Source organism: Nonomuraea sp. NPDC004580 (assembly GCF_040609855.1).
In the GTDB taxonomy this organism is placed as follows: Bacteria; Actinomycetota; Actinomycetes; order Streptosporangiales; family Streptosporangiaceae; genus Nonomuraea; species Nonomuraea salmonea.
This window is the reverse complement of record NZ_JBEXLH010000006.1, coordinates 115,343-170,782: the sequence shown is the minus strand read 5'-3', so window position 1 is coordinate 170,782 and position 55,440 is coordinate 115,343. Positions and strand designations below refer to the sequence as shown.

Here is a 55,440-nt window from a genome sequence, read left to right as displayed (position 1 = left end):
GTCGAGGGCCTCGTGGCGCTCGGGCTCGGCGTCTTCGTCGCCGTGGAGACCCTGACAGGCAGGCCAGACGACGTGACCACCGCCGTGGCGGAGGCGGTCTTCGGGTTGCTGGTGGGCGCCGGCCTGCTCTGGGTGGCCTGGGGCGGGCTGTTCAAGATGGAGCGGTGGGGGAGGTCGCCCGCGGTGCTGACCCAGATCTTCATGCTGCCGGTCTCCGTCACGCTGATCCAGTCGGACCAGCCGCAGCTCGGCATCCCGCTGATCGTGGTGGCCCTGGCCGGGCTGGTGACGCTGCTCGCTCCTCCCACCACCCACGCGCTCTACGGCGACGGTTAGCCGCGTTTTCCGCACGTCGCGCGGGGCGGGTGCGGAAAACCCGGTCAGTCGTCGGCAGTCAGGCCCTCGCGCAGCTGGGCCAGGGTGCGGGCCAGCAGGCGCGAGACGTGCATCTGGGAGATGCCCAGCTCGGTGGCGATCTGCGACTGCGTCATGTTGCCGAAGAAGCGCAGCAGCAGGATGCGCTTCTCGCGCGGCGGGAGCCGCTCCAGCAACGGCTTGAGCGACTCGCGGTATTCGACGCCCTCGAGCGACTCGTCCACGATGCCGAGCGAGTCGGAGACCGCGGGCGCGTCGTCGTCGCCCGAGTCGGGCGCGTCGAGCGAGACCGTGGAGTAGGCGTTGGCCGACTCGAGCCCCTCCAGCACCTCCTCCTCGGTCATCTTGAGGTAGGAGGCCAGCTCGGCCACCGTCGGGGCACGCCCCTCGCGCTGCGACAGGTCGCTGATCGCCTTGGTCAGCGAGAGCTTGAGCTCCTGCAGCCTGCGCGGCACGCGAACCGCCCAGCCCTTGTCACGGAAGTGCCGCTTGATCTCGCCGACGATGGTGGGCGTGGCGTAGGTGGAGAACTCCACGCCGCGGTTGAGGTCGAACCGGTCGATGGACTTGATCAGACCGATGGTGGCGACCTGGGTGAGGTCGTCGAGCCACTCGCCCCTGTTGCGGAAGCGGCGCGCCAGGTATTCGACCAGCGGAAGGTGAAGCTCGACCAGCTCGTCCCTGATGCGCTGGCGGCGCGGCTCCTCGGGACCCAGCTCGGCCAGCTCGGCGAAGAGCATGCGGGCACGCACCCGGTCGGGCACGGCGTGTTCGCTGGTGGCCATGGCTCCAGTCCTTTCCGTCACGCCGGCCCCGCCGCATTCTGGGCAGCGCCTCGGCGCTTACGCAGGACGATCGCCATACGGTCGGGGGAGCCGGTCACCGCGTCGACGTCGTCGGCCAGGGCGGTCAGGACCATCCAGGCGAAGTCATCGCGTTTGGGCGCGGAGCTGCCGACGGTGGTCACCTCCACTCTGACCTGCATCTCCTGCCCCGTCAGCTCGAACTCGGCGGTCAGGTCGGTGCCCGGCACCGCCTCGCTGAGCAGCATGGCGCAGGCCTCGTCGACCGCGATGCGCAGGTCCTCGATCTCGTCCAGGGTGAAGTCAAGCCGCGCGGCCAGGCCGGCGGTAGCCGTACGCAGCACAGACAGGTAGGCACTCGCCGCGGGGAGCCTGATGCTCACCACGTCGCGGATGCCGGCCACGCCTTCCGCGCGCGTCTCGGTTTCCTCGGTCACGTTCCTCCTCGCGAATCCGCCGCTGACTGCAACTTACCGCCCCTGAGCGGTGCTTGGACGATTCAGACTCGCCATCAACGGAAAAGGCTCTGCGCGGCCGGGGACCGCACAGAGCCTTATGTGCCGTTTTAGGCGGCCTTGGTCTCCCAGAAGATCTTGGAGATTTCGTCGATCTTGCCCAGCAGGTCCTCGGCCTTGGCCACCTCGACGGTGCCCTTGGCGCCGGCCGCGCCGGCCAGCTTCGTGGCGTCCCAGAAGAGCTGGTGCAGCTGCGGGTACTGCTCCAGGTGCGGCGGCTTGAAGTAGTCGGTCCAGAGCACCCAGAGGTGGTGCTTGACCAGCTCGGCGCGCTCTTCCTTGATCTTGATGGCGCGGGCGCGGAAGACCGGGTCCTCGTTGGCCGCGTACTTCTCCATGATCGCCTTGACCGACTCGGCCTCGATGCGGGCCTGAGCGGGGTCGTAGACCCCACAGGGCAGGTCGCAGTGTGCGGAAGCGACATGCTTGGGTCGTAGCAGTCGTGCGAGCATCAGAAAGTCCTTCCTGGATGCTGAATCAGCTTGGTCCACAACCGACCTTACTCGGGTCCCGACGCCTGCGGACTAGGGGGTCATAGCCGATGAGAGTGCGTGTCGAAGGTGATTCGATGCGGCCCGCGCTGCTGCCGGGCGACTGGCTGCTGGTCCGGCGGGGCGCCGCCGTACGTCCTGGCGACCTCGTCGTCGCCCGCCTGCCCGGCGACCCCGACCGGCTGATCGTCAAACGCGCCCAATGGCACGGCGCCGACGGCTGGTGGCTGGAGAGCGACAACCAGCGGGCCGGCGGGCGCCGCGACAGCTGGGACTTCGGGCCGGTCCAGGACATCGTGGGCCGCGTCGTGCTGCGTTACTGGCCGCTGATCCGCCGCCCGCCGGCCGGCCGGGCGGCGTCGCGGCGGCGGGCGCGGTAGGCGGCCACGTTGGCGCGGCTGGCGCAGCGGGCCGAGCAGTAGCGGCGCGAGCGGTTGGAGGAGGTGTCGAGGAAGGCGCGGCGGCAGCGCGGCTCGTGGCAGCGCCCCAGCCGGTCGACGCCCAGCTCCGCCACGACGGCGGCCAGGCCCATCACGGCCGTCGCCGCGGGGTCGTCGGCCAGGTGCAGGTGCCAGCCGTGGCCGTCGTGGTCGGACAGCTGCGGGCGTACGGGATAGCGCTCCAGCAGGGCGTTGAGCCGCGACGCCACCGCGCGCTCGTCACCGGCGGCGTCGAACACGGCGGCCAGCTCGTCGCGCAGCCCGCGCAGCTCGGCCGGCGGCGCGAGGTCGTTGGCCAGCCGGACCGCCCACTCCGCGTAAGAGGTCAGGTCCATGCCGGTGTATTACACCAGAAGGGCGGGCGCGCCGCGCGCGTCCCGCCCTCCGGTCCGGGCAAGAGCGTCAGTCCTCCGGGTGCAGGACGCGGTGCAGGAACGTCCGCGTGCGCTCCTGCTGCGGATCGCCGATCACCTGGGACGACGGCCCGTCCTCGACGACCACGCCGCCGTCCATGAACACCACCCGGTCGGCCACCTGGCGGGCGAAGCCCATCTCGTGGGTGACGACCAGCATCGTCATGCCCTCCTCCGCCAGCTTGCGCATGACGGTGAGCACGTCGCCGACCAGCTCGGGGTCGAGCGCCGAGGTGGGCTCGTCGAAGAGCATCAGGTCGGGGCTCATGGCCAGTGCCCTGGCGATGGCGACCCGCTGCTGCTGGCCGCCGGAGAGCTGGCTCGGCAGGGCGTCGCACTTGGCGCCGACGCCCACCTTGTCCAGGTTCTCCCGCGCGATGACCTCGGCCTCCTTCTTGCCCCGCTTGAGCACCCGCCGCTGGGCGATCATCACGTTCTCCAGCGCGGTCATGTGCGGGAACAGGTTGAACTGCTGGAAGACCATGCCGATGCGGCGGCGTACGGCGTCGATGTCCACGTCGGGGTCGGTGACCTCGACGCCCTCCACGAACACCTTGCCCCTGGTCGGCGTCTCCAGCAGGTTCACGCAGCGCAGCAGCGTGGACTTGCCGGAGCCTGAAGGCCCGATCACGCAGACCACCTGGCCGGTGTCCACGGTCATGTCGATGCCCTTGAGCACCTCGTTCTGGCCGAAGTGCTTGTGCAGGTCGCGCAGTTCGATGGCGTGCGTCATCGCGTCCTCCCCTTGCGTCCCTCCAGCCGGGACGCGAGGTAGCCCAGCGGGATGGTGACGATCAGGTACGTCACGCCGGCGACCATGATGGGCGTGGCGTTGGCGAACTGGGAGGCCAGGTCGTTGCCGAACTTGGCCAGCTCGACGTACTCGCCGGAGACGCCGAGGAACAGCACCAGCGACGAGTCCTTGAGCAGGGCCACGAACTGGTTGGTCGTCGGCGGGATGACCATCCTGATCGCCTGCGGGATCACCACCGTGACCTGCGCCCTGGCGGCGGACATGCCGAGCGAGCGCGCGGCCTCCGTCTGCCCCTTGGGCACGGCCTGCAGGCCCGCGCGGAACACCTCCGCCTGGTAGGCCGCGCCCACCAGGCCGAGGCCCAGGATGCCCTGTCCGTACGTGCCGCCGGGGACGGCGAAGCCGGGCAGCGCCAGCGGCAGGAAAGTGATCATCAGGAAGATCAGCAGCGCGGGCAGGCCGCGGAAGATCTCGATGTAGACGATCGCGATCCACCGGTACGGCAGCACCTGCGACAGCCGCATCAGCGCCAGCACCAGACCCAGCAGGAACGAGAACAGGAACCCGCCGACCGCGTAGATGATCGTGTTGCGCAGCGCGACCGTGAACAGGTCGGGCAGGGCCTCACGCGCCACGTCGCCCTTCGCGAAGTTCTGGGCGAGGCTGCCCCAGTCGGCGTAGAGGACGACGCCGACCAGCGCGAGGACCAGGACGGCGTACTGGATGCCGCGGCTGATCCGCTGCTTCTTGCGGGGGCTGAGCCTGGCGCGAGCAGGCTCAGCCGTCTTGGGCTGCTCGGCCATGGATCAGCTGCCCAGCTCGCCGGGCTTCTTGCCGAACCACTTCACGTAGATCTTCTCGTAGGTGCCGTCCTGCTTGGCCTTGGCGATCTCCTCGTTGATCGTCTTGAGCAGGGTCGGGTCGGCGTTCTTCTTCAGGCCGATGCCGTACTGCTCACCGGTGTCGAGGCTGGCGATCAGCTCGAACTTCTCGGCGATGTCGGACTTCTTCAGCCAGGTGAGCACGACCGGCAGGTCCTGGACGACGACGTCGGCCTGGCCCGCCTGCAGGGCGAGCAGCTCCTTGGCGGAGTCGGCGTACTCGGTGGGGTCGAAGCCCTGCTTCTTGACGTAGTCGAGGCCGGTGGTGCTGGCCTGCGCGCCCAGCTTGAGACCCTTGGCCTTGACGTCCTCGAGCGACTTGGCGCCGGTGCCCTTCTTGGCCAGCAGCGCCTGCGTGGCGTCGAAGTAGGGCTCGGAGAAGTCGATGTTCTGCTGCCGCTCGGGGGTGATGGTCATGCCGGCGGCGGCGACGTCGCACTTGCCCGCGGCCATCGCGGCGCCGCTCTTGATGACGGCGAAGTCGATGTCGACGATGTTCTGCTCGACGCCGAGCTTCTTCGCGGCCAGGTCGACGATGTCCACGTCGAAGCCGACGACCTTGCCGCTGTCGTCCTTGAACTGGAACGGCTCGTACGGGATGTTCGTGCAGACGGTGAGCTTGCCGGGCTGCACCAGCTTGACGCCGGCGGCTGCGCCGGTGGCGCTCGCGCTGGTGGTGCCGGAGCTCGAGCCGCTCTCACCGCCGCACGCGGACAGCGCGAGAGCGGCGGTCAGGGCGAGCGCGCCGGCGGCGTAGCCGCGGCGGCCCCTGGGGCTGAGGGCCATGTACGGCCTCCTCGAGAAGTGAAATGCCATGACGTGCGTTTTGTGCAGTTTAAATGGGGTTTTGTGCGTATCTGTCATCGGACGTTTAACGATGCGTCAACGGAACGGCGTCAGAGCCGACACCAGGCCGGATGGGGACGGCCTGGAGAGTCCTGCGGGCGCGGTGACCACGCGGCGACGACATCGATCACCATCTCACCATGTGGCACTATGGGGAGACGGGTGACCCCCGAACCCCCTCAACGAGACGATCGGCGAGGGGACTCTGGCAGCTACCGAAGCCAGCCCGCTCGCGCTCGTCCGCCGAAGGTTTCTCCGCTACCAATCACTACAGGGGTCGCTGTGGCTGCCACGCCCGCTTCTGATTCCACCGCACTCGACGCCGATCCTGCCTTCGCGCTGCATCGCGGCGGCAAGATCGAGATCCGCTCCACCGTGCGCGTCCGCGACGCGGACGACCTGTCACTCGCCTACACGCCGGGCGTCGCCAGGGTCTGCTCGGGCATCGCCGACGATCCCGCGCTCGCCGCCGACTACACGTGGGTCTCCCGTGTGGTCGCGGTGATCTCCGACGGCACCGCCGTGCTCGGGCTCGGCGACATCGGCCCGTCGGCCGCCATGCCGGTCATGGAGGGCAAGGCGCTGCTGTTCAAGGAGTTCGCGAACGTCGACGCCGTCCCGCTCTGCCTCGACTGCACCGACGTCGACGCGCTGGTCGAGACCGTCACCAGGCTCGCGCCCTCGTTCGGCGGCATCAACCTCGAGGACATCAGCGCCCCCCGCTGCTTCGAGGTCGAGCAGCGGCTGCGCGACGCGCTCGACATCCCCGTCTTCCACGACGACCAGCACGGCACCGCCATCGTCGTGCTGGCCGCGCTGAAGAACGCCGCCCGCCTCACCGGCCGCACGCTGGGCGACCTGCGCGCCGTCGTGGCCGGAGCCGGCGCGTCCGGCGTCGCCGTCACCCGCATCCTGCTGGAGGCGGGCATCGGCGACATCGCGGTCTCCGACTCCAAGGGCCTCATCTACGACGGCCGCGACGGGCTCAACCCGGTCAAGCAGGCGCTCGCCCGCGACACGAACAAGGCGGGGCGCACCGGCTCGACGGAGGAGGCGCTGGCGGGCGCCGACGTGTTCGTGGGGCTGTCGGGCTCGACGGTCTCCGAGGAGGCCGTCGCGTCCATGGCGCCGGGCTCCATCGTCTTCGCGCTGTCCAACCCGACGCCCGAGGTGCACCCCGACGTGGCCGCCAGGCACGCCACGGTGGTCGCCACCGGCCGCTCCGACTTCCCCAACCAGATCAACAACGTGCTCGCCTTCCCCGGCGTCTTCCGCGGCGCGCTCGACGTGCGGGCCGGATCGATCACCGAGAACATGAAGGTGGCCGCCGCCGACGCGCTGGCCGGCGTCGTGGGCGACGACCTGTCGGCGACGTACGTCATCCCGAGTCCCTTCGACGAGCGGGTGGCGCCGGCCGTCATCGCCGCGGTGGCCGCGCAGGCCAGGGCCGACGGCGTCGCACGCCTCTGACCTCCGCCCAGGGGCGGGTGAGGGCCTTTCGGCCCGCGCCCGCCCCCTTTTTTTTGCGCTCCTCGACGCGCTGATCACCCGACCGTTTCGCGGGTGGCTGAAGTCGCCGTTCAGGAGCAGGGCCGCCGGTACGACCTGGCGCGACACCGGCGATGGGGTGGGATGGAGTTGGGGCGACCTTTGGGAACCGTCATGAATCCTTTACCCAAGGTGCTATAACAGTAGCTCTCTGTAAGGATGTGGGCGCCGACTCCTGTGACGAGGAGAGCGATGGAACGCGAGCCGAACCGACTGCTGCAGCAGCTCATCGCAGAGGCGGGCTTCTCCCACAAGGGACTGGCCAGGCGCCTCAACGATCTCGGAGCCGCCCGTGGCACCCCGGGCCTCAAGTACGACCACAGCTCCGTGCTGCGCTGGATCGGCGGTCAACGGCCGCGCGACCCGGTTCCCGGCCTGCTCAGCGAGATCTTCGCGCTGCGGCTGGGCAGGCCGGTCACCTCTGAGGACCTCGGCATGCCGGCCACCATCACACCCCTCGATCTCGGGCAGGAGTTCACGCACACGTGGCAGGAGGGGGTCGCGACCGTGACGGCACTGTGGCGGGCCGACGTAGAGAGACGGAGGTTCCTGATCGACTCGACGTTCGCGATAGGAGCCGGCTCCGTTGGAGCCGTACGCTGGCTGACGTCCCCGCAGGAGGGACGCATGAGCGGCATGGGGACGCGGCGGATAGGCCGCGCCGACATCGCCGCGATCCACGAGGTCACCCGTTCGTTCAGTGAGCTCGACAACCGGTTCGGCAGCGGCAGGGTCCGCTCGTCCGTGATCAAATACCTCGACACCGCCGTCTCCCCGTTGCTCAAGGACGGCGCCTACGACGAGGCCACCGGCCGCAAGCTGGCCTGCGCAGCCGCGGAGCTGACCAGGCTGGCCGGCTGGATGGCCTACGACATGGAGCAGCACGGTCTCGCCCAGCGCTACCTCATCCAGGCCCTGCGCCTGGCCAGGGGCGCCGACGACCAGACCCTGGGCGGCGAGATCCTGGCCGGGATGGCTCACCAGGCCATCTACATGGGCCAGCCGGCACACGCGCTCGACCTCGCCAGGGCCTCCCAGCTGGCGGCGCGCAAGGCCGGCGTGCAGACGCTCCTCGCCTCCGCCCACGTCCTCGAGGCGCACGCGCACGCCGGGCTGGGCGACTCCCGGTCCTGCGGCGCCTCGCTCAACGAGGCGGAGCGCGCCTTCGAGACCCGCAGGCCCGCCGACGAGCCCACCTGGCTCGGCTACTTCGACGAGGCCTATCTGTCCGCCAAGTTCGCCCACTGCTTCCGTGACCTCGGTGAGGGTGAGCGGGTCGTCCGCCAGGCGCGGCGGTCCCTCGACATGGACGGCCGTTACGTACGGGGGCGGATGTTCAACCTGTCGCTGCTGGCGGCGGGGCTGCTCCAGTGCGGCGAGCTGGAGGAGGCGTGCTCGGCCGCCGGCGGCGCGCTGGCGCTGGCGGGTGAGCTGCAGTCGGCGCGGTCCCGGTCGTACGCGGCCGACCTGCGGCGGCGGCTCGAACCATACAAGAACGAGCGGCCGGTGATGGTGCTGCGGGAGCGCACCCGCGAGCTCACCGCCGTATGAACGCGCCGTATGAACGCGCGAACGACCCGCGCCCCGGCGAAAGGCCGGGGTGCGGGCCGTCGGTGGCGGGTGCTTACGTCAGCAGCTCGCCCTTGGGGGTCACGATGGCCCCGGTGTCCTTGAAGCTGGCCTTGTTGTAGACGTCGGCGACCTCGCCGTCGAAGATGGCCGAGCTGATGTGGTCGATCCGGTTGTTGCCGTCGTTGTCGGCGAACACGCTGGTCACGCCGTTGACGTAGCCGGTGCGCTTGCTGTTGTTGTACTTGATGAGCCAGGGGCCGCCGTCGGCGCCGCCGGTCATCGAGCACTTCAGCATCTGGTGCGTCTCGACCTTGAACGTGTTGACCTGCACGGACTTGGTGTAGGTCTTGCCGGAGCACCACTTCGGCGTCACACCGGAGTACGCCTTGTTGCCGTCGGGGTGCGGGGCGCTCGGGTAGCCGAAGGCCGTCACGTTCTGGCCCAGCGGCTGGTTCCAGGCCACGCCCTGGCCGCCGACCACGTCGCCGAGCGCGCCGAGGTCCTTGGCGATGCCGACCATCCACTGCGCCTGGTAGTACTTACGGCCGCTGTCGGGCTTGACCCACTTCTGCGTGTAGTAGTGGGTGATGGTGTAGTTGCCCAGCCTGTCCTTGCCCTTGGTGCCCAGCCCCTTGTACGCCTGGTACTGGTTGGCCGTGACCTGCTCCACGATCGGCTCGCCGAACTTGTAGCCCTGCCCCCTGCCCTCGCGAGCACGGTCGTAGGTCGCCTTGCTGACCTCGACCCGCTCAAGCGCGGCGTCCGGGTGGTCAGGACCGACCAGCGACGGCGTGCCGTGGCCCTGCGACCAGCACTCGCCCAGGTCGAGCTTGCACTTGACGAACTCCTGCGCGGTGATCTCGCGCGGCTTCATCCACTTGTCGCCGAGCCACTCGTTGAACTCCTTGCGGGAGACCGCCCGCTCGGGGATCAGGGAGAACCCGTTGTGGACCGCGACGAAGGCGAAGTCGCCGTCGTAGTCGTCGTAGGTGTCGAGGTCGTAGGCGGTGAAGGCGTACGCGCCGACGTACACGCCCCAGGGGGCTTTGCCCTGGTAGTAGCCGGGGACGAAGACCCACTTGTCGAACACGTCGTCCTTGCCGTGCTCGAACACGCAGTGACCGGCGGTGGCGACGAGGTTGCGGTTCCTCGACTGGATGGAGGTGGCGGAGCACCAGCGGTACCGGCCCTGCTCGTCAAGGAAGAAGACCTTGCCGATCGTCTTGGGCAGGTTGACGTTCTTGCTGGTGGTGGCCTTGCTGGTGGTCGTGGGGCCGGTCATGCCCGGCTTGCCGTCCGGCACGGTCTTGCTCTGCGCGGAGACGAGCTTCGGGACGTCCTTGGCGTCCAGGGTGTACTGCGTCGCCTTGCGGAGCGCGGCTCCGTTGGCGTCCAGCCAGAAGAAGGCGTCTCCGTACGCGTCGGCTGGTTTCGGGGTGAGGTTCTCGGAAGCCCAGCTCGGCTGGGCGGAGGCGGGTGCGGCGAGTACTGCGGCGCTGAGGCCGGCGCTTACAAGGGGGATGAGCAGGCGCTTCAACGGAGGCTCCACTGTTGTCAAAAAGGGTGTAAAGACCCTATCGACCCACCAGTCACTCTGGTAAGGGATATTCCCAAATTAGGCCGAAAAAGGCCGAAGGGCCCGGCTGGCTGCCGAGCCCTTCGGTTCCTAGCTGCTGGACAGGAACAAGTCGCTGTCCACGAAGCCGCGTCTTACTACGGGACGAGCTTGCCGGACCACGAGGCCGCAGCGGCCTTGTAGACGACGTTGGTCTCACCGTCGAAGTAAGGCGTGGTGATCGTGTCGTAGCGGTTGTTCTTGTCGGTGTCGGCGATGAGGCTGGTGACACCGTTGACGTAGCCGAGACGCTTGGCGTTGCTGTACTTGTACAGCCACGGGCCACCGTCGTAGCCGGCGGTCACCGCGCACTTGAAGGACTGCTGCTCCTCGACCTTGCGGGACGGGATCTGCAGGGCCTTGTGCGAGGTCTTGCCGTAGCACCACTTCGGCGTGACACCGGTGTAGGGCTTGTTGCCGTCGGGGTGCGCGCCCTGCGGGTAACCGAACGTCCGGACGTACTTGCCGGACGGCTGGTTCCACGCGAAGCCCTGGCCACCGACGTTGTCGCCCAGACGGCCGCCGCTCTTCAGGCCGCTCACGACGATGTAGAAGTCCTTGCGGACCCAGCCCTTCTCAGTGCCCTTCTTCACCCACAGCTGGGTGAAGTAGTGCGTGATGGTGCTGTTGCCCTGACGGTCCAGCTTGACCGTGCCGGGGAACTCGGCGTTCGGCTTGGCCGGCTTGTTGTTCTTCGGGTCCCAGCCCTGGCCCTTGAGGTACTCGAGGGCCTCGTTGTAGGTGACCTGCTCGACCTCGGGCTCACCGTACTTGCGGCCCTGGCCCTGACCGGAGCGAGCCCGGAAGTACTCGGCGGCGGTGACCTCGTGCTTGGTCACCTCGGCGCCGGGGTAGTTGGGGCCGACGGCCTCGTCGGGGACGGTGCCCTTGAAGTCGTAGACGTCCTTGTTGTGCGGGTCGAGGCGCTTGCGAGCCTCTTCCCGGCTAACCGGGACCTCCTTGACGAACTTCTCGCCGCGGTACTTCTTGAACTCGTCCCAGTACACCTTCTTGGGCTCCTTGGCGGAACCGGCGAGGGCGTCGTAGACGGTGACGAAGGCGTAGTCGCGGTCGAAGTCCTCGTACACCTCGAAGTCGTAGTGGGTGAAGGCCTGCTTACCCACGTACAGACCCCACGGAGCCTTGCCCTGGTAGTAACCGGGGACGAACACCCAGCGGGAGACGACTTCCTTGTTCGAAACCACGTCGTAGACGCAGTGCCCGGCCGTGGCGACCAGGTTGCGGTACTGCGACTGGATCGAGGTGCCGGAGCACCAGTACAGCTTGCCGTCGTGGCCCTCGAAGAACACCTTGCCGATGGTCTTCGGGAGGTTGACGTTCTGCACCTTGGCGGCGGACTTCTTCTCCTCGCCGATCGGCGCCGTGGCGCCCGGCTTGGTGTCAGAGGTATACCCGCCACCGGTCACGGTCTTCTTGACCTCGAGCGCGTCGGGGCTGAAGGCCGTGGCGCCCTTGAGCGCCGCGTTGTTCGACTTGGTCCAGAACTCGACGACTTCCTGGGCCTGGGCCGCGGTCTTCGCCAGGTCGGCGTTGGCCACGGTGTTGTCGGCCTGAGCGGTGCCGGCCAGGCCGGCAGCCAGGAGACCAGTGGCCAGAACGGCGCCACCGGCCGGGAGGAGGATGCGCTTCACGGTAACTCCTTGCGCTGTCGTGGAACGCCTCTTGCGTCCCATGCGTCAGTAAAGGGATGGCAGGAACATACAGTGTCGATCTTGAGGTCCGGTAGCCGCTTTGGAAGGAAAAGAGGCGACTCGTCGGGCGTGATCGATCTGTGATGTTTAAGAGGCGTTGGCGCAGAAGCTCAGAAGAAGGCGATCTCTCTCCTATTTGCCCTGATCAACATAAAGACGTTGTCAGCGCGGGGTCCGGGGAGCGAGGCGCTCGGGCGTTCCGGTCGGCGTGGGCGATGTGACGCACATCACATTGGCTTGATGGCACCGTATCGGGCTCCCATGCGTCCAAAGGGCTTCACCTTCGGGGGTGGAACGCAGAAGGGCCCGGCAGATGCCGGGCCCTTCGCGTGTAACAGGTCTACGAACGGTTCAGGACCGGTCGCCGGCCGTTACGTCAGACAACCTTGCCGGACCACGAGGCCGCAGCGGCCTTGTAGACGGTGTTGGTCTCGCCGTCGAAGTACGGCGACGAGATGTAGTCAACGCGGCCGTTGCCGTCCTGGTCGTTGAAGGTGCTGGTGACACCGTTCACGTAGCCGAGACGCTTGGCGTTGCTGTAGTTGTACAGCCACGGACCACCGTCGGCGCCCTCGGTCATGGCGCACTTGAGGGCGACGTGCTCCTCGATCTTCTTGGCAGCAGAACCGACCAGCTTCTTGGTGGTCGTGCCGTAGCACCACTTCGGAGTAATGCCGGTGTAGTTCTTGTTGCCGTCGGGGTGCGCAGCGGCCGGGTAGCCGAACACGCGGATGGCCTTGCCCGTGGGCTGGTTCCACGCGAAGCCCTGACCGCCGACGTTGTCACCGAGCCGACCCGCGTCCAGGGACTTGTGGTCGATGATGTAGAAGACGGTCTTGTAGAACTTCGTGTCCGAGCCCGGCTTGTACCACTGCTGCACGAAGTAGTGCGTGATGGTCCAGTTGCCGCGGCGGTCGCGCTCGACCTTGGCCGGGTACTTGAACCTGTCCGCGCGCTGCTTCGCCTTGTAGGCGGCGGCCTCGTTGGCGGTCACGTTCTCGGTGACGGGCTCACCGAACTTGCGGCCGTTGCCCTTGCCGATGCCGGCGCGGTTGTAACGACCCTCGGAGACCTCGACCTTGCCGACGGTGGCACCCGGGTAGTCGGGGCCCGTCGCCTCGGGGGCGGAGCCACGCTTGACCCAGTAGGACTCGGTCGACGTGGGGTCAACCGAACCCTTCAGGTACTCTTCCTTGCTGATCTCGACGTCCTTGGCGTCCTTCAGGCCCGTGTACTTGTCCCACTCGGCCTTGGAGACGTTCTTGCTGGACTCGCTGCCGTCGACCTTGACACCGTTGTAAACGGTGACGAACGCGTAGTCGCGGTCGTAGTCCTCGTAGACGTCGAAGTCGTAGTGGGTGAAGGCCTGCTTACCCACGTAGATGCCCCAAGGAGCCTTGCCCTGGTAGTAACCGGGGACGAAGACCCACTTGTCCATCACGTCAGCGTTGGCGCCGGTGTCGTAGACGCAGTGCCCGGCCGTGGCGACCAGGTTGCGGTACTGCGACTGGATCGAGGTGGCGGAGCACCACTTCTTCTCGCCCTTGCCGTTGACGAAGAACACCTTGCCGATGGTCTTCGGCATGTTGACGTTCTGCACCTTGGCGGCGGTCTTCTTCTCCTCGCCGATCGGCGCGGTGGAGCCCGGCTTGGTGTCCGTGGTGGAGCCGCCCTTGCTCTGCAGCTTGGCGACGTCGCTCTTCTCCCAGACGTTGGACTCGGTGGCGGCCTTGAGGGCGGCACCGTTGTTCTCGGCCCAGAAAGAGGCGATCGCGTTCGCGTTGGCCGCAGAGGTCGCCAGGTTGTCCTTGGCGACGTCAGACGCGGCGGAGGCCGTACCGGCGAGGCCGGCGGCCAGCATGCCAGTGGCGAGAACGACGCCACCGGCGGGGATGAGGATGCGCTTCAAGGGAACTGCTCCTTGCTCTGTCGTGGGTCGCAACTTGCGTCCCATGCGTCAGTAAAGGGATAGCAAGGAACATAGCGTGGTGATCTCCGCAGGTGAAACCCGCTTCGGAAGATCCGGTAGTCACCCTTACCGCCGTGACCTTTCCGTTACCAGTCAGAGATCTTCGCGCGGCGTGACGGGGAGATCACGTTTTTGCAGGGTACGGGTGGGGTAATGCTCTTGGTACGGAAGTTCCGTTAGTGTCCCGATACTGTGTGTGATCGGATGAACGTGACTCAGATCACAGGAACCGAATTGGAGCCTCAGCCCGTCTAAGCTCACCCTCACTCCCAGGTGATCTTCAGCTTTGGCCTATTGACCTCTCAGGAAGCCCGTCCCCGCGGGGGTTCCGGACGCGTTCCCGACCCGTTCCCGACCCGCTCCCGCCAGGTTCCGGACATGCGAAGACCTCCGTGCCGTTGGCCGGCCGGAGGTCTTCTGAGGGCGCCAGGCGCCTTTCTGGGGCCCGTGAAAACAAGGCGAGGGCCTCGGAGACCGAGGCCCTCGCTTCCCCTGGTAGGGCTTACTTGTACAGCTCGCCGTTCGGGCCGACGATCTTGCCCGACCACACGTTCTTGGCCGCGTTGTAGACCGAGGCCGTCTCGCCGTCGAAGTACGGCGAGGTGATGTAGTCGATGCGGTCGTTGCCGTCCTGGTCGGCGAAGGTGCTGGTGACGCCGTTGACGTAACCGGTGCGCTTGCCGTTGCTGTAGTTCAGCAGCCACGGGCCGCCGTCGTAGCCAGGGGTCACCGCGCACTTGAGGCCGACGTGCTCCTGGATCTTCAGCCAGGAGGCGCCGAGCTTCTTGCCGGTGGTCTTGCCGTAGCAGTGCTTCGGCGTCACGCCGCTGTACGGCCGGTCGCCGTCGGGGTGCGGCGCGGCCGGGTAGCCGAACGTGCGGACCGGCTTGCCCGTGGGCTGGTTCCACGCGAAGCCCTGACCGCCGACGTTGTCACCGAGCCGGCCCGCGTCCTTGACCACCAGGAGGTGGTAGCGGCCGCCCCAGGAGCGCTTGGGGCCGGTGAAGCGCTGGTAGTCGCGCTTGGTCACCGGCTTGACGCGCTGGAGGGTGATGCCGTTGTAGACGGTGACGAACGCGTAGTCGCGGTCGTAGTCCTCGTAGACGTCGAAGTCGTAGTGGGTGAAGGCCTGCTTGCCCACGTAGATGCCCCAAGGAGCCTTGCCCTGGTAGTAACCGGGGACGAAGACCCACTTGTCGAGCGTGTCCTTGTTGCTGTCGGTGTCGTACACGCAGTGGCCGGCCGTGGCGACCAGGTTGCGGTAGTTCGACTGGATCGAGGAGGCCGAGCACCAGCGGAACTTGCCATGCGCGTCGACGAAGAAGACCTTGCCGACGGTCTTGGGCAGGTTCACGTTCTGGCCGCCGGCCGCCTTCGTGCCTCCGGTGGGCGCGGTCGTGCCGGGCCGGCCGTCAGGGGTGTAGCCGCCCTTGGAGACGACCTTCCTGACTTCCTTCGAGTCCCACGTGTACTGGGTCGCCGACCGGAGCGCGGCACCGTTGGAGGCGAGCCAGAAAGAGGCGATGGAGACCGCGGCCGAGGAGTTGCGGGCCATCGGGTCGTGGGCGACACGCGCGGCGGCCTGCGACGTCCCGGTCAGGCCGGTGGCGAGCAGACCGGTGGCCAGGACGGCGCCGCCGGCGGGCAGGAGGATTCGCTTCAACGTAACTCCAGGTTGCGCTGGCGAGGAGGCGCCTCGTGGCCCTCCTGAACTCAGCAAATGGACAGCCCGGAACCTACAGCTTTGATCCTCTTCCTGGGAATTTGCTGTAGATCATCCCCATGGTCTCCAAGCGTGCCGTGATCGTCTCGTGACAGAGAAGCCGCTGGACGTCTGAGGGTGCCGATCGGTTTCTATGATCTACGTCACATTTGCCGGAGTGGTCAGCCCGGCGGCGTGCCGGTAGACCTCTCCGGTGGTGGTGTCGAAGTACGGGGAGGACACCGCGTCATAGCCGCCCTTGGCGTCCCTGTTCCAGGTCAGGCTGTTGACGCCGTTGAGGCTGCCGAGCCGGCGCGTGTCGTCGTAGCCGATCACCCACGGGCCGCCGCTGGCGCCCGGGCTGAAGTCGCACGGTGCCAGCTCCACGCCCTTCTGCAGGTCGCGGCTGGGTGCGACGGTGAAGCGCGTCGTGCGCTCCCTGCACTTCATCAGCTTCTTGCCGTTGAACGGGGTCGAGCCGTCGGGCTGCACGCCCGCCGGGTAGCCGAAGGCGGCCGAGGTGTACGTGCCCGGCTTCTTGTTCAGCGCGATGCCGAGCCCGCCCACGTTGTCCTGGAGCCGGCCGACGTCCTGCATGACGTAGCCGCCGTCCTTGGCCGTCCAGGTGAAGCCCCGGTGCACGGTGACGAACGCGTAGTCGTAGTCGTAGTCGGCCCGGCCCGACCAGTCCTCGTGCAGGCTGATCGACGAGCCCACATAGATGCCGTACGGCGTCTCGCCGTTGGGGCCTGGGTTGGGGACGAAGATCCAGTAGTCGGCGGGCTTGGCCTGGCGGGAGTCGTACGCGCAGTGTCCCGCCGTGGCGACGACGCTGCGGTTCCTGGCCGCGACCGAGCTGGCCGAGCACCAGTACTCCTTGTCGCCGAACCGGAAGAAGACCTTGCCCATGGTGCCGGCGGCCCCGCCCTTGCGCGGCGGCACGGCGTTGACGCTCTGGGCGGCGAGCGCGCGCTTGACCGCCGCCACGGGGGCGGCGGAGGCGGTGGTGGTCGCGGCGACGTTCTCCGAGGTGCCCGGCGTCGCCGGGTTGAAGCTGTCGGCCTTCTTCAGGCGGTCGGGCTTCCAGTACTCGGCGACCCGCTGGACGTCGGCGGCGGTCTTGGCCAGCGGCGCGGCGTAGACCTTGCTCGCCGGGGCGGCATGGGCGATCCCCGTGAGTGTGGGCAGGGTCAGCGCAGGCAGCGTCAGCAGCGCGCTGCTGAGGGCAGCGGCCGCGAGGTGCCTGGCTCGGGGGATCATCAAATGCCTTTCTCGGGTCGTAAGGGTGGATTTTTCCAGAAGTGTTGACTGTATTGCAGCTCGGATAGAGATTCGTTACCTGATCAAGAGTGCGCCGTGAGGTATAAGGACTCCGTCAGGCATACGCGTAAGTGATCATTAACTTGCCGTGTTTCCGCAGGTCGAGGGCGGGTTCGGCGTACCTGGAATTGTGCGTGGCGCGGCCGGGGCGCGGGTGCTCGGCGCGATCGCATTTGGGCATGGCCGGAGGCCCCGGAACCAGGGGAACCGGGGCCCGGGGTGCCGTTCGATCACCGCGGCATGGTGCCGGTCCAGCGGTTGGCCGCGGCCTTGTAGACCTTGTAGGTGTCGCCGTTGAAGTACGGCGAGGAGATGTGGTCGTAGCGGTCGTTGCCGTCGGTGTCCCACGCGACGCTGTTGACGCCGACGAGGTAACCCGTGCGTGAGGCGCTCTTGTAGTTGTGGAGGAGCGGGCCGCCGCTCGCGCCGGCCGTGAACGAGCACTTGACGCCGATGTGCTCCTGGAGGTTGTACGTCTTGGCCTCCGGCATCGCCTTGGTCTTGCCGTAGCACCACTTCATCGTGCGCCCGGTGAACGGCTTGTCGCCGTCGGGGTGCTCGCCCGCGGGGTAGCCGAACGAGAACACGTTCAGCTTGGTGCTTCGGTTCCAGGTGAAGCCCTGACCGCCGACGTTGTCGCCGAGCCTGCCGACGTTCTTGACCGTCCACCGCCAGCGGTTGCCGGACTTCTCCCAGTTGACCTTGATGCCGTTGTAGACGTTGACGAACGCGTAGTCGTAGTCGTAGTCCTCCTTCACCACGAAGTCGTCGTGCGCGTTGAAGGTCTTGGCGGCGTAGATGCCGTAGGGGGCCTTGCCGGTCCAGGCGGTGTCGCCGTCCCAGTACGACGGGATGAAGACCCAGTTGTCGTAGAAGGTGTTCTTCTTCGTGTCGTACACGCAGTGGGCCGAGGTCGCCACGAGGTTGCGGTACTTGCCCTGCACGGAGCTGGCAGAGCAGTAACGCCAGTTCTTCGGGTTGCGGGGGTCGGTCTTCGGCAGGGTGAAGAACACCCGGCCGACGGTGTTGGGCAGGTTGACCTGCTTGCTCTTCTTGGTCTTGCCGCTCTTCTCCGCGCCGATCGGCGGGACGGAGCCGGGCGGGCCGTCGGGGGTGTCGTTGCTGCCCTTGACGCCCCTGGTGGAGACGTCGACGCCGTCGTCGTAGTCGGTGGCTCGACTGACGCGGTCGGGGGTCCAGAACTGGACGGCCTGCTCCGCGGGGGTGGCCGCGTTCCTGGAGATGACGTCTGAGCGTGCCGTCGTGCCTGTCGTGGTGCTGGCTGCGGCGCTGCTGACCGTCCCGGCCGTCAGCCCGATGGCCATCAGGCCGGCCAGGGGGATCGCGATGCGCCTTGCTTGGGAAAACATGGAGCTCCTCTCGGCTTTCGGCGGCCCAGAGCGGGGTACTGCGCCCCGGTGGGCCAGGAAAACGTTCGAAACGTTAATGAATGGCGCTACCGGGTCGCCATAAAGCGACGAGAAAAAGCATGAGACGGTTCCGCACCTTTATCTGAAGGGCGAAGTGGCATGTATTGCCTCTGGGTATTTCCGCTGGTCGGAGCCGTGTTTTATTGTCTTGAGCATCAGTGGTAACCGCTATTATCACGCGCCACTCGACGTACGGTGCTTATCAACAGAGCGATGTTCTGGTTAGCTGTGTTCATGGATCCACGCACCCCGTGTCTCATCGGTCTCGCGCAACGCACCATTCGCGAACAACCCGGCCCCGAACCGCTCGATCTGTGGGAGTCGGTCGCGCGCGAGGCCGCCGACGACGCGCGGCTGCCCCTTTCGCGGCTCGGCTCGCTCCAGGTCGTCTGGACCGACTCCTGGCAGTACGACTCGCCCGTCGGCCGGCTCGCGGAGCGGCTCGGGGCCGCGCCACGCCATCGCGCGTACTCGGCCGTCGGTGGCACCGCGCCGCAGCTGCTCATCGGGGCGGCGGCGGCCGGGATCGCGGCGGGCGAGTTCGACAGCGCGCTCGTGGCCGGGGCCGAGGCGCTGGCGACGCGGCGGGCGTACAGGAAGGCGGGGGAGCACGTGCCGTGGAGCCACCCGGCCGACCCCAAGCCGCCGTACGGGTGGGAGCGCCCGCCGCACCCGTCCGCGCTGGCGCACGGGCTGTTCCTGCCCGTGCACACCTACCCGATCATGGAGACCGCCCGGCGGGCCCACCTCGGGGTGACGATCGAGGCGGAGGTGCGCGAACGGGCCCTGATGATGGCGCCGATGACGGAAGTGGCCGCCGCCAACCCCTATGCGTGGCGGCGGGCCGTGCGCACCGCGGGCGAGCTCGCCGCCGACCGGCGGTACGTCGGCTGGCCGTACACGCGCTCCACCGTGGCCGTGCTGGAGGTCGACCAGGCGGCGGCCGTCGTGCTCGCCGGCACCGCGCTCGCCGACCGGCTGGGGGTGCCCGCCGAGCAGCGGGTGTACCTGCGGGGGTGGGCGTACGCGGAGGACACCTGGGAGGTGGCCGCGCGGCCCTCGCTGGGCTCGTCGCCCGCCGCCGGCGCGGCCGCCCGCGCCGCCTTCGGCCGCGCCGGGCTCGGGCTCGGCGACATGGACGCGCTCGACGTCTACAGCTGCTTCGCGGTCGCGCTCCGGCAGGCGTGCGACGCGTTCGGGCTCGACCCCTTCGATCGGCGGGGGCTCACCGTCACGGGCGGACTGCCGTACGCGGGCGGGCCCGCCAGCGACTACCTGCTGCACTCGACGGCCACCATGGCCGGGCTGCTGCGGGCCCAGTCGGGCCACGGGCTGGTGACCGGGGTCGGGATGCACCTGACCAAGCACAGCTGCGCGGTGTGGTCGAGCGAGCCTGGCGGGCGGCTGGGGGATCCCGCGCCCGTTCACGTCGGCAAGGAGGTGCCCCTGGTTCCGGCCTACTCGGGGACCGGGACGGTGGCCGGGTACACGGTGGCGCACGGGCGGGACGGGGGGTTCGAGAAGGGGTTCGTCGTGGTGGAGGTGCCGGGTCCCGGCCGGGCTTATGCGGTGGTCGTGGAGGAGGAACTGCTGGCCGAGGCCGAGTCGCGGGAGCTGGTCGGGCAGGAGGTGCGGGTGGTCACGGACGGCAAGGTTCATGTGGCGTCGTGGTGACGTAAAGTGAGCGCAAAGCTGTGACGATGTGACTACTATCTGTCCTTGACATTTTTATGTCACCGGCCCACGCTGGAGCCATGCGGAGGACAACAGTGCGCATCGACGAAGCGCTCCTCAACGAGGCGAAGGCGTACGCGGCCAGAAACGGACGAAGTCTCACCTCAGTGATGGAGGACGCCTTGCGCCAACTGCTCAACCGCTCCACGGAGGCGGCCGAACGGCCCCGCGTGGAGCTCGTCACCAGCAACGCGAAACTGAAGCCGGGGATCGAGCTGACCCCTGAGTACATCCACTTCCTGATGGAGCAAGACGACATCGAGAAGTATGCGCAGGTGCACGACGATGCTGCTCAGTGACGTCAACATCCTCGTCAACGCCTTCTGCACGGAAGCGCCGCACCACGTTGTCTGTCACAAGCTGCTCGAGGAACAGGTCAACGGCGAGTCCGCCTACGCGGTCTCCGACTTCGTGATCAACGGGTTCATACGGGTGCTCAGCAACACGGCCATCCACTGCGACCCATCACCGACCATGCGGCAGATCATCACCTTCGCCGACCAGGTCCGCAACCGGCCCCACGCCATCGTCATCAGTCCAGGGGAGCGCCACTGGGAGATCTTCACGAGGCTCTGCCGGCAGACCGACGCCCGCAGGAAGCTCATCCCCGACGCCTATCTCGCCGCGCTCGCCATCGAGCACGGTTGTGAATTTGTGACCTGCGATACCGACTTCGCCCGGTTCGAGGGGTTGCGCTGGCGGTCGCCGCTCAATTGAACTGAGGACAAAGGGCGCACGCCAGCACTACTCGGCTAGGAACGTCGGTGGCTGACCGGTTCGACGTCATCGAGGCAGGCGGGCGCGGCCGCCGCCGGTGGGTCGGAGTGACGGTGGTGGTGGCGCTCGTGGTCATCTGTGCCGTCAACCTGCTCAACCGGCGCGAGCCCGCCCCCATGACCGACGCCGAGGGGCCGACTCCCGCGCCGATCCGGTCCCTCACCAGGGTGCACAGCGAGCCCAACATCCTCACCGCGCCCGCCACCCGCGAGGGCGGCGACCGGGTGCTGCGGGTCGTGTTCCCCGACGGCGCTCGGGGTGAGGTGCGCTATCCGGCTGAGCTGGGGCTCGCTGAGATGGGGTCGCGGCCGTTCTGGGGCGGGTGGGTCGACGGGCGGTTCCGGCAGTTCGTCGCTCCTTACCTCGGTGAGGTCGAGATCACCCGGGGCGGGCAGCCCATCAGGAACTTCACCTCCAACGTCACCCTCTGGCCGCGCCAGGCCGGTGGCGGGTCCTATGGGCAGGTGCTGCTGTTCGCGTTCGGGCCGTGGCGGCTGGCCGTCCATGACCGGGGGCCGGGGCTGACGTTCGAGCAGCGGATGACGCTGGCCCGCCAGATGAAGGGCCGGGTGACCAAGGACGGCTACCTCGTGCTGTCGGCCGGCAAGGACGTCCGGCTGGCCCCGCCCGGTACGGTCGTGCAGGGCTATCCCGCGGGGCCGCAACTGTGGTTCGGCGGCGGGATGGGCGAGCTGGTGGCACTCGTCCCGACGCCCGGCTGCGCGTCCAAGGCCAAGATGCCGGCGATCACCGACGGCCGCGGGCGGCGCGGCGAGATGGTCTGCCGCGGCGACGTCCTGGTGGCGGTCACCGGCCCACCCGAGTTCCGCCGCACCGTCCTCGACGACCTCCGCATCACCCTCCGCTGACCACCGGATGTGGGTGGCGGTTGTAGGGTGCGGCCATGTTCGCCGTTACCGCCACGCAGATCGATCCCGACAACCCGCTCGCCGGACTGACGCTGGGCGAGCACCCCGAGCCGAAGGTGCCGGACGGGTGGACGACTGTCACCGTACGCGCCGCCGCGCTCAACCACCACGACCTGTGGACGCTCAAGGGCGTCGGCATCCGCCAGGACCGCCTGCCGATCGTGCTGGGGTGCGACGCCGCCGGCGTGGACGAGGACGGCAACGAGGTCATCGTGCACTCCGTGATCGGCTCCGGCCCCGACGAGACGCTCGACCCGAAGCGTTCGCTGCTGTCGGAGGTGCACGACGGCACGTTCGCCGACCGGGTGGCGGTGCCGCGGCGCAACCTGGTGCCCAAGCCGGCGGCGCTGAGTTTCGAGCACGCCGCCTGCCTGCCGACGGCGTGGCTGACCGCGTACCGGATGTTGTTCGACAAGGCCGGGCTGGAGCCGGGCTCGACCGTGCTCGTGCAGGGGGCCGGTGGCGGCGTGGCGACGGCGCTGATCGCGCTGGGCCGGGCGGCCGGCTACCGGATCTGGGCCACCAGCCGGACGGAGGGCAAGCGGGCGGCGGCCCTGGAGCTGGGCGCGGACCAGGTGTTCGAGCCGGGGGCGCGGCTGCCCGAGCGGGTGGACGCGGTGATGGAGACGGTCGGGCAGGCCACGTGGGACCACTCGCTCAAGTCGCTCAAGCCGGGCGGGCGCATCGTCGTGTGCGGTGCGACCAGTGGCGCGGTGCCGCCCGCCGACCTCAACCGGGTCTTCTTCCTGCAGCTGTCGGTGGTCGGCTCGACGATGGGGACGCGGGAGCAGCTGCGGCGGCTGGCGGTGTTCCTGGAGCAGACGGGAGTGCGGCCGGTCGTCGACCGGGTGATGCCGCTGGTGGAGGCGCGCGACGGGTTCTCCGCGCTGGCGTCAGGGGACATCTTCGGGAAGATTGTCTTTACCCGCTAGATAAGTGACAAGTTACTTTGCTGACTTCTGGGTGATACAAGAAGGATGAGGCGTCTCACCCAGGAGTGATCAGCGTGGACGTTGTGCCGTTCGGCCCGGGTTCGATGCACTGGGACACCGCCGGGGAGTACCGCAACCTGCTCATCGCGGGCAGTGCGCTGGTGCTGCAGACCATGCATCCGGCCGTGGGGGCCGCGGTGGGGGAACACTCGACGTACAAGCAGGATCCGTGGGGACGGCTGCAGCGCACGCTGATCTCCGTGCAGAAATGGGTGTACGGCGGCGCCGAGGGCCCGGCCGAAGGGCAGCGGCTCAGGCGGTTGCACGAGCCGATCGGCGGCGTGGACGAGCAGGGCCGGCGCTACCACGCCCTGAACGGTGAGGCGTGGGCCTGGGTGCACCTGACGTTGTTCGAGCGGTTCATCACGCTCAACCGTTATTTCGGCACCCCGTACACGACGGTTCAGTTGGAGCGGTTCTACGAGGAGTCGCGGCAGCTCGGGGCGATCCTGCGGGTGCCCGAGCGTGAGGTGCCCGCCGATCTGCCGGCGTTCCGTGCGTACTTCGACAGGATGGTGGCCGAGCGGCTCGAAGCCCACCCGACCGCCCTCGACGTGCTGGCCGCCATGCGCGGCACCCCCGCGCCGCCCGGACTGCCCGCTACGCTGCGGCGGCTGTGGCGGCCGGTCGGGGCCGGGGCGGGGGAGTTGACGTCCTTCCTGACGGTCGGCACCCTGCCACCGGCCGTCCGGCGCACGCTCGGCTTAGGTTGGACCGCCCGCGACGAACGCCGCTTACGCCACCTGGGCCACGCGGTGGCGATGCTGAACCCGCGCCTCCCGGAACGTCTGCGCTACATGCCGCTCGCCTACCAGGCCCGCCGAGCGGCCCGCCGGACCCGCCGAGCCGGCCAGGGGTGTGGGTGGGTCAGCGGTCGAGGATCTCGCGGATGCGGGTGGCGCTTTCGGTGAGGGTCGTGCGGAGTTCGGCCAGCTTGTCAGGGGTCAGGCGGGCCTCGGAGGCGTCGCGGCGGGCTTGGCCGACGAAGTCGGCGAGCAGTTCGCCCAGCTCGGCGTCCAGGTCGGCGCGGCCGGCGGGGCCGCCGGGCGGTGGGCCGCCGAGCGTGCTCCACGCCTCCTGCCAGATCCTGCGCCACTCCCTGCTGAGCCGCTCGCCCTCGTCCTGCCAGTGGTAGGCGTGCTCCATCCACTGGCGTTTCCGCTCGTCCCGCAGCCGCTTGAGGTCCTCCTTCTGCTGGCGGCGCAGCCGCCTGGTGTCCTCGGTGGCGCCGGTGTGCACGTCCTTGGCCATCCGGGTCAGCTCGTCGCGCAGCGAGCGTACGGTGTCGCGGACGTCCTCCTTGACCTCGCGCGCGATGTCGCGGACGGAGGCGGAGATCTCCTGCTCCAGGTCGGCGAGCTCGTCGAGCCGGTCGTTGAGCTCCTCGCGGCCCTTGTCGGTGATGGAGAACACCTTCTTGCCCTCGACCACCTCGTGCGTCACCAGGCCCTCTTCCTCCAGCCTGGCCAGGCGCGGGTAGATGGTGCCCGGGGAGGGCGAGTAGACGCCGAGGAAGCGGTCCTGGAGCAGCCGGATGACCTCGTAGCCGTGGCGCGGGCTCTCGTCCAGCAGCTTGAGCAGGTACAGCCGGAGCCGGCCGTGACCGAAGACAGGGCTCATTCCTTCTCTCCCTTGAGCAGCGTGACCTCGCCGGAGACCGTGGTGGCCGACAGCGAGGCCATGCCGCCGCCGAGCCGCCCGGACATCGACTTCATGCCGGGGGAGCTCTTGGTGGACAGTTCCTCGAACGTGCTGACGAGCCGCCCGGAGGTGGATCGGGCGGTGACGTCCGCCTCCACGTTCTGGGGCAGCCTGACCAGGATGTCACCGGAGACGCTGTTGAGCGTCACGTGTCCGGTGGGACGCAGTGACAGGTCGGCGGTGATGCGGCCGGAGACGGTGTTGGCCTTGAGCCGGTGCGGCGTGCCGTCGGCCACGGTGAGGTCGCCCGAGACGCTGATGAACGACAGGTCGCCGTCCATGGCGCGGGTCTCGACCGGGCCGGAGACGGTGTTGGCCGTCACCTCGCCGCTGACGCCGTCGAGCACGATCTCGCCGGAGACGCTCTTGACGTCCGTCACGCGCTCGAACCCGGCGACCAGGGCCGGCGCCGTGACGACGCCCGCTTTGACCCGGCAGGTCTTGGGGACGGCGATGGACAGCACGGTTCTGCGTTCGTCGCGGCGCAGCCAGCCGAGCAGGCCGTCCCAGGTGAGGTCGCGGTAGGCGACGGTGAGCGTGCGGGCCAGTTCGTCGTAGGTGACCAGGAGCGGCGAGGCCGACGCGATCTCGGCGATCTCCAGGGTGGGCGGCCCGTCACTGGCCAGGACATCGAGCCGGCCCGCGACGATGCGTACGTCGAGTTCGTCGACCTGGTCGAAAGTGAGCCGGTCCGGCGCGTCGATCGTCCACTGCTGCATGCTCCCGCCCTTTCCCTCACATCATCCCGACAAAAACACGATATGTCGCGTTAGCCCGGAACTCAAGATGTATCGCGTTTTGCTTCGAGACTACCGCCGCGCTCCTTCCGGCGGGCGGCGGTCAGTCGTCCTCGTCGTCGTCGAGCCGGGCCAGCCACGTGGCCAGCCGCTCGATCGGCGTCTCGAACTCGGGGTTGAGATCGACGAACTCGCGCAGCCGCTCGCCCAGCCACAGCAGGCTGACCTCTTCCTCGCCACGCCGCTCGACCAGCTCTTCGATCCCCCGATCGGTGAAGTACATGGTTCTCCCTCGACTACCCGGGGCGACGCCGCCCCGTCTGACTGACAGCAGTGAGCCCCCGGCCACGAGGGGCAGGGGGCTCACCGTCGATCACATGAATGCTCAGCCGAAGATCTGGTGCAGGATCTCCTCGAGCTCCCGGTCGTGCGCGTTGTGCGAACCGGTCGCCGGCGAGCTGTTGGCCGTCCGCGACACCCGGCGGATCGACCGGCCACCCAGCACCTGCGGGTCCTCGGCCAGCTTGAGCGTGAGGTACGGCCACGGGCCCATGTTGGTGGGCTCGTCCTGGGCCCAGACCAGCTCGGCCTGCGCGCCGTAGCGAGTCAGCTCGGCCGCCAGCTCCTCCGCCGGGAACGGGTAGAGCCGCTCCAGCCGGACCAGCGCCACGTCGTCACGCCCGGTCTTCTCGCGCTGCGCGAGCAGCTCGTAGTAGAGCTTGCCCGAAGTGAGCACGACCTTGGTCACCTTGGCCGGGTCGACGGTGGTGTCACCGAGGACCGGCTGGAAGGTGCCCGAGGTGAAGTCGGACGCCTTGGAGGTGGCCGCCTTGTGGCGCAGCAGCACCTTCGGCGTGAAGACCACCAGCGGCTTGTGCCGCTCGGACTCCACCTGCCAGCGCAGCAGGTGGAAGTAGTTGGCCGGCGTGGTGGGCTGGGCGACGGTCATGTTGTCGAGCGCGCACACCTGGAGGAAGCGCTCGATGCGGGCCGAGGAGTGGTCGGGGCCCTGGCCCTCGTAGCCGTGCGGCAGCAGCAGCACGACCGAGGACCTCTGGCCCCACTTCTGCTCGCCCGACGAGATGAACTCGTCGATGATCGTCTGGGCGCCGTTGACGAAGTCGCCGAACTGCGCCTCCCAGCAGACCAGGGCGTCGGGCCTGACCACGCTGTAGCCGTATTCGAAGCCGAGCGCCGCGAACTCGCTGAGCAGCGAGTCGTAGACGTAGAACTTCGTGGTGCCCTGGTTGAACGTCTTGAGCGGCGTGTGGTCGGCGCCGGTCATGCGGTCGACGAGGACGGCGTGGCGCTGGGTGAACGTGCCGCGCCTGGAGTCCTGGCCGACCAGGCGCACCGGGTGGCCGTCGATCAGCAGCGAGCCGAAGGCCAGCGTCTCGCCCATCGCCCAGTCGATCGAGTCCTGCTCGACCATCTGGCCGCGGCGCTGCAGCACCGGCGCGAGACGCGGGTGCGGCGTGAAGCCCTCGGGCAGGTTGAGCTGGGTGTCGACGATGCGCTTGAGCGTTTCGTCGCTGATCGCCGTCGGCGTGTCGGCGTGGGACCACTTGACGACCTCGGCGGGCGGCACCCGCATGGCGGCCGCCTCCTTGGGCTTCTTCGCCGCCTCGCGGACCTCGGTGAACGCCTGCTCCAGCTTGGCCTGGTAGTCGCGCAGCGCCTGCTCGGCCTCTTCGACCGTGATGTCGCCGCGGCCGATCAGGGCCTCGGTGTAGAGCTTGCGGGTCGAGCGCTTGGCGTCGATGAGGTCGTACATCAGCGGCTGGGTGAAGGCGGGGTTGTCGCCCTCGTTGTGGCCGCGGCGGCGGTAGCAGATGAGGTCGATGACGACGTCCTTGCGGAACGCCTGGCGGTATTCGTAGGCCAGCTGGCCCACCCGCACGACGGCCTCGGGGTCGTCGCCGTTGACGTGGAAGATCGGCGCCTGGATCATCCGCGCGACGTCGGTCGCGTAGACCGACGAGCGGGAGGAGGCGGGCGAGGTGGTGAAGCCGACCTGGTTGTTGACCACGACGTGGACGGTGCCGCCGGTGCGGTAGCCGCGCAGCTGCGACAGGTTGAGCGTCTCGGCCACCACGCCCTGGCCCGCGAAGGCCGCGTCGCCGTGGACGAGGACGGGAAGGACGGTGAAGCCCTCCTCGCCGCGCTCGAGAAGGTCCTGCTTGGCCCGGACGACGCCCTCCAGCACCGGGTCGACCGCCTCCAGGTGGGAGGGGTTGGCGACCACGGAGGCGGTGATCGTGTTGCCGCTCGGCGCGGTGAACGTGCCGGCGGCGCCCAGGTGGTACTTCACGTCGCCGGAGCCGTGGGCGGTGCGGGGGTCGATGTTGCCCTCGAACTCGCCGAAGATCTGCGCGTAGGACTTGCCGACGATGTTGGCCAGCACGTTGAGCCTGCCGCGGTGGGCCATGCCGATGACGACCTCGTCGAGGCCCTCGTCGGCGGCGTCGCTGATCACCGAGTCGAGCAGCGGGATGAGGGACTCGCCGCCCTCGAGCGAGAAGCGCTTCTGGCCGACGAACTTCGTCTGCAGGAACGTCTCGAACGCCTCGGCGGTGTTGAGCCGCGACAGGATGTTGAGCTGCTCGTCGCGCTCGGGCGACTTGTGCGGCTTCTCCACCCGCGCCTGGATCCAGGCCCGCTCTTCGGGGTTCTGGATGTGCATGTACTCGATGCCGACCGTGCGGCAGTAGGAGTCGCGCAGCACGCCCAGGATCTCGCGCAGCTTCATCAGCGGGCGGCCGCCGAAACCGCCGGTGGCGAACTCGCGCTCGAGGTCCCACAGCGTCAGGCCGTGGCTCTGGATGTCGAGGTCGGGGTGCTTGCGCTGCTTGTACTCCAGCGGGTCGGTCTCGGCCATGAGGTGGCCGCGCACGCGGTAGGCGTGGATCAGCTCGATCACGCGGGCGGACTTGGCCACGTCGTCGTCGTGGGAGGCCGAGATGTCCTGGACCCAGCGGACCGGCTCGTACGGGATCCGCAGCGCCTCGAAGATCTCGTCGTAGAAGCCGTCCTCGCCGAGCAGCAACCGGTGGATCTGGCGCAGGAAGTCGCCCGACTGGGCGCCCTGGATGATCCGGTGGTCGTAGGTGCTGGTCAGCGTCATGACCTTGGAGACGGCCAGGCGCGACAGCGTGTCGGGCGACGCGCCCTGGTATTCGGCCGGGTATTCCATGGCGCCGACGCCGATGATGGTGCCCTGGCCGGGCATCAGGCGCGGGACGGAGTGGACGGTGCCGATGGTGCCGGGGTTGGTCAGCGAGATCGTGGTGCCCGAGAAGTCGTCGACGCCGAGCTTGCCGGCCCGCGCCTTGCGTACGACCTCTTCGTAAGCCATCCAGAACTGGCGGAAGTCCATCTCCTCGGCGCCCTTGATGGAGGGAACGAGGAGCTGGCGCTCGCCGTTGCTCTTCTGGACGTCGATGGCCAGGCCGAAGCCGACGTGCTCGGGCTTGACCAGGGTGGGCTTGCCGTCGATCTCGGCGTAAGAGTAGTTCATCTCCGGCATGGCCTTCAGCGCCTTGACGATCGCGAACCCGATCAGGTGCGTGAAGGAGACCTTGCCGCCGCGACCCCGCTTGAGGTGATTGTTGATCACGATGCGGTTGTCGATGAGCAGCTTGGCCGGGATGGCACGGACGCTGGTCGCGGTCGGCACCGACAGCGACAGGTCCATGTTGGCGGCCGTGCGGGCCGCCGCACCGCGCAGCTTGACCTCCTCGGCGCCCTTGGGCACCGGGGTGGCGGGCTGCTTCGGCTTGTCAGCCGCGGCCGGAGGTGAGGGTGGCGCCTTCGGCGGCGCCTTGGGAGGCGCGGGCGCGGTCACAGTGCCGTTCGCCGCCTCCCTGACCGGGGGTCGGCCCGGTCCGTAATCAGGGTTGTAGTCAGCGAAGAAGTTCCACCAGGCCTTGTCGACCGACTCTGGATCTTGGAGGTACTTCTGGTACAGCTCGTCGACAAGCCATTCGTTCTGACCAAAGCTTGCCAGCGGGTTTGTCCGCGACGACTCAGACGACACGGCGGAAATCGCCCTCTTCCGCAGATCGGCGTTGATGTTAGAGAACCTGTCCAAGGCTACTCGCCCGGACCGGCAGCGCGCGCCCAAGAGGGCGTGCCGCCTCGAACGATCGTCCCAGGACCGTGCAAAGACGTCACGCCCCCCTAGTCAATCCGGGTGGTGCAGCCTTTATTACTCTTTGGTATCAACACCTGTGGGGGAGGTTTATTTCCCCGGCGTCAGCAGTCTGCGGGCGATGCGCACGTCAGGCGACAGCTCCGCGAGGAGCGCGGCGAGCTCGTCGCCGGCCTGCTCCAGCTCCTCCAGCGACATCGGCTCAAGGCGTTCGAGCAGGAAGATCGCGTTGGTGGTGTCCTCGGTGAGCCGGGTGCGCACGACCTGGCGCCAGTTCCAGCGGCGGCAGGTGACGCCCTCGTCGTCGCGCCAGATGACCTCGCCCGGCTCTGGCCGGCCGAGCGCCTCCTCCGACGGCTCGTCGCCGGCGGCCCGTACGAGCCGTGCGGGGCCGACGTAGCGGTCGAGGTCCTCGCCGCCGATGGGCAGGGCGTGCTTGACGCTCACCGAGTTGTACGCGTCGACCGCCTGGTTGATCTCCGGCAGCGGCATGCGCCGGGTGAGCGCGTCGACCGAGGGGCGGGTGCGCTGCGGCTTGGCGCCGAACGCGCGGTAGGCCTCTTTCCAGGCGTCGATCTTGGCGGTCTGGATCTCCTCTTCGCCGGCCGCCTTCAGCCAGGCGCGCGACCGGTCGTCCGTGGGCCCGTTGCGCAGGCCGTGTGCGGTCATGACCAGCACCGCGAAGTCGGGGCGCAGTGCGAAGACGGAGTCGTCAACCCAGATGTCGTCGAGCATCCCCACAGTCTAGGAGCTGGAGAAACCGCAAAAATCCCTTTGCAAAAATGTCTTTGCGGTCTATCGTCAGGGGCATGGAGGACCGGTACAAGATCAGTGACCCGCAGGCGCTCAAGGTGGTCGCGCACCCGCTGCGCGGCCGGCTGCTCGGCCTGCTGCGCTCGGAAGGCCCCGCCACGGCCAGCGAGCTCGGCCGCAAGACGGGGGAGAGCTCGGGCTCGACCAGCTACCACCTGCGCGAGCTGTTCAAGTACGGCTTCATCGAGGAGGACACGGAAGGCCGCGACGGCCGCGAGCGCCGCTGGCGTGCCCGCCACCGCTACACCTCGTGGAACAGCCGCGAGATGATCGAGGTGCCGGGCGGGCGCGAGGCGGTCGAGGTCATCAGGACGCGGCAGGCCGAGGTGCTGGCCGAGGCGGCCCTGGGCTTCGACGAGGACGCCTGGTCGCCGGAGTGGGTCGAGGCGGCCGGCATCGACGACCACCTCTTCGAGCTGCCCCCCGCGGCGCTGACGGAGTTCCTGAGGCGGGCCCAGGACCTGCTGAACGAGCTCGCCGCCCGCCACGAGGGCGCCCCCGGCGTGCAGCCGGTCCACGTCTTCGTGGGTGGCTTCCCCCAGAAGCGGAGGGACGAGTCATGACCGCACGATCGGCACTGCGTCGCTACATGCTGGTCAATTTCCTGACCTGGCTGCCCATGGGGCTGATGGTGGCCGGCATGGTGCTGCTGATGAGCGAACGGGGGCTCGGCCTGGCCCAGATCGGGCTGGTCACCACCGTGTTCTCGATCGTCACCCTGAGCCTGGAGCTGCCCACCGGCGGGCTGTCGGACGTCGTGGGGCGCCGGGTGGTGCTGGCCGCGTCGGCCGCCTTCACGGTGGTCTCGCTCGCGATGCTCAGCGTGTCCACGACGTTCTGGATGTTCCTGGTGAGCGGTGTGCTCAAGGGCGTGGCCAGGGCGCTGTCCAGCGGCCCCGCCACCTCCTGGTACGTCGACACGCTGCACGCCGTCGAGGGTCACCACGCCGACCTCAGGCCGGGCCTGGCCAAGGGCGCGGTGATGGAGTCCGTGGCCTTGTGCGCGGGCGTGCTGGCCGGCGGCTGCCTGCCGCTGCTGGTGCCGCCTTCGCTGATGTTCCCGCTGGCCGCGCCCCCGCTGGCGGGCGCCGTGGCCGCCGCGGTGCTGCTGGTCGTGGTGCTGTTCGCGCTGCCCGAGCCGGCGCACGGCCGCAGGACGTTCGCGGACGTGCTGCGCGAGGTGCCCGCCACGATGGCCTCCGGCGTCAGGCTGGCGGCGGGCGGGCCTGTGCTGCGCCGCATGATGGCCGCCGCCGCGGTCTCGGGCGTCATGCTGACGAGCGTCGAGCTGCTCACGCCCGGACGGCTGGCCGAGCTGGCCGGCACGGCCGAGCGCGGCAGCCTGTTCTACGCGGTGGTCGCGGCGCTCGGGTTCGCCGGCAGCGCGGCGGGCAGCGCGCTCGCGCCCCGCGCGGCCCGGCTGACCGGGAGCTCGGCGCGGGGAGCGATCGCGGGGACGGTGCTGAGCGCCCTGGCCGTCGCCGCGCTGGCCGCCACGGCCGAGCTGGACGGCCCGGCGGGCACGGCGAGCGCGGGCCTGGCCTACGTCGTGCTGTTCGTCGGCCTCGCGATCGCCTCGGTGCTCTGCCTGGAGCTGACGCACAAGGCGGTCACCGCGGCCGACCGCACCACCGTGACCTCGACGTCCTCGCTGGCCCTGCAGGGCGGCGGCGCGGCGGCGAACCTGGCGCTCGGCGCGCTGGCCGCCCAGGCGGGCCTGGTCACGGCCTGGGGGGTCGTGGTCGTGGTGCTGCTGGCCTCGACGCTGCTGTTCGTCCGGATGCCGGCCGGCGGCGCTAGAGGCTCCAGTCCAGCTCAGGCCCTACCGGCACGATCCGGCTCGGGTTGATGTCGGTCTGGGTGAGGTAGTAATGACGCTTGATCTGGTCGAAGTCGGTGGTCTCGCGGAAGGCCGGGATGGCATAGAGACGTCTGGCGTACGCCCACAACGCCGGATAGTCCGCCAGCCGCCGGACGGAACACTTGAAGTGCGTGTGGTAGACCGTGTCGAAGCGCGCCAGCGTGGTGTAGAGGCGCACGTCGCTGTCGGTGAGGGTGCCGAAGAGGAACTCCGACTCCGCCAGGCGCACCTCCAGGAAGTCGAGGGTGGTGAAGACGCGGGCCACCGCCTCCTCGTACACCTGCTGGTCACGGGAGAAGCCCGCCTCGTAGACCGCGTTGTTCAGGCCGTGATAGAGGCGGTCGTTCATGATGTCGATGTCGGGGCGCAGGCGCTCGGGATAGAGGTTGGGCGAGGTGCCCCATGACGTCTCCAGATCGAGGGTGATCTGGGGGAAGTCGTTGGTGACGATGCGCTCGTCCTGGGCGTCCCAGATGCACGGGACGGTGTAGCGGCCCACGTAGCCGGGGTCGGTGGCGTGGTAGAGCTCCGACAGGTACTCGGGGTCGCCGCCGGGCACCCGCCAGCCCTTCTCGTCGCGGACGGGGTCGGTGATCGCGACGTCGAGCAGCTCTTCGAGGCCGAGCAGCTTGCGGACGATGAGCACGCGCTGGGCCCACGGGCAGGCGTAGGAGGCGTAGAGGCGGTAGCGGCCGGGCTCGGGCGGGCCGAGCCGATCCGTGAAACGGTTCGGCTGGCGGACGAAGCGGCCATCATTCGAGAGCTCGCGGCTCAGCTTCATGACCCCTAGTAGAACACGATTCTGCTACAGAACTATATTCGGCACGTGGCGAAATTCATGGTGACCCCGGCGAACGTGGCACAGCGGGAGGCATGGCTCGGCGGGGCCGTCCCCGGCGTCGAGCGCGTACGTCCCGGTCTGTGGTCCATCCCGGTCCCGATCCCGATCAACCCCCTCCGGTACGTGCTGGTCTACGCACTCGAGCTGCCCGACGGCGTGGCGATCATCGACGCCGGCTGGAACACCGACGAGGCGTACGACGCGCTCGTGGCCGGCCTGGGCGTGGCCGGATACGCGATCACCGACGTCAAGGGCGTGCTCGTCACCCACATCCACCCCGACCACTACGGCCTGGCCGGGCGGGTCCGCGAGGCGTCGGGCGCCTGGATCGCGCTGCACCCGGCCGACGCCCGCCTCATCCGCGAGCGCTACGACGACGCTCTCATCGACTCCCTGGTGGAGCGCGAGCGCGCGCTGCTGCGCCGCTGCGGCGTGCCCGACCTGACCCTGGACGAGCTGGCCGGCGCCTCCATGATGATCAGGCACGTGGTCACGATGGCCAAGCCGGACCGCCTGGTAGAGGACGGCGACGACCTGAAGCTGCCCGGCTGGGACCTGCGCGCCGTCTGGACACCGGGGCACTCGCCGGGCCACCTGTGCTTCGTCTCGCCGGAGCGGCGGGTGCTGTTCTCCGGCGACCACGTGCTCGCCAAGATCACGCCGATCGTGGCCGTGCACCCGCAGTCGGGGCCGAACCCGCTGGCCGACTACCTCGACGCGCTGGCCGCCGTGCGCAAGCTGGAGGTGGACGAGGTGCTGCCCGCGCACGAGTACCGCTTCCTGGAGCTGGCCGAGCGGGTGGACACCGTGATGGCGCACCACGACGCCCGGCTGGCCGAGATCGAGCAGGTGCTGGCCGAGGGCGGCGCGGCGGCCTGCTGGGACGTCGCCACCCGGCTCACCTGGTCGCGGCCGTGGGAGACGATCCCGCCGTTCATGCGGCGCTCGGCCAACAACGAGACGCTGGCGCACCTGGCGTGGCTGGAGGCCAAGGGGAGAGCGGTCAGGGAGCCGGGCGAGCCGGACCTGTGGCGCGCGCCCTGAGCCGGTTATCGTAGGCGTACTAGAATGTTGTTCTCCTGCGTGGGAGGTTCGATGCTTCGGTTCGATGACAGGGTCGCGATCATCACGGGGGCCGGGCACGGCCTCGGCAGGTCCCACGCGCTCCTGCTGGCCGAGCGGGGGGCCAAGGTCGTCGTCAACGACCTCGGCGGCGCGCTCGACGGCACCGGCGCGTCCGCGGGCCCCGCCGCCGAGGTCGCCGACCTCATCGTCAAGAACGGCGGCCAGGCCGTGGCCAGCACCGACGACGTCGCCACCCCCGAGGGTGCCAGGGCCATCGTCCAGACCGCCGTCGATGCCTTCGGCAAGGTGGACATCGTCGTCAACAACGCGGGCATCCTGCGCGACAGGTCGTTCGGCAAGATGACCGTCGAGGACTTCGACCAGGTGCTGGCCGTGCACGTACGCGGCTCCTACCTCGTCAGCCAGGCCGCGTACCCGCTGATGAAGGCCGCCGGCTACGGCCGCGTCGTCAACACCTCCAGCCCGGCGGGCCTGTTCGGCAACTTCGGCCAGGCCAACTACTCCACCGCCAAGATGGGCCTGGTCGGCCTGACCAAGACGATCGGCATCGAGGGCGCGCGCAACGGCATCAGGGCCAACGCCATCGCGCCCATCGCCTGGACCCGCATGACCGAGGCGCTGCTGCCGGCCGAGTTCGAGGCCAAGTTCACCCCCGAGCGGGTCAGCGCGCTGGTCGCCTACCTCGTGCACGAGTCGTGCGAGACGAGCGGCGAGGTGTTCACCGTCGGGGGCGGCAGGGTGGCGCGGGTGTTCGTGGCGGAGGGCCCCGGCTTCAAGACCGACGACATCACGCCCGAGGTGATCGCCGGCAATTGGGAGTCGGTGATGGCCGAGCAGCCGTACGTGCTGACCGCGGGCGACTCCATGAAGGCCATGCTCTAGCACGGCTCCAGCACGTCCGCTGTTCCTCGGGGCCCTGTCGTCGCGCGCGCGATGGCAGGGCCTTTGTGTCGGAACGGTGGAATTTTGAGCACAAACAGGTCTTTGTTCGATCTTCGGCGGAAGTTAGGCGAGTTTGGTCGATTAAGGCTCTTGATTTGCCGCATCGGTGATCTTATTGTCGCGGCATGACCCCCCAGCCGGGTTCCGCCGGCGACGTGCTGACGCTCATCAGCGCGGGCTCGGCGACGACCCGTTCCGATCTGGCGAGGCTCACCGGCCTGGCCAGATCCACCATCTCCCAGCGTGTCGACGCCCTGATCGAGCGCGGCCTGATCGAGGAGACCGAGAGCGGCGAGTCCACCGGTGGCCGGCCGCCGCGCCAGCTGCGCCTGCACACCGAGGACCACGCCTTCGCCGGCGTGGATCTGGGCGCCACCCACTGCCGGGTCGCGCTCATGGACATCTCGGGCAACGTGCTCGCCGAGTGCGAGGACGGCCTGCTCATCGGCGACGGCCCTGAAAGCGTGCTCGCCCACGTGGACCAGCGCCTCGACCACCTGCTCGACCAGGCGGGACGACCCCGCAGCGCACTGCGCGCGCTCGGGATCGGGGTGCCAGGCCCGGTCGAGTTCGCCACCGGCCGGCCCAACAACCCGCCGATCATGCCCGGCTGGAACGACTACCCCATCCCCGAGTACTTCGGCGGCGTCGAGGTCCTGGTGGACAACGACGTCAACGTGATGGCGCTGGGCGAGCACCGCAACGCCTTCCCCGACACCCGCCACCTGCTGTTCGTCAAGGTCGGCACCGGCATCGGCTGCGGCATCATGGCCGCCGGCCGGCTGCACAGGGGCGCCCAGGGCTCGGCCGGCGACATCGGCCACATCCGGGTCAGCGGCCACGACGACGCCGGCTGCCGGTGCGGCAACAGCGCCTGCCTGGAGGCCGTGGCAGGTGGCGCCGCCATCGCGCGCCGCCTGAGCGAGCTCGGCCTGCCCGCCGAGTCGGGCGGCGACGTGGTGGCACTCGTGCAGTCCGGCAACACCCAGGCACTGCGCCTGGTCAGGGAGGCCGGCCGCCTCATCGGCGAGGTGCTGGCCAGCCTGGTCAACTTCTTCAACCCCGAGGTCATCGTCATCGGCGGCGCACTGTCGCGGGTGCACGAGCACCTGGTGGCCGGCATCAGGGAGACCGTCTACCGCCGGTCGCTGCCGCTGGCCACCCACCATCTGTCGATCACGCCGAGTCGTACGGGGAGCAACGCCGCCGCACTGGGCGCCGGAATCCTCGCGATCGAGCACTACCTGTCACCGGACAACATCAACCGCATCGTCAACGCCTGAAAGGGACTCCCCGATGCTGGTCATGAAGGGCATCGTCAAGCAGTTCCCCGGCGTGCGCGCGCTCGACGGGGTCGATCTGGACGTACGGGCGGGCGAGGTGCACTGCCTGCTCGGCCAGAACGGCGCCGGCAAGTCCACCCTGATCAAAGTGCTGGCCGGGGTGCACCAGCCGGACGAGGGCACCATCAGCTTCAACGGCGCGGAAGTGCGCCCCGGCAGCCCGATCGACGCCATCAGGCTCGGTTTCGCCACCATCTACCAGGAGCTGGACCTGGTCGACGGGCTCACCGTGGCCGAGAACATCTTCCTCGGCCACGAGCACGCCCGCCTCGGCTTCGTCAACAGGGCGGCGGGCCGCCGCGCCGCCACGGCCGTGCTGGAACGCCTCGGCCACCCGGAGATCCGCCCGTCGGCGGAGGTCGGGCGGCTGTCGCCGGCCGCCAAGCAGGTCGTCTCGATGGCCCGCGCGCTCTCCCACGACGCCCGCCTCATCATCATGGACGAGCCGTCGGCCGCGCTCGCCCACGACGAGGTGAGCAACCTCTTCCGCATCATCCGCGAGCTGACCGCCCAGGGCGTCGCCGTGGTCTACATCTCCCACCGCCTGGAGGAGATCCGCGAGATCGGCGACCGGGTGACGGTGCTCAAGGACGGCCGCACGGTCGCGGTCGGCCTGTCCGCCCGCGACACGCCGACCACCGAGATCGTCTCCCTGATGACCGGCCGCAACGTCGAGTACGTCTTCCCGCCCAGGGCCGGCCGCGAACCGGGGGAGGAGGTGCTCAGGGTGGAGGACCTGGCCTCGCCGGGCGTCTTCTCCGGCGTGTCGTTCTCGGTGCGGGCAGGCGAGATCGTCGGGCTGGCCGGGCTCGTCGGCTCGGGCCGCTCGGAGATTCTCGAAGCCGTCTACGGCGCCCGCCCCGCCACCGGCCGCGTCCTGCTGGACGGCCGCCGGACACGGCGCGGCGTGGTCGGCACCGTACGCCGCGGCATGGGGCTCGCTCCCGAGGAGCGCAAGGCCCAGGCCCTGCTCCTCGACCAGAGCGTCACCGCGAACATCACGCTGGGCACCCTGCCGGGCTTCGCGAAGTTCGGCTGGCTGGACAGGAAACGGGAGCGCGCCGAGGCCCGCCGCCTGTCGGAGCTGCTCGACATCCGGCCACCTGACCCTGAACGCCCGATCAGAACCCTGTCGGGCGGCAACCAGCAGAAGGCCGTGCTGGCCCGCTGGCTGCTCGGCGGGCGCAAACTGCTCCTGCTCGACGAGCCGACCAGAGGCGTGGACGTGGGCGCCAGGGCCGAGCTGTACGCGGTCATCCGCGACCTCGCCGAGCAGGGCATCGGCGTGCTGCTGGTCTCCAGCGAGGTGCCCGAGGTGCTCGGGCTCTCCGACCGGGTGCTGGTGCTGCGCGAGGGCCAGGTCATCCACGAAGGGGAGGCGGCCGAGCTGGACGAGCATCGCGTACTGGACATGATCATGAATGGGAGGGCGGCGTGATGAGCGAGCCCGCAACAGACCGGCGTGCCGGGAAGGCGAGCCTGCCGGCGCTGCCGTCGATCCGCGGGGTGAGCGAGATGCGCCACCTCGGGCTGATCGGCGCGCTCGCGCTGCTGGTGGTCGTCGGCCTGGTCACCAGATACGAGAACTTCGCGACCGCCTCCAACCTGGTCAGCATCCTGTCGCTGGCCGCCACGATCGGCGTCATCACGGTCGGGGCCACGTTCGTCATCATCGGCGGGGGCATCGACCTGTCGGTGGGCGCGGTCATGGCGCTGGCCAGCGTGTGGGCGACGACGCTCGCCACCCAGTCGTACGGGCCGGTGGTGATGGCGATCTGCGCCATCCTCGTCGGCACCGGGGCGGGGCTGGTCAACGGGTGGCTCATCGCGTACGGGCGGCTGGTGCCGTTCATCGCGACACTGGCCATGCTGGTGGCCGCCCGCGGGCTCGCCCAGCGCATGTCCGACCGCAAGACGCAGCTCATCCAGGCCGACAACACGGCCATCGTGGACCTGTCGACCACCCGGCTGCTCGGCATCCCGCTGCTGGTCTACATCTTCGCGCTGGTCGTGGTGCTGGGCTGGATCCTGCTCAACCGCACGACCTTCGGGCGGCGCACGTACGCGGTGGGCGGCAACCCCGAGGCCGCCCGCCTGGCCGGCATCGACGTACGCAGGCACACGATGCTGCTGTACGCCCTGTCGGGGCTGTGCTGCGGCGTCGCCGCGATCCTCATCATGGCGCGTACGACGACGGGCTCGTCCACCCACGGCGACCTGTACGAGCTGGACGCCATCGCGGCCGTCATCATCGGCGGCACGCTGCTCACGGGTGGCCGGGGCACGATCATCGGCTCGATCCTGGGCCTGCTGATCTTCACCCTCATCACCAACCTCTTCATCCTCAACGGCCTCAACACCAGCGACCAGCTGATCGCCAAGGGCCTGATCATCGTCGTCGCCGTCCTTCTCCAGCGGCGGAACCTGAAGGAGAGAGCACCATGAGTGACAACGTCGCGCGCAGGGGATTCCTCGTCGGCGGAGCCGTGCTGTTGGCGGCGGGCTGCACCAGCAACGAGCCCGCTGCGGCGCCGAGCAGCGCGGCGCCCCAGCCGGCCCCCGCGGCCACCGGCGGCAACGACCAGCCGGGCGAGAAGGTGGTGATCGGCTTCTCGGCCCCGGCGGCCGACCACGGCTGGATCGCCGCCATCGCCAAGAACGCCGAGGCGACCGCGAAGCAGTATTCGGACATCGAGTTCAAGCCGGTCGAGCCGACCAACGACATCAACCAGCAGATCTCCGCCGTGGAGTCGCTGATCGCGGCCAAGGTGAACGCGCTGGTGATCCTGCCCAACGACGGCCAGCAGCTCAACCAGGTCGCGCTGCAGGCCACCGAGGCGGGCATCCCGGTCGTCAACCTCGACCGCATCTTCCCCGACAAGCTGGCCTACCGGACGTGGGTCGGCGGCGACAACTACGGCATGGGCGTCGCGGCCGGCCACTACATCGGCAAGCAGCTCAAGGACAAGGGCGTGTCGAACCCGGTGATCGTCGAGATCCAGGGCATCGCCACGCTGCCGCTCACCCAGGACCGCACCAAGGGCTTCGAGGACGCGCTGAAGACGTACGGGTTCAGCGTCACGGCCAAGCAGGACGCGCAGTTCACGGTCGAGACGGGCAACGAGGTCGCCACGTCGCTGCTGCAGGCGCACAAGAAGATCGACGCGATGTGGAACCACGACGACGACCAGGGCGTCGGCGTGCTGGCCGCGATCAAGGAGGCCAGCCGCGACGAGTTCATCATGGTCGGCGGCGCCGGCTCGCTGAACGCGATGCGGGAGATCCAGTCGGGCTCGTCCGTGCTGCAGGCGACGGTCACCTACAGCCCGACCATGGCCTCCTCGGCGATCAAGCTGGCGCGTCTGATAGCACAGGGGAAGGGCATGAGTGATCTGGTGGAGAACCAGGTTCCCCAGTCCATCACGCTCGCGTCCGAGACCATCACCAAGGAGAACGTCGAGAAGTACCTGGCGCTCGGCTTCGAATCCTGATCCTGATCGGGGGTTGCATGTCAGACAGAACCACCATCGGCGTGGGCATGATCGGCTACGCCTTCATGGGCCGTGTCCACTCCCAGGCCTGGCGCAGCGTCGGAGCGTTCTTCGACCTGCCGCTGGCGCCGCGCATGGCGGTGCTCGCGGGCCGGTCGAAGGAACGCACCGCGGCGGCCGCGGCGCAGCTCGGCTGGGCCGACGCCGAGACCGACTGGAGAGAGGTCATCAAGCGTGACGACGTGCAGATCGTGGACATCTGCACGCCGGGCGACTCGCACGCCGAGATCGCCATCGCCGCGCTGGCCGCAGGCAAGCACGTGATCTGCGAGAAGCCGCTGGCCAACACCGTCGCCGAGGCCGAGGCCATGGCGGCGGCGGCCGCCACGGCGCCGGGCAAGAGCATGGTGGCCTTCAACTACCGGCGGGTGCCCGCGGTCGCGCTCGCCCGCCGGTACGTCGAAGAGGGACGCATCGGCGAGATCCGGCACGTCCGCGCGGTCTATCTGCAGGACTGGATCGTCGACCCGGAGTTCCCGCTGGTCTGGCGGCTGCAGAAGGACAAGGCCGGCTCGGGCGCGCTGGGCGACATCGGCGCCCACATCGTGGACGCCGCCCAGTTCATCACCGGCCAGAACCTCGTGGGCGTCTCCGCGCTGACGGAGACGTTCGTCAAGGAGCGCCCGCTCGCCACCGAGTCGGCCGGGCTGGGCGCCACCGGCTCGTCGGCCAGGGGCGAGGTCACGGTGGACGACGCCGCCCTGTTCATCGGGCGGATGTCCGGCGGCGCGCTGGCCTCCTTCGAGGCCACCCGCTTCGCCAACGGGCGCAAGAACGCGATGCGCATCGAGATCAACGGCTCGCTCGGCAGCCTCGCGTTCGACTTCGAGTCGATGAACGAGCTGTGGTTCAGCGCCGCCGGCGGCGGGTTCGAGCGCATCCTGGTCACCGAGCCCGACCACCCGTACGTCGGCGCCTGGTGGCCGCCCGGCCACGGCCTCGGCTACGAGCACACTTTCACCCACGAGGTCAGGGACTTCCTGGAGGCGGTCGCCACCGGCGCCGACCCGACGCCCTCGTTCGCCGACGGGCTACGGGTGCAGCGGGTGCTGGAGGCGGTCGAGCGCAGCGCGGCTGACGGCAGCCGCTACACGAACGTGGAGGATTGATGAGACCAGTCACGCTGTTCACCGGACAGTGGGCCGACCTGCCCTTCGAGGAGGTGTGCAGGCTGGCGGCCGAGTGGGGCTACGACGGCCTGGAGATCGCCTGCTCGGGCGACCACTTCGACGTGGCGCAGGCGGTGTCCGACCCCTCGTACGTGGAGCAGAAGCGGGCCCAGCTCGACAAGCACGGCCTGAAGGTGTGGACGATCTCCAACCACCTGGTGGGCCAGGCCGTCTGCGACCACCCGATCGACGAGCGGCACAAGGCGATCCTGCCGGCCCGCATCTGGGGCAACGGCGACCCCGAGTCGGTGCGCCAGGCGGCGGCGGAGGAGCTGAAGGACACCGCGCGCGCCGCGGCGGCGCTCGGCGTGGACACCGTGGTGGGCTTCACCGGCTCGTCGATCTGGCACACGGTCGCGATGTTCCCGCCGGTGCCCGCCTCGATGGTGGACGCGGGCTACCAGGACTTCGCCGACCGCTGGAACCCGATCCTCGACGTCTTCGACGAGGTCGGGGTGCGCTTCGCCCACGAGGTGCACCCGAGCGAGATCGCCTACGACTACCACACCACCGTGCGCACCCTTGAGGCCATCGGCCACCGGCCGGCGTTCGGCCTCAACTGGGACCCCTCGCACATGGTGTGGCAGGACCTCGACCCGGTCGGGTTCATCCTCGACTTCAAGGACCGCATCTACCACGTCGACTGCAAGGACACCCGGCTCCGCGTCGGCGACGGCCGCAAGGGCCGCCTGTCGTCGCACCTGCCGTGGGCCGACATGCGCAGGGGCTGGGACTTCGTCTCGACCGGCCGCGGCGACGTGCCGTGGGAGGACTGCTTCCGCGCACTCAACGCGATCGGCTACGAGGGGCCGATCTCGGTCGAGTGGGAGGACGCCGGCATGGACCGGCTCGACGGGGCCAAGGAGGCGCTGGGCTACATCCGTAAGCTCAACGCCATCACCCCGCCCACCACGGCCTTCGACGCCGCCTTCTCCACCACCTGAGCGGCGGGGGACCGAACCGGCCGGCGCCTCCCTTCCTCCGGAAGGCGCCGGCCGGCGCATGTCGTGCCTATGTCGTGGAGTCTCAGTCCATGATGACGATCTGCCGCAGCACCTCGCCGCCGCGCAGCGCCTCGACGGCCTCGTTGAGGTCGCCGAGCCGGATGCGGGAGCTGATCATCGACTCGAGGTCGAGCAGGCCGGCCTTGTAGAGCTTGGCGAAGTACGGGAAGTCGTGCCGCACGTCGGCCTCGCCGTACAGGCTGGACAGCAGGTTCTTGCCGTCGAACAGCAGGCTGAACGCAGAGATCGACACCATGTCGTCCATCGCGCCCGCCCCGACCACGATCACGTCGCCGCCCGCGCGGGTGAGCTGCCACGCGCTCTGGATGGTGGCGGACTTGCCGACCACCTCGAAGCCGTAGTCGAAGCCCGCGCCGCCGGTGAGCTCGCTGAGCGACTCCGGCACCTGCTCGGGGGTGGCGGTGTGGGTGGCGCCGACCTTCCTGGCCAGCTCGTGCTTGGACACCAGCGGGTCCACGGCCAGGATCGTCCTGGCGCCGGAGACGCGGGCGCCCTGGATGACCGACAGGCCGACGCCGCCGCAGCCGATCACCACGACCGTCGAGCCCGGCCGCACCTTCGCGGTGTTGATCGCCGCGCCGACACCGGTGGTGATGCCGCAGCCGATCAGCGCCGCCGCCTCCCACGGCACGTCCTCGTCGATCTTGATCGCGCCCTGCCAGGGCACGATCACCTCCTCCGCCCAGGTGCCGCAGCCGGCCATGCCGAACGCCGTCGCCCCGTCGCCGCCGAAGCGGAAGTTGCCCTTGCTGAAGGACTCGATCACGTACTTCATGCACAGGTACGGCTGCCCGCCCACGCACAGGTCGCACTCGCCGCACGCCGGGCGCCAGCTGATGACCACGTGGTCGCCCGGTTCGACGGTGCTGACGTGCTCGCCCACCTCGACCACCTCGCCCGCGCCCTCGTGGCCAGGGATGAGCGGCACCGGTTGCGGCAGCACGCCGGACATGGCCGACAGGTCCGAGTGGCACACGCCGGTGGCCCGGATCCTGACGCGCACGTCGGCCGGCCCGACGGGGGCCAGGGTGACGTCGTCGCGGAGGTCGAGCTTGCTGTCGGTGCCTACGGCGTGCAGGATCGCGGCGCGCATGAGGTTCCTCCTCGTGCTGGGGGGCTAGTCCTCGATGGACGGCTCAATGGACGGCTCGATGGACAGGGCGGCTTTGGGGCAGGACCTGACCGCGTGGCGGACGCGGTCCTGCAACTCGGGGGGTGGTTCGGGGAGCAGAATGTGGAGCTGGTCGTCGTCGTCCACCTCGAACACCTCGGGCGCGAGCCCCATGCACACGGCGTTGGCCTCGCAGACCAGCTCGTCGACCTTCACCTTCATCTGAGCCTCCTGTGATCCCATGAGACCACTTTGGTGCTCTCGACGACGTACGCAACCCGCTTGAGCCCGGTTTTCTCCACGTACGGGAGCAGCAGCTCGTCGGCCACGCCCGGCGTCGTGCGGCGGGCGACCTTGAGCCCGATGGCCATGACGTGGTCGCGGTCGTCCACGAGCGTGGCGGTGCCGTAGACGAGCACGCCGCGCAGCTCGTCGTAGCTCTCGCCGGCCTCGACGAGGCAGCTCACGCGGGGGTCGCGGGCGAGGTTCCTGGCCTTCTGGGACTTGGCGTACGTCCAGAACGCGATGCGGCCCTCGTCGAGGCCGTAGAACATGGTGATCAGGTGCGGTGTTCCGTCAGGATTGATGGTGGCCAGCTGCAGTTTGCCGGAGTTCTCGAGGAACGCGGCGACGTCGTCGTCCGGCATCGCGATGCGAGCGCGCTGATTCACGTGCCAAGTAGAACAGGTTCCAGAACGGCCCGGCAAGAGCCCGGCGGAATGTTGTTCGGTTCGGCTAGGGTCAGGGGCTATGACGATGCCGCCAGAGCTGCTGCGCGCGGCCCGCGAGGCCAAGGGATTCATGCCTGACGACGAGGGCCTGGCCCTCTACGAGACGGCCCGCCGCTACGCCACGCTCGGCCCCATCGGCGAGATCGGCACCTACTGCGGCAAGTCGGCCGTCTACCTCGGCGCGGCGGCCCGGCAGACCGGCTCCGTCGTCGTCACCGTCGATCATCACCGCGGCTCGGAGGAGATCCAGCCCGGCTGGGAGCACCACGACCCGAGCCTGGTCGATCCGCGCTTCGGCAAGATGGACTCGCTGCCGGTCTTCCGCGCCACGATCGCCGCGGCCGGGCTCGAGGACGAGGTGATCGCCGTCGTCGGGCGCTCCGAGCAGGTGGCCCGGCTCTGGAACACCCCGCTCGGCCTGCTGTTCATCGACGGCGGCCACTCCGACGAGCCGGTCACCCGCGACTACGAGGGCTGGGCGCCCCACGTCATGGAGGGCGGCGCGCTCGTCTTCCACGACATCTACCCCGACCCGGCCGACGGCGGCCAGGCCCCCTACCGGGTCTACCTGCGGGCCCTGGCCTCCGGCGCGTTCAAAGAGGTGTCGGTGACCGGGTCGCTGCGCGTGCTGGAGCGCGTCGCACCCGGCGTCTGAGCGTTCAGCAGCGGTGGCGGCGGGTCCAGGCGCCGCGGATCCGCGCCTGCCACTTCTGGAAGTCCTCGTGGGTGTGCGCCTCGTGGCCGAGCGCGATGAGCGCCTCGTCCGTCCACGCGGCCGCCTCGTCGGCCTCGGTGCCCGCCAGGATCGGCACGGCCTGCGCCAGGTGGTCCGGCAGCAGCCCCGAGCGCAGCCGCGCGCTGACCGCGAACGCGCAGCCCTGCGCCAGGTACGCACGGAACCCGTCGCCCCCCGCGTGCTCGGTCAGCCACCACAGCTCGTCGGCCTCGGCGCCGCCGGTGTACGTCGCCGCGAACCCGACCCCGCTCCACAGGTCGGCCCGGCGCGAGGGCGGGTAGCTCGCGATGCGCGCCGCCACGTCGTCGGGCGAGGCGCAGTCGTGATACCACAGCAGCCGCCCGAGCCCCTGGTCGAACACCGCGCAGTGCGCCCTGGTCAGCAGGTCGGGCATCGTGCGCTCGCCCACCATGCGGTCGGTCCTGGACAGGCCCCACTGGAAGCCGAACCCGTCCACGGCCAGCCAGCGCAGCAGCGGGTGCGCCCGCCGCGCGCCCCACACCGGGCGCAGCCGCAGCAGCGCGTAGCCGCGCCCGGCGCCGACGTACGCGGCGTGGCGGTGATGCTGGGCGGGGCCGGCCAGTAGCTCGTGAAGGCGCCGGCCCCGAGTCAATGTGAGCAGGTCGAGCACGGTGCACGCGGCGGCGGCTCCCTCATAGCCGAAGGGCCGCTGCTCCTGCGGGATCTCCTCGACCTTCTCGACCTCGCGGGAGATCGCCGCGTTGAAGCCGAAGACGTACGACTGCTCGGCCTTGCCGAAGACCGTACGGGGAGCGCCGCCCCTGAGCCGGAACCTGCGCCGGCTCAGATCGGACTCCAGCGGGTCCTTCGCCAGCCATCTCAGCAGCCCCTTCGGGCGCGAGAGCGCCGGCAGGGTTGTCGGCTCGGTCTTGACCTGGTCCAAGAACGAAGTTGTGCCCGTGTCGCCCACGCTTCCCCCGAAGACGCCTCGTACGGCCAGACACGAAACTAGTAACCCCATTGCGGCGTTCGGCGGCGGCGCACCGGATTTCCCCGGCAAAGAACCGGCAAAAGCGCTTGTGCCCCGGTCAGCGGCCTTCTTCGGCCCCGCGTACGGCGGCGCATCCGCACACCTCGGGATCCGACACCGCGGTCCCGTCCACGTCGCGGAAGATCCCGGCGCCCGGCGACAGCCCGAGCAGCGCGTCGGCCGCCAGCACCGCCGCCGCGGCGGTGTAGCCGGAGCGCTCGTGCGGGAAGTGCCTGCGGTTGGCGAACTGCCAGCCCGTCCAGTACGAGCCGTCCTCGTGCCGCAGGTGCTGCACGTCGGCGAAGAGCGCGCGGGCCCGCTCGCCGTCGCCCAGCGCGTCGAGCGCCAGCACCAGCTCGCACGTCTCGGCCCCGGTGACCCACGGCTGGTCGGAGACGCACCGGATGCCGAGCCCCGGCACCACGAACGTGGCCCACTCGCGCTCCAGCAGCTCCAGCGCCTGCCGCCCGCGTACGGCGCCGCCCAGCACCGGGTAGTACCAGTCCATCGAGAAGCGGCTCTTGTCGGCGAACGCCTCAGGGTGCGCCGCCACCACGTGCGCCAGGCGGCCGGCGGCCAGCTCCCAGTGCGGCTGCGGGTCGCCCAGGTGCTCGGCCAGCCGTACGCCGCAGCGCAGCCCCTGGTGGATGGAGGAGCAGCCGGTCAGCAGCGCGTACGAGGCGGCCCTGCCCTCGGCGTCGCACTCCCAGACGATCTCGCCGCGCTCGGTCTGCAGCCCCGCCACGTAGTCGAGGGCCGCCTTGACCATCGGCCAGTGCTCCTCGGTGAAGCCCTGGTCGCCGGTGACGAGGTGGTGGTGCCACAGGCCGACGGCGACGTAGGCGGCGTGGTTGCTCTCGCCGCCCCGCTCCGCCGCGACGCCGTCCACCAGCTTCATCGGCCAGGAGCCGTCGGGGCGCTGGTGCCGGGCCAGCCAGGCGTAGCCGCTGCGTACCGGCTCGCGCAGGCCCGCCACGGACATCGCCATCAGGCACTCGACGTGGTTCCACGCGTCGACGTGGCCCTCGGGCCACGGAACGCCGCCGTCGTCCTGCTGGATCGCTGCGATGCTCTCGGCCGTCCGCACGACCTCCGCGCGGGAGATCATGGCTTCCTGATGTAGAGGACCACGCTCTTGCCGATGACCGGGTTGAGCAGGCTCTCGGCGATCCTGGTCGCGGCGGGGCGCTTCATGATGTCCCACACCAGCAGCTGGTGGTAGGCCTTGGCGAGGGGATGGTCGTCGTTGTTCACGCCGACCGCGCACTTGATCCACCAGTAGGGCGCGTGCAGGCCGTGGGCGTGGTGGTGCGGGCCGATCTCGAACCCGACCGACTTCAGCTTCGCCGACAGCTCGGCCAGCGTGTAGATGCGGACGTGGCCGCCGGGCGCCGTGTGGTACGCCTCGTCCAGCGCCCAGCAGATCCGCTCGGGCAGGAAGCTCGGCACCGTGACCGCCGCCGTGCCGCCGGAGCGCAGCACGCGGAAGATCTCGCGCATGGCCGTCATGTCGTCGGGGATGTGCTCCAGCACCTCGGCCGCGATCACCCGGTCGAAGCTGCCGTCCTCGAACGGCATGTCCAGCGCCGTGCCCTGGACGATCTCGCCGGTGGCGCCGTCCGGCACCTCGCCCGCCTTGTCCATCGCCGTGAACATGGCCGCGACGCCGTCCAGCTCCGCCTGGTCCATGTCGAACGCGGTCACGTCGGCGCCCCTGCGGAGCACCTCGAACGCGTGCCTGCCGCCGCCGCAGCCCAGGTCGAGCACGCGCACGCCGGGGCCCACGGGAAGCCGGGCGAAGTCCACGGTCAGCACTGCTTAGCCTCTCCTCTTGTGGTTGTCGATGGCCTCGTGGTACGCCTCGACGGTCCGCTTGGCCACGACCTGCCAGGTGTAGCGCTCCATGACGCGGTCGTATCCCGCTTTGCCCACGCGCTCGCGCTCCTCGGGGGAGTCGTGCAGCCGGCGCAGCACCGCGGCCAGCTCCTCGGCGTCGCCCGGCGGCACCTGCACGGCGGCGTCGCCGACCACCTCGGGCAGCGCGCCCGTACGGCTGGCGACCAGCGGCGTGCCGCAGGCCATGTGCTCGACGGCCGGCAGGGAGAAGCCCTCGTACAGGGAGGGCACGACGGAGATCTCCGAGGTGGCGATCAGCTCGCCCAGCTCGTCGTCGGAGATGCCGTGCACGAAGCGCACCCGGTCCCGCAGCGACAGCTCCTGGACGAGCTGCTCGGTGGGACCGCCCGGGGTGGGCTTGCTGACGACGGTGAGGTTCACGTCGCGCTCGGTGGCGAGCTTGGCCACCGCGCGCAGCAGCGTAGCGACGCCCTTCATGGGGGAGTCCGCGCTGGCCACGGCCACGATCGAGCCCTTGCGGCGGGGCTTGCCGGGGCGCGGGTGGAAGTAGCGGGTGTCCACGCCGAGCGGGATCAGGCGCATGTTGGCCTGGGGGACGTTGAAGTCGCGGTGGATGTCGGCCAGCGACGACTCGCTGACGGTGAGGATGGGCCTGAGCCTGGGAGCGACGCGGGACTGCATCTTCACGAAGCCGTACCAGCGGCGCAGGCTCAGCTTCTTGGCGCCTTCGGCGGCCTCCAGCTCGATGCGGCGGTCCACGCTGATCGGGTGGTGGATGGTCCCGACCACGGGGAACAGGCGCTGGATGCCGAGCAGGCCGTAGCCGAGCGTCTGGTTGTCCTGGACGACGTCGAAGTCGCCGACGCGCTTCTTCAGCTCGCGGTAGGCCCGCAGGGTGAACGTCAGCGGCTCGGGGAAGCCGGCCGTCCACATCGTGCCGACTTCCAGCCAGTCGATCCAGTCGCGGTATTCGTGCAGCTTGGGGGTTCGGAACGGGTCCTCGTCGCGGTAGAGGTCGAGGCTCGGCACCTCCCGCAGGATGACGCCCTCGTCCAGCTCGGGGTACGGCTGGCCGGAGAAGACCTCGACGTGGTGCCCGAGCGCCACGAGCTCCCGGCTCAGATGACGGAGGTAGACACCCTGACCACCGCAGGTGGGCTTGCTGCGGTAGGACAGAAGCGCGATCCGCAGCTTTGGCTCCCGCACGGACACCCCTTTCTCCGCCGGTAGGGCCCGGAGTCGGGCGTGTACCGTGAAAGATGACCTTAGTCCGAAAAGGCTACCATTCGGTAGGTCGGCTGGAATTGTTCACAACCGGGCTCACAGGTCGTGCGAACTGCGACGTTGCCGTGACCGAGCGTGGTTCGGTGGAACGTGTTCTAGGCGGCTCGGTACCTCAAAGAGGTGCTTGGCGGTACATTCCGTCCCTAAGGGATGGGGCAGGCGATCGTTGGAGGACCCCTTGGCCAGGCGCGCTCTGATCACCGGCATCACCGGCCAGGATGGTTCCTACTTGGCGGAGCACCTTCTGGAGCAGGGGTACGAGGTGTGGGGGCTGGCCCGCGGGCAGGCGAACCCGCGCGTGTCGCGGATGCGCAAGCTGCTCGCCGACGTTCAGGTGGTGCGGGGTGATCTGCTCGACCAGGGGTCGCTGATCTCGGCGGTGGAACGCGTTCAGCCCGATGAGGTCTACAACCTGGGCGCGATCTCGTTCGTGCCGATGTCGTGGGAGCAGGCGGAGCTCACGGCCGAGGTGACCGGGATGGGCGTGCTGCGGATGCTGGAGGCGATCCGGGTGTGTTCCGGGGTGTCGCGGGGCGGGTCGGCGTCCGGACAGATCCGCTTTTATCAGGCTTCGTCCTCTGAGATGTTCGGGCAGGTCAGCGAGACCCCGCAGAACGAGCGCACCGCCTTCCACCCGCGCTCCCCGTACGGCGTCGCCAAGGCGTACGGGCACTTCCTCACCCAGAACTACCGCGAGTCGTACGGGATGTTCGCCGTCTCCGGCATCCTGTTCAACCACGAGTCGCCGCGGCGCGGGGCCGAGTTCGTCACCAGGAAGGTCTCGCTCGGCGTCGCCCGGATCAAGCTCGGGCTGGCGGACGAGCTGCGCCTCGGGAACCTGGAGGCGCGCCGCGACTGGGGCTTCGCCGGCGACTACGTCAAGGCCATGCACCTGATGCTGCAGGCCGCCACCCCCGAGGACTACGTCATCGGCACCGGCCGGATGAAGTCGGTCAGGGAGCTGGTGGAGGCCGCGTTCAGCGCGGCCGGCTTGGATTGGGAGCAGTACGTCGTCACCGACCAGACCCTGCACCGCCCCGCCGAGGTCGACCTCCTCTGCGCCGACCCGAAGAAGGCACGGGCCCAGCTCGGCTGGGAGCCCAAGGTGTCGTTCGACGAACTGGTCGCCATGATGGTCGAAGCAGATCTGCGTCTGCTGAGGGACGGCGGCGACCTCCACGACGACAGCTCCTGGCCCTGATCGGGGCGGCGACCCCTCCGGCGCCGCCCCGCTTGCTCCGGCCGCGCGGCGGCGTCCCCTTCTTCCCCCTTATGACCTCTCCCTCTCCTTTCGTACCTGGCTCCTCACCGCGCTTCGCCTCTTACGGCGCGCTCAACGAGTGAGCGCGGCGCGGTAGGCCCCAGGGGTCAGGCCGTAGTAGCGGGTGAACCAGCGGGTGAGGTGGCTCTGGTCGGCGAAGCCGGCCGCGGCGGCCGCCCCCGCGATGGGCGTGCCGGTGGCGATCAGGTCGCGGGCCCTCCTCAGCCTGAGCTGGCGCTGGTAGTCACTGGGCGCCATGCCGTAGGCGGCGTGGAAGGCGCGGTAGACGGCGTACCGGCTGGCGCCCGCCGCCGTGGCGAGGTCGTCGATGGTGAGGTCGTCGGTCAGGCGGTCGTGCAGGACGCTCCTGGCACGGGCGGCCATGGCGTCGTGGCGTACGCGGGCGGTGCTCACGGGGGAGACGGCGGCGCGACGTACGATGGCCGCGACCGTGGCGGTGAGCAGCTCGTCACGGCGCAGGGCGGTCGCGCGGTCGTCGAGGAGCGCGGCGTGCAGGGCGCGTAGCGCGCCCGCGAGCGCCGGATCGTCCACCACGGGGCTGGCGAAGAGCGGCAGGCCCGCGCGGCGGCCCGTGGCGTCCTCCAGCGCGTCCGTCACCAGGGCGGGCCGATGTGCACCATCCGGTACGTGAAGCCGAGCGCGTTCGCGGCGTGCCCGTCGTGCGGGTCCTCGGGATTGAAGGCCATGACCATGCCGGCCGCGCTCGTGTGCGCCGCCCCCCGGCACGTGAACGCCTGCGCCCCGTGCTCCGTGACCCCGAAGGAGTAGGTCTCGTGGCTGTGCCGGTGGTAGACGTGCCGCTCGAAGTGCGCGTGCATGGCCTCGAGCGGCCGGTCGGGCGACCTCCAGTAGCGGGACCAGTCGTGCGTCACCCCTCCACTCTATTGACAAAGAGAGTTTTTACGTAAAGAATCCTTTTTGCGATGAGAGATGTCCTGTACCTGGAAGAGATCGAGCAGGCAGAAGCCCTGCTCAAGCCGCAGCGCGTGGAGGTGCTGCGGCAGCTGGCCGAGCCCCGCACCTGCTCAGAGGTGGCGGAAAGACTCGGCCAGACGCCGCAGCGGGTCTACTACCACGTCAAGCGCCTGGTCGACGCGGGCCTGGTGGACCTGGTGGCCGAGCGCAAGGTGCGCGGCGTCCACGAGGGCATCTACCAGGCGGGCGCACGGTCGTACTGGCTGTCGCCCCGCCTCGTCGGCCGCATCGGGCTGCGCAAGGCCCGCGACGAGCTGAGCCTCGGCTACCTGCTCGACCTCATGGAGGAGGTGCAGGCCGACATCGCGGCGCTCGACCGCGGCGCCCCCGAGCTGCCGTCCATCGGGCTGTCCGGCGAGATCCACGTGCGCCCTGAGCGACGCCAGGAGTTCCTGAACGAGCTGCAGACCCTGCTGCAGGACCTTTTCACCCGATACGGCGGGGACGAAGGCGACGCCTTCAAGCTGGCCATCGCCTGCTACCCCCATGCCGCACCCCAGCCAGAAGGAGAACGAGACGATGTCTGAGCCGTTGATCGTGCGTGCCCGCATCCCCGCCGGCGTCGAGGAGGTGCGCCGCGCGCTCACCGACCCCGAGGTGCTGCGCGGGTGGCTGGCCGAGCACGTGGACGTGAACCTCGCCGAAGGACGCTTCGGGTTCTGGGGGCGTACGACGCCCGAGGGTGACGCGCCGCACCAGCGGCTGCTGCACGCCGACGAGCGTACGCTGCGCTTCGCCTGGCTGCTCGACGGCGAGGAGACCACCAGTGAGCTGACCTGGGAGGCCGACGGCGAGCACACCGTGGTGACGCTGTCGCAGACGCACTTCGACTTCCAGGACGTCATCACCGGCAAGAGCATCAGGGGTGTGCTGCAGACGTACTGGTGCCTGGTGCTCACCAACCTCGCCGAGCACCTCGAAGGCCGCCCGCTCACCGACAAGATCGACTTCGCCTCGGCGGAGATGCGCACCACCGTCGAGATCGCGGCCTCGCCCGAGCAGGTCTTCGAGTCGCTCACCTCCTCCGAGGCGGTCTCCAAGTGGTTCGGCTTCCCCATCGAGATCGAGCCGCAGGTCGGCGGGCGGTTCGCCATGGGCGGCCTCGACAACGACCCTGACCCGGCGAAGATCCTGGAGCTGGAGCCCGCCCGCAAGCTCTCCGTCGGCTGGGGCGAGAACGGCGTGGGCTCGTGGGAGCTGGAGGGGTCCGGCGGTAAGACGCGGCTGACTCTTGTGCAGAGCGGCTTCGACGAGTCGCGGCCGCCGTACGCGGCGTGGGGCGGGTTCGTGTCGGGGCTGGCGGAGCTGCGCCGCTACCACGAGATCCCGGGTTGGCAGCCGATCATCACCGCCTAGCTGCACCGGCTCTCCGGGCCGGCGCACGAGCGTTCAAGACACGGGCCTTTCCGTCCCGGAATCCTGCTGACCATGCGTTTCGACACCAAGATCGGCATCGTCGTCCGCTCGGACCTCGCCGCCTGGCAACGCTTGAACGTCACCGCCTTCCTCGCCGGCGCCATCGCCGGCGGGCGGGCGGAGGTGATGGGGGACGATTACGAGGACGGGTCGGGGAACACGTATCTGCCGATGTTCCGCCAGCCCGTGGTCATCTACCAGGCGGACCTCGCCACGCTGCGCAAGGTCCGCGAGAAGGCCGTGGGACGGGGGCTGGGCGTGGCCGTCTACACGGAGGACATGTTCAAGACGGGCAACGACGAGGACAACAGGGCCGCCGTACGCGCGTACCCGGCCGAGGACCTCAACCTGGTCGGACTGGCCCTGTACGGCCCCAAAACCCCCATGGACAAATCCCTCAAGGGCCTCACTCTCCACCCCTGACGGGAGGAAAGCCGCCCGTAGAGCGGCCGCAGGAACCGGCCGCAGAGTGGCGCAGGGGCTGGTCGCAGGGAGCAGCCGCTCCAGGCAGCAGGCACCTTCGAACCGAATGCGGTTCTGGCGAGTGATAGCCGTCCGCCGAGACGTCATCCCCGCCCAGATAGCCGACCTCCTCCACCAGGTGGCCGACACGTTGATCGAACAAGGCTGGCAACCAGGCCCCCGAGGAACAACCCGCATCCTCTCCCGAATCCGCGCCGCCCGCCGCAAACCCCGCTACCGCAAACCCCGCTACCGCGAACCCCGCTACCGCTAACCCGAGCGCCACCGGTCGGCGGAGCACATACCGACGTCCCTGACCGCGCAGTACAGCTAGCCAATGGTTACGGGGAGTTCCTTGATGCCGTTGATGAAGTTCGAGCGGAGGCGGCGGGGGGCGCCTGATTGGTGGATGCGGGGGTGGCGGCGGGCCAGCTGCTCGAAGAGGATGCGGAGTTCCAGTTTGGCGAGGTGGTTGCCGAGGCAGAAGTGGGCGCCGCCGCCGCCGAAGCCGATGTGCGGGTTCGGGTCGCGGCCGATGTCGAAGGTGTCGCCGTCCGGGAAGACGGAGGTGTCGCGGTTGGCGGAGGCGTAGAAGACGACGACCTTGTCGTCCGCCTTGATCTTCTGGCCCCCGAGCACCTGGTCGGCGGTCGAGGTGCGGCGGAAGAGGTTCACGGGGGAGACCCAGCGGACGATCTCGTCGGCCGCCGTCTTCGCCAGCGTGGGGTCGGCGACCAGCCGGTCCCACTGGTCGGGGTGCTCGAAGAAGGCGAGCATGCCGCCTGAGGCCGCGTTCCGCGTGGTCTCGTTGCCGGCCACCACCAGAAGGAGGACGAACAGGTCGAACTCATCCTCGGCGAGCGTCTCGCCGTTCTCGTTGGGCTGGAGGAGCCGGGTGACGATGTCGTTCCTGGGGTTGGCCTTGCGCTGGGCGGCCAGCTGGTTGGCGTACGCGTACACCTCCATGGCCGCGTCCGAGCCCTCTTCCGGGCTGGGGGCGAAGTCGGGGTCCTGGGCGCCGATCATGCGGTTCGACCAGTTGAACAGCTTGTCTCGGTCTTCGACCGGGGCCCCGAGGAGTTCGCAGATCACGTACAAGGGGAGGGGTGCGGCGACCTCGGTGACGAAGTCGACCTCGCCCGTGACCTTGTCGAGGAGGTCGTCGCAGATGTCGCGGATGTGCTGTTCGAGGGCGCCGATCGTGCGCGGGGTGAAGCCCCGGTTCACCAGGGCGCGCCGGCGCGTGTGCTCGGGCGGGTCCTGGTTGAGCATCATGAGACGCTGCAGCGCGATCTGGTCCTCCTCCAGCTCGTCGAAGAGGGCGAGCCTGCGGTGGGAGGAGAAGAGCTCGGAGTGGCGCGACACGTGGACGACGTCGTCGTAGCGCGTCACGGCCCAGAAGCCCGGGTCGCCCTCGTGCCAGTGGACCGGGGAATTCGCGCGCAGCCAGGCGAGCTGGGCGTGGGGTGGTCCAGCGGTCGCGTAAAGGTCCCTGTCGACCAGGTCGATATGCACGCGGGGTCACCTCGTAGGTCAAGCGCTTGGTTGGGTAATCGACACCGTACTTGAAACGTGTTCTATTACGCCACTGTACGCCCGTCAAGGAGGGGCGGGGACGACTCCCGATGCGCTTTTGATGTGCTCCCGCTGGTGCTGGTGGCGGGCTTGGTAGGGGGTGAAGTGTGATGGCGGGAAGGAAGGCGAAAGGGGTATATCGGGTGGCGTTTGAGGTTATATCCGGATGTTCTGCAGTGTCCGGTGGCCGGTGTCCATGACCAGTGACCAGTGACCAGTGACCAGTGACCAGTGCCCGGTGGGCGGTGGTCGGTGCCTGGCGGACGGTGGTGGCGGAAGTGAGTGGTTTTGGGGGTGTGTGGGGTCTCAACTGCCCCACAGGCATCGGATCAAGGCTCGCCTGGAAACATCGGACGACACTGCGCCTCTTGACACGTTGCACTTTGTCGCACGAGCATCGTGAGGCGAGACATCCGATGTATAGGTGAAGGATGCGGTGTGAAGCTGCTGCGAGTAGGACCTGTCGGCCAGGAGCGGCCGGTGGTCATGGACGACGCCGGCAATCTGCGTGACATTGGCGTACCCGAGATCGACGGGGCTTTTCTCGCCTCCGGGGGAGTGGCGCGGGTCAGAGAGGCGCTGGAGCGGGGCGACCTGCCCGTCGTGGAGGCCGAGGGGCTGAGGGTCGGGGCGCCGATCGCGCGGCCGGGAAAGATCGTGTGCATCGGGCTGAACTTCAGCGACCATGCCGCCGAGTCGGGCGCGGCGGTGCCCGCGGAGCCGGTGGTGTTCATGAAGGCGAGCAACACCATGGTCGGCCCGTACGACGAGGTGCTCGTGCCCCGCGGCAGCGTGAAGACCGACTGGGAGGTGGAGCTGGCCATCGTGATCGGGCGGGAGGCCCGCTACCTCGGCAGCCGGGAGGAGGCGCTGGGGGTCGTCGCCGGGTACGCGATCTCGAACGACGTCTCCGAGCGGGAGTTCCAGCTTGAGCGCGGCGGCCAGTGGGACAAGGGCAAGTCGTGCGAGACGTTCAACCCGCT

The 55,440-nt window shown here is 69.2% G+C and carries 56 protein-coding genes (2 of these 56 only partly in view); 27 read left to right on the top strand and 29 right to left on the bottom strand.

Annotated elements, in window-relative coordinates; genetic code table 11:
- Positions 1 to 336, top strand: the 3' portion of a protein-coding gene (locus ABZW11_RS10220; protein ID WP_355414742.1) for a hypothetical protein. It extends 48 nt beyond the left edge of the window; only the last 336 of its 384 coding nucleotides appear in the window; its start codon lies beyond the left edge, outside the window; it ends in the stop codon at positions 334 to 336.
- Between the two features lie 44 nt (positions 337 to 380).
- Here ABZW11_RS10220 and ABZW11_RS10215 read toward each other — a convergent pair whose 3' ends face one another.
- The 3 genes from ABZW11_RS10215 to sodN form a co-directional block, all read right to left on the bottom strand.
- A complete protein-coding gene (locus tag ABZW11_RS10215; RefSeq protein WP_171074665.1) occupies positions 381 to 1,160 on the bottom strand; it encodes an RNA polymerase sigma factor SigF in 780 nt (259 codons plus the stop codon).
- 17 nt (positions 1,161 to 1,177) lie between these two features.
- Positions 1,178 to 1,615, bottom strand: coding sequence for an anti-sigma factor (locus ABZW11_RS10210; protein WP_355414740.1), 438 nt, complete (start codon positions 1,613 to 1,615; stop codon positions 1,178 to 1,180).
- A gap of 128 nt (positions 1,616 to 1,743) precedes the next feature.
- The gene (gene sodN, locus ABZW11_RS10205; RefSeq protein WP_148442130.1) at positions 1,744 to 2,145 is read right to left on the bottom strand and encodes a superoxide dismutase, Ni; all 402 of its coding nucleotides are present in this window, start codon (positions 2,143 to 2,145) and stop codon (positions 1,744 to 1,746) included.
- An 89-nt stretch (positions 2,146 to 2,234) separates the two neighbouring features.
- Here sodN and ABZW11_RS10200 point away from each other — a divergent pair, with 89 nt between their 5' ends.
- Positions 2,235 to 2,564: a S24 family peptidase gene (locus ABZW11_RS10200; RefSeq protein WP_355414738.1), complete on the top strand. Its 330-nt coding sequence runs from the start codon at positions 2,235 to 2,237 to the stop codon at positions 2,562 to 2,564.
- Here ABZW11_RS10200 and ABZW11_RS10195 read toward each other — a convergent pair.
- From ABZW11_RS10195 to ABZW11_RS10180, 4 genes are all read right to left on the bottom strand, one after another.
- Positions 2,501 to 2,959 carry a CGNR zinc finger domain-containing protein gene (locus ABZW11_RS10195; protein WP_355414736.1) on the bottom strand — a complete coding sequence of 153 codons (459 nt, stop codon included), beginning with the start codon at positions 2,957 to 2,959 and terminating at the stop codon, positions 2,501 to 2,503. The genes ABZW11_RS10200 and ABZW11_RS10195 overlap by 64 nt on opposite strands.
- 67 nt (positions 2,960 to 3,026) lie before the next feature.
- Complete coding sequence (locus tag ABZW11_RS10190; RefSeq protein ID WP_355414734.1) at positions 3,027 to 3,770, bottom strand: amino acid ABC transporter ATP-binding protein; 744 nt, start codon at positions 3,768 to 3,770, stop codon at positions 3,027 to 3,029.
- Positions 3,767 to 4,594, bottom strand: coding sequence for an amino acid ABC transporter permease (locus ABZW11_RS10185; RefSeq protein ID WP_355414732.1), 828 nt, complete (start codon positions 4,592 to 4,594; stop codon positions 3,767 to 3,769). The genes ABZW11_RS10190 and ABZW11_RS10185 overlap by 4 nt, the downstream gene beginning before the upstream one ends.
- Before the next feature lie 3 nt (positions 4,595 to 4,597).
- A complete protein-coding gene (locus ABZW11_RS10180) occupies positions 4,598 to 5,458 on the bottom strand; it encodes an ABC transporter substrate-binding protein (protein WP_355414730.1) in 861 nt (286 codons plus the stop codon).
- A 342-nt stretch (positions 5,459 to 5,800) separates the two neighbouring features.
- Between ABZW11_RS10180 and ABZW11_RS10175 the strand changes: the two genes are divergently transcribed.
- Together ABZW11_RS10175 and ABZW11_RS10170 are read left to right on the top strand one after the other, a co-directional pair.
- On the top strand, positions 5,801 to 6,988 hold the full coding sequence (locus tag ABZW11_RS10175; protein WP_355414728.1) for an NADP-dependent malic enzyme: 1,188 nt from the start codon (positions 5,801 to 5,803) through the stop codon (positions 6,986 to 6,988).
- A gap of 270 nt (positions 6,989 to 7,258) precedes the next feature.
- A complete protein-coding gene (locus ABZW11_RS10170; protein ID WP_355414726.1) occupies positions 7,259 to 8,617 on the top strand; it encodes a hypothetical protein in 1,359 nt (452 codons plus the stop codon).
- Positions 8,618 to 8,690: 73 nt separating this feature from the next.
- Here the strand turns inward: ABZW11_RS10170 and ABZW11_RS10165 are convergent, their stop codons facing one another.
- From ABZW11_RS10165 to ABZW11_RS10140, 6 genes are all read right to left on the bottom strand, one after another.
- Positions 8,691 to 10,175: a hypothetical protein gene (locus ABZW11_RS10165; protein WP_355414724.1), complete on the bottom strand. Its 1,485-nt coding sequence runs from the start codon at positions 10,173 to 10,175 to the stop codon at positions 8,691 to 8,693.
- Positions 10,176 to 10,351: 176 nt separating this feature from the next.
- Complete coding sequence (locus ABZW11_RS10160; RefSeq protein ID WP_355414722.1) at positions 10,352 to 11,905, bottom strand: hypothetical protein; 1,554 nt, start codon at positions 11,903 to 11,905, stop codon at positions 10,352 to 10,354.
- A 436-nt stretch (positions 11,906 to 12,341) separates the two neighbouring features.
- Complete coding sequence (locus tag ABZW11_RS10155; RefSeq protein ID WP_355414720.1) at positions 12,342 to 13,874, bottom strand: hypothetical protein; 1,533 nt, start codon at positions 13,872 to 13,874, stop codon at positions 12,342 to 12,344.
- A 562-nt stretch (positions 13,875 to 14,436) separates the two neighbouring features.
- Positions 14,437 to 15,597, bottom strand: coding sequence for a hypothetical protein (locus ABZW11_RS10150; RefSeq protein ID WP_355414718.1), 1,161 nt, complete (start codon positions 15,595 to 15,597; stop codon positions 14,437 to 14,439).
- Between the two features lie 198 nt (positions 15,598 to 15,795).
- Complete coding sequence (locus tag ABZW11_RS10145; RefSeq protein ID WP_355414716.1) at positions 15,796 to 16,899, bottom strand: hypothetical protein; 1,104 nt, start codon at positions 16,897 to 16,899, stop codon at positions 15,796 to 15,798.
- A gap of 287 nt (positions 16,900 to 17,186) precedes the next feature.
- A complete protein-coding gene (locus ABZW11_RS10140) occupies positions 17,187 to 18,326 on the bottom strand; it encodes a trypsin-like peptidase domain-containing protein (RefSeq protein ID WP_355414714.1) in 1,140 nt (379 codons plus the stop codon).
- Between the two features lie 294 nt (positions 18,327 to 18,620).
- On the opposite strand from ABZW11_RS10140, the gene ABZW11_RS10135 reads away from it, so the two are divergent.
- From ABZW11_RS10135 to ABZW11_RS10110, 6 genes are all read left to right on the top strand, one after another.
- On the top strand, positions 18,621 to 20,060 hold the full coding sequence (locus tag ABZW11_RS10135) for an acetyl-CoA synthetase (RefSeq protein ID WP_355414712.1): 1,440 nt from the start codon (positions 18,621 to 18,623) through the stop codon (positions 20,058 to 20,060).
- Between the two features lie 95 nt (positions 20,061 to 20,155).
- On the top strand, positions 20,156 to 20,419 hold the full coding sequence (locus ABZW11_RS10130; RefSeq protein ID WP_355414710.1) for a DUF6364 family protein: 264 nt from the start codon (positions 20,156 to 20,158) through the stop codon (positions 20,417 to 20,419).
- Positions 20,406 to 20,837 carry a type II toxin-antitoxin system VapC family toxin gene (locus tag ABZW11_RS10125; protein ID WP_355414708.1) on the top strand — a complete coding sequence of 144 codons (432 nt, stop codon included), beginning with the start codon at positions 20,406 to 20,408 and terminating at the stop codon, positions 20,835 to 20,837. Before ABZW11_RS10130 ends, ABZW11_RS10125 begins: the two co-directional genes overlap by 14 nt.
- Before the next feature lie 47 nt (positions 20,838 to 20,884).
- Positions 20,885 to 21,766 carry a hypothetical protein gene (locus ABZW11_RS10120; RefSeq protein WP_355414706.1) on the top strand — a complete coding sequence of 294 codons (882 nt, stop codon included), beginning with the start codon at positions 20,885 to 20,887 and terminating at the stop codon, positions 21,764 to 21,766.
- A gap of 35 nt (positions 21,767 to 21,801) precedes the next feature.
- Positions 21,802 to 22,758, top strand: coding sequence for a zinc-binding dehydrogenase (locus ABZW11_RS10115; protein WP_355414704.1), 957 nt, complete (start codon positions 21,802 to 21,804; stop codon positions 22,756 to 22,758).
- A gap of 74 nt (positions 22,759 to 22,832) precedes the next feature.
- Positions 22,833 to 23,729 carry an oxygenase MpaB family protein gene (locus ABZW11_RS10110; protein ID WP_355414702.1) on the top strand — a complete coding sequence of 299 codons (897 nt, stop codon included), beginning with the start codon at positions 22,833 to 22,835 and terminating at the stop codon, positions 23,727 to 23,729.
- Here ABZW11_RS10110 and ABZW11_RS10105 read toward each other — a convergent pair.
- The 5 genes from ABZW11_RS10105 to ABZW11_RS10085 form a co-directional block, all read right to left on the bottom strand.
- On the bottom strand, positions 23,686 to 24,438 hold the full coding sequence (locus ABZW11_RS10105) for a PadR family transcriptional regulator (RefSeq protein WP_355414700.1): 753 nt from the start codon (positions 24,436 to 24,438) through the stop codon (positions 23,686 to 23,688). The two genes, ABZW11_RS10110 and ABZW11_RS10105, sit on opposite strands and share 44 nt — an antisense overlap.
- The gene (locus ABZW11_RS10100) at positions 24,435 to 25,238 is read right to left on the bottom strand and encodes a DUF4097 family beta strand repeat-containing protein (protein WP_355414698.1); all 804 of its coding nucleotides are present in this window, start codon (positions 25,236 to 25,238) and stop codon (positions 24,435 to 24,437) included. The genes ABZW11_RS10105 and ABZW11_RS10100 overlap by 4 nt, the downstream gene beginning before the upstream one ends.
- 121 nt (positions 25,239 to 25,359) lie before the next feature.
- Positions 25,360 to 25,539: a DUF6104 family protein gene (locus tag ABZW11_RS10095; protein ID WP_080045373.1), complete on the bottom strand. Its 180-nt coding sequence runs from the start codon at positions 25,537 to 25,539 to the stop codon at positions 25,360 to 25,362.
- A gap of 102 nt (positions 25,540 to 25,641) precedes the next feature.
- Positions 25,642 to 29,292: a multifunctional oxoglutarate decarboxylase/oxoglutarate dehydrogenase thiamine pyrophosphate-binding subunit/dihydrolipoyllysine-residue succinyltransferase subunit gene (locus tag ABZW11_RS10090; protein ID WP_355414695.1), complete on the bottom strand. Its 3,651-nt coding sequence runs from the start codon at positions 29,290 to 29,292 to the stop codon at positions 25,642 to 25,644.
- A gap of 204 nt (positions 29,293 to 29,496) precedes the next feature.
- Positions 29,497 to 30,141: a phenylalanine--tRNA ligase beta subunit-related protein gene (locus ABZW11_RS10085; RefSeq protein ID WP_355414693.1), complete on the bottom strand. Its 645-nt coding sequence runs from the start codon at positions 30,139 to 30,141 to the stop codon at positions 29,497 to 29,499.
- A 74-nt stretch (positions 30,142 to 30,215) separates the two neighbouring features.
- Between ABZW11_RS10085 and ABZW11_RS10080 the strand changes: the two genes are divergently transcribed.
- Entirely contained in the window at positions 30,216 to 30,782 is a 567-nt protein-coding gene (locus ABZW11_RS10080; protein ID WP_355414691.1) for a winged helix-turn-helix domain-containing protein, read from the top strand.
- A complete protein-coding gene (locus ABZW11_RS10075) occupies positions 30,779 to 32,068 on the top strand; it encodes an MFS transporter (protein WP_355414689.1) in 1,290 nt (429 codons plus the stop codon). The genes ABZW11_RS10080 and ABZW11_RS10075 overlap by 4 nt, the downstream gene beginning before the upstream one ends.
- On the opposite strand, the gene ABZW11_RS10070 is transcribed toward ABZW11_RS10075, so the two are convergent.
- Positions 32,016 to 32,861: a glutathione S-transferase C-terminal domain-containing protein gene (locus tag ABZW11_RS10070; protein ID WP_355414687.1), complete on the bottom strand. Its 846-nt coding sequence runs from the start codon at positions 32,859 to 32,861 to the stop codon at positions 32,016 to 32,018. The two genes, ABZW11_RS10075 and ABZW11_RS10070, sit on opposite strands and share 53 nt — an antisense overlap.
- A gap of 45 nt (positions 32,862 to 32,906) precedes the next feature.
- Here ABZW11_RS10070 and ABZW11_RS10065 point away from each other — a divergent pair, with 45 nt between their 5' ends.
- The 8 genes from ABZW11_RS10065 (at position 32,907) to ABZW11_RS10030 (ending at position 41,956) form a co-directional block, all read left to right on the top strand.
- Positions 32,907 to 33,965 (top strand): MBL fold metallo-hydrolase, encoded by a 1,059-nt coding sequence (locus tag ABZW11_RS10065; RefSeq protein ID WP_355414685.1) that lies wholly within the window; start codon positions 32,907 to 32,909, stop codon positions 33,963 to 33,965.
- Positions 33,966 to 34,016: 51 nt separating this feature from the next.
- Positions 34,017 to 34,889: an SDR family oxidoreductase gene (locus tag ABZW11_RS10060; RefSeq protein WP_355414683.1), complete on the top strand. Its 873-nt coding sequence runs from the start codon at positions 34,017 to 34,019 to the stop codon at positions 34,887 to 34,889.
- A 185-nt stretch (positions 34,890 to 35,074) separates the two neighbouring features.
- Entirely contained in the window at positions 35,075 to 36,232 is a 1,158-nt protein-coding gene (locus tag ABZW11_RS10055) for an ROK family transcriptional regulator (RefSeq protein WP_355414681.1), read from the top strand.
- Between the two features lie 13 nt (positions 36,233 to 36,245).
- On the top strand, positions 36,246 to 37,730 hold the full coding sequence (locus tag ABZW11_RS10050) for a sugar ABC transporter ATP-binding protein (protein ID WP_355414679.1): 1,485 nt from the start codon (positions 36,246 to 36,248) through the stop codon (positions 37,728 to 37,730).
- Positions 37,730 to 38,737, top strand: coding sequence for an ABC transporter permease (locus ABZW11_RS10045; RefSeq protein WP_355414677.1), 1,008 nt, complete (start codon positions 37,730 to 37,732; stop codon positions 38,735 to 38,737). The genes ABZW11_RS10050 and ABZW11_RS10045 overlap by 1 nt, the downstream gene beginning before the upstream one ends.
- Positions 38,734 to 39,783, top strand: coding sequence for an ABC transporter substrate-binding protein (locus ABZW11_RS10040; RefSeq protein ID WP_355414675.1), 1,050 nt, complete (start codon positions 38,734 to 38,736; stop codon positions 39,781 to 39,783). Before ABZW11_RS10045 ends, ABZW11_RS10040 begins: the two co-directional genes overlap by 4 nt.
- Positions 39,784 to 39,800: 17 nt before the next feature.
- The gene (locus tag ABZW11_RS10035) at positions 39,801 to 40,952 is read left to right on the top strand and encodes a Gfo/Idh/MocA family oxidoreductase (RefSeq protein ID WP_355414673.1); all 1,152 of its coding nucleotides are present in this window, start codon (positions 39,801 to 39,803) and stop codon (positions 40,950 to 40,952) included.
- On the top strand, positions 40,949 to 41,956 hold the full coding sequence (locus ABZW11_RS10030; RefSeq protein ID WP_355414671.1) for a sugar phosphate isomerase/epimerase family protein: 1,008 nt from the start codon (positions 40,949 to 40,951) through the stop codon (positions 41,954 to 41,956). The genes ABZW11_RS10035 and ABZW11_RS10030 overlap by 4 nt, the downstream gene beginning before the upstream one ends.
- Before the next feature lie 82 nt (positions 41,957 to 42,038).
- Here the strand turns inward: ABZW11_RS10030 and ABZW11_RS10025 are convergent, their stop codons facing one another.
- Genes ABZW11_RS10025 through ABZW11_RS10015 form a run of 3 tightly spaced genes read right to left on the bottom strand, consistent with a single transcriptional unit; the run spans position 42,039 to position 43,819 of the window.
- Positions 42,039 to 43,130, bottom strand: a complete 1,092-nt coding sequence (locus ABZW11_RS10025; RefSeq protein WP_355414669.1) for a Zn-dependent alcohol dehydrogenase — start codon at positions 43,128 to 43,130, stop codon at positions 42,039 to 42,041.
- 24 nt (positions 43,131 to 43,154) lie between these two features.
- On the bottom strand, positions 43,155 to 43,370 hold the full coding sequence (locus tag ABZW11_RS10020; protein ID WP_355414667.1) for a ferredoxin: 216 nt from the start codon (positions 43,368 to 43,370) through the stop codon (positions 43,155 to 43,157).
- On the bottom strand, positions 43,367 to 43,819 hold the full coding sequence (locus tag ABZW11_RS10015; RefSeq protein WP_355414665.1) for a pyridoxamine 5'-phosphate oxidase family protein: 453 nt from the start codon (positions 43,817 to 43,819) through the stop codon (positions 43,367 to 43,369). The genes ABZW11_RS10020 and ABZW11_RS10015 overlap by 4 nt, the downstream gene beginning before the upstream one ends.
- A 79-nt stretch (positions 43,820 to 43,898) precedes the next feature.
- On the opposite strand from ABZW11_RS10015, the gene ABZW11_RS10010 reads away from it, so the two are divergent.
- Positions 43,899 to 44,534 carry a class I SAM-dependent methyltransferase gene (locus ABZW11_RS10010; RefSeq protein ID WP_355414663.1) on the top strand — a complete coding sequence of 212 codons (636 nt, stop codon included), beginning with the start codon at positions 43,899 to 43,901 and terminating at the stop codon, positions 44,532 to 44,534.
- A gap of 4 nt (positions 44,535 to 44,538) precedes the next feature.
- Here the strand turns inward: ABZW11_RS10010 and ABZW11_RS10005 are convergent, their stop codons facing one another.
- The 4 genes from ABZW11_RS10005 to ABZW11_RS09990 all read right to left on the bottom strand — a co-directional run bounded on the left by ABZW11_RS10005 (position 44,539) and on the right by ABZW11_RS09990 (position 48,675).
- Positions 44,539 to 45,519, bottom strand: coding sequence for a DUF1702 family protein (locus ABZW11_RS10005; protein ID WP_355414661.1), 981 nt, complete (start codon positions 45,517 to 45,519; stop codon positions 44,539 to 44,541).
- Between the two features lie 145 nt (positions 45,520 to 45,664).
- Positions 45,665 to 46,714: a prenyltransferase gene (locus ABZW11_RS10000; protein WP_355414659.1), complete on the bottom strand. Its 1,050-nt coding sequence runs from the start codon at positions 46,712 to 46,714 to the stop codon at positions 45,665 to 45,667.
- Positions 46,711 to 47,421, bottom strand: a complete 711-nt coding sequence (locus ABZW11_RS09995; protein WP_345389436.1) for a class I SAM-dependent methyltransferase — start codon at positions 47,419 to 47,421, stop codon at positions 46,711 to 46,713. The genes ABZW11_RS10000 and ABZW11_RS09995 overlap by 4 nt, the downstream gene beginning before the upstream one ends.
- 3 nt (positions 47,422 to 47,424) lie before the next feature.
- Complete coding sequence (locus tag ABZW11_RS09990; RefSeq protein WP_355414657.1) at positions 47,425 to 48,675, bottom strand: glycosyltransferase family 4 protein; 1,251 nt, start codon at positions 48,673 to 48,675, stop codon at positions 47,425 to 47,427.
- A 250-nt stretch (positions 48,676 to 48,925) separates the two neighbouring features.
- Between ABZW11_RS09990 and ABZW11_RS09985 the strand changes: the two genes are divergently transcribed.
- A complete protein-coding gene (locus ABZW11_RS09985; RefSeq protein WP_355414655.1) occupies positions 48,926 to 49,948 on the top strand; it encodes a GDP-mannose 4,6-dehydratase in 1,023 nt (340 codons plus the stop codon).
- A 132-nt stretch (positions 49,949 to 50,080) separates the two neighbouring features.
- On the opposite strand, the gene ABZW11_RS09980 is transcribed toward ABZW11_RS09985, so the two are convergent.
- Together ABZW11_RS09980 and ABZW11_RS09975 are read right to left on the bottom strand one after the other, a co-directional pair.
- Complete coding sequence (locus ABZW11_RS09980) at positions 50,081 to 50,626, bottom strand: AraC family transcriptional regulator (protein ID WP_355414653.1); 546 nt, start codon at positions 50,624 to 50,626, stop codon at positions 50,081 to 50,083.
- On the bottom strand, positions 50,623 to 50,901 hold the full coding sequence (locus ABZW11_RS09975) for an AraC family ligand binding domain-containing protein (protein WP_355414651.1): 279 nt from the start codon (positions 50,899 to 50,901) through the stop codon (positions 50,623 to 50,625). The genes ABZW11_RS09980 and ABZW11_RS09975 overlap by 4 nt, the downstream gene beginning before the upstream one ends.
- A gap of 51 nt (positions 50,902 to 50,952) precedes the next feature.
- On the opposite strand from ABZW11_RS09975, the gene ABZW11_RS09970 reads away from it, so the two are divergent.
- From ABZW11_RS09970 to ABZW11_RS09955, 4 genes are all read left to right on the top strand, one after another.
- Positions 50,953 to 51,531, top strand: coding sequence for a helix-turn-helix domain-containing protein (locus ABZW11_RS09970; RefSeq protein WP_355414649.1), 579 nt, complete (start codon positions 50,953 to 50,955; stop codon positions 51,529 to 51,531).
- Positions 51,524 to 52,360: an SRPBCC domain-containing protein gene (locus ABZW11_RS09965; protein WP_355414647.1), complete on the top strand. Its 837-nt coding sequence runs from the start codon at positions 51,524 to 51,526 to the stop codon at positions 52,358 to 52,360. The genes ABZW11_RS09970 and ABZW11_RS09965 overlap by 8 nt, the downstream gene beginning before the upstream one ends.
- A gap of 72 nt (positions 52,361 to 52,432) precedes the next feature.
- Complete coding sequence (locus tag ABZW11_RS09960) at positions 52,433 to 52,843, top strand: DUF2000 domain-containing protein (RefSeq protein ID WP_355414645.1); 411 nt, start codon at positions 52,433 to 52,435, stop codon at positions 52,841 to 52,843.
- Positions 52,844 to 52,949: 106 nt separating this feature from the next.
- Entirely contained in the window at positions 52,950 to 53,156 is a 207-nt protein-coding gene (locus ABZW11_RS09955) for a hypothetical protein (protein WP_355414643.1), read from the top strand.
- A 56-nt stretch (positions 53,157 to 53,212) separates the two neighbouring features.
- On the opposite strand, the gene ABZW11_RS09950 is transcribed toward ABZW11_RS09955, so the two are convergent.
- The gene (locus ABZW11_RS09950) at positions 53,213 to 54,397 is read right to left on the bottom strand and encodes a cytochrome P450 (RefSeq protein WP_355414641.1); all 1,185 of its coding nucleotides are present in this window, start codon (positions 54,395 to 54,397) and stop codon (positions 53,213 to 53,215) included.
- A gap of 498 nt (positions 54,398 to 54,895) precedes the next feature.
- On the opposite strand from ABZW11_RS09950, the gene ABZW11_RS09945 reads away from it, so the two are divergent.
- Positions 54,896 to 55,440 carry the 5' portion of a fumarylacetoacetate hydrolase family protein gene (locus tag ABZW11_RS09945; protein WP_355414639.1) on the top strand. It continues 301 nt past the right edge of the window, so 545 of the gene's 846 nt are visible here — the first part of the coding sequence; its start codon is at positions 54,896 to 54,898; the stop codon falls past the right edge of the window.

Bases quoted from the DNA above. Each gene is read 5' to 3' on its own strand.
- ABZW11_RS10215 (WP_171074665.1), bottom strand. From the start codon at position 1,160: ATGGCCACCAGCGAACACGCCGTGCCCGACCGGGTGCGTGCCCGCATG.
- sodN (WP_148442130.1), bottom strand. From the start codon at position 2,145: ATGCTCGCACGACTGCTACGACCCAAGCATGTCGCTTCCGCACACTGC.
- ABZW11_RS10200 (WP_355414738.1), top strand. From the start codon at position 2,235: ATGAGAGTGCGTGTCGAAGGTGATTCGATGCGGCCCGCGCTGCTGCCG.
- ABZW11_RS10195 (WP_355414736.1), bottom strand. From the start codon at position 2,959: ATGGACCTGACCTCTTACGCGGAGTGGGCGGTCCGGCTGGCCAACGAC.
- ABZW11_RS10190 (WP_355414734.1), bottom strand. From the start codon at position 3,770: ATGACGCACGCCATCGAACTGCGCGACCTGCACAAGCACTTCGGCCAG.
- ABZW11_RS10185 (WP_355414732.1), bottom strand. From the start codon at position 4,594: ATGGCCGAGCAGCCCAAGACGGCTGAGCCTGCTCGCGCCAGGCTCAGC.
- ABZW11_RS10180 (WP_355414730.1), bottom strand. From the start codon at position 5,458: ATGGCCCTCAGCCCCAGGGGCCGCCGCGGCTACGCCGCCGGCGCGCTC.
- ABZW11_RS10170 (WP_355414726.1), top strand. From the start codon at position 7,259: ATGGAACGCGAGCCGAACCGACTGCTGCAGCAGCTCATCGCAGAGGCG.
- ABZW11_RS10140 (WP_355414714.1), bottom strand. From the start codon at position 18,326: ATGTTTTCCCAAGCAAGGCGCATCGCGATCCCCCTGGCCGGCCTGATG.
- ABZW11_RS10135 (WP_355414712.1), top strand. From the start codon at position 18,621: ATGGATCCACGCACCCCGTGTCTCATCGGTCTCGCGCAACGCACCATT.
- ABZW11_RS10125 (WP_355414708.1), top strand. From the start codon at position 20,406: ATGCTGCTCAGTGACGTCAACATCCTCGTCAACGCCTTCTGCACGGAA.
- ABZW11_RS10115 (WP_355414704.1), top strand. From the start codon at position 21,802: ATGTTCGCCGTTACCGCCACGCAGATCGATCCCGACAACCCGCTCGCC.
- ABZW11_RS10105 (WP_355414700.1), bottom strand. From the start codon at position 24,438: ATGAGCCCTGTCTTCGGTCACGGCCGGCTCCGGCTGTACCTGCTCAAG.
- ABZW11_RS10100 (WP_355414698.1), bottom strand. From the start codon at position 25,238: ATGCAGCAGTGGACGATCGACGCGCCGGACCGGCTCACTTTCGACCAG.
- ABZW11_RS10095 (WP_080045373.1), bottom strand. From the start codon at position 25,539: ATGTACTTCACCGATCGGGGGATCGAAGAGCTGGTCGAGCGGCGTGGC.
- ABZW11_RS10085 (WP_355414693.1), bottom strand. From the start codon at position 30,141: ATGCTCGACGACATCTGGGTTGACGACTCCGTCTTCGCACTGCGCCCC.
- ABZW11_RS10080 (WP_355414691.1), top strand. From the start codon at position 30,216: ATGGAGGACCGGTACAAGATCAGTGACCCGCAGGCGCTCAAGGTGGTC.
- ABZW11_RS10075 (WP_355414689.1), top strand. From the start codon at position 30,779: ATGACCGCACGATCGGCACTGCGTCGCTACATGCTGGTCAATTTCCTG.
- ABZW11_RS10070 (WP_355414687.1), bottom strand. From the start codon at position 32,861: ATGAAGCTGAGCCGCGAGCTCTCGAATGATGGCCGCTTCGTCCGCCAG.
- ABZW11_RS10060 (WP_355414683.1), top strand. From the start codon at position 34,017: ATGCTTCGGTTCGATGACAGGGTCGCGATCATCACGGGGGCCGGGCAC.
- ABZW11_RS10055 (WP_355414681.1), top strand. From the start codon at position 35,075: ATGACCCCCCAGCCGGGTTCCGCCGGCGACGTGCTGACGCTCATCAGC.
- ABZW11_RS10050 (WP_355414679.1), top strand. From the start codon at position 36,246: ATGCTGGTCATGAAGGGCATCGTCAAGCAGTTCCCCGGCGTGCGCGCG.
- ABZW11_RS10045 (WP_355414677.1), top strand. From the start codon at position 37,730: ATGAGCGAGCCCGCAACAGACCGGCGTGCCGGGAAGGCGAGCCTGCCG.
- ABZW11_RS10040 (WP_355414675.1), top strand. From the start codon at position 38,734: ATGAGTGACAACGTCGCGCGCAGGGGATTCCTCGTCGGCGGAGCCGTG.
- ABZW11_RS10035 (WP_355414673.1), top strand. From the start codon at position 39,801: ATGTCAGACAGAACCACCATCGGCGTGGGCATGATCGGCTACGCCTTC.
- ABZW11_RS10025 (WP_355414669.1), bottom strand. From the start codon at position 43,130: ATGCGCGCCGCGATCCTGCACGCCGTAGGCACCGACAGCAAGCTCGAC.
- ABZW11_RS10020 (WP_355414667.1), bottom strand. From the start codon at position 43,370: ATGAAGGTGAAGGTCGACGAGCTGGTCTGCGAGGCCAACGCCGTGTGC.
- ABZW11_RS10010 (WP_355414663.1), top strand. From the start codon at position 43,899: ATGACGATGCCGCCAGAGCTGCTGCGCGCGGCCCGCGAGGCCAAGGGA.
- ABZW11_RS10000 (WP_355414659.1), bottom strand. From the start codon at position 46,714: ATGATCTCCCGCGCGGAGGTCGTGCGGACGGCCGAGAGCATCGCAGCG.
- ABZW11_RS09970 (WP_355414649.1), top strand. From the start codon at position 50,953: ATGAGAGATGTCCTGTACCTGGAAGAGATCGAGCAGGCAGAAGCCCTG.
- ABZW11_RS09965 (WP_355414647.1), top strand. From the start codon at position 51,524: ATGTCTGAGCCGTTGATCGTGCGTGCCCGCATCCCCGCCGGCGTCGAG.
- ABZW11_RS09960 (WP_355414645.1), top strand. From the start codon at position 52,433: ATGCGTTTCGACACCAAGATCGGCATCGTCGTCCGCTCGGACCTCGCC.
- ABZW11_RS09955 (WP_355414643.1), top strand. From the start codon at position 52,950: ATGCGGTTCTGGCGAGTGATAGCCGTCCGCCGAGACGTCATCCCCGCC.